Source organism: Microbacterium sp. ER1, assembly GCF_023383675.1.
GTDB lineage: Bacteria > Actinomycetota > Actinomycetes > Actinomycetales > Microbacteriaceae > Microbacterium.
Genome location: NZ_QCXO01000118.1, coordinates 1 through 49993, shown reverse-complemented (window position 1 = coordinate 49993; position 49993 = coordinate 1). Strand labels below are relative to the sequence as shown.

Annotated in this window: 50 protein-coding genes and 2 tRNA genes; 26 read left to right on the top strand and 26 right to left on the bottom strand. The window is 70.8% G+C overall.

Annotated elements, in window-relative coordinates:
• Window positions 1-20: 20 nt before the first annotated feature.
• From pstB to BV453_RS02230, 7 genes are all read right to left on the bottom strand, one after another.
• A complete protein-coding gene (gene pstB, locus BV453_RS02260) occupies window positions 21-800 on the bottom strand; it encodes a phosphate ABC transporter ATP-binding protein PstB (protein WP_062636281.1) in 780 nt (259 codons plus the stop codon).
• A 29-nt stretch (window positions 801-829) separates the two neighbouring features.
• On the bottom strand, window positions 830-1927 hold the full coding sequence (pstA, locus tag BV453_RS02255) for a phosphate ABC transporter permease PstA (RefSeq protein ID WP_025104292.1): 1098 nt from the start codon (window positions 1925-1927) through the stop codon (window positions 830-832).
• Between the two features lies 1 nt (window position 1928).
• Window positions 1929-2912, bottom strand: coding sequence for a phosphate ABC transporter permease subunit PstC (gene pstC / locus BV453_RS02250; RefSeq protein ID WP_060923075.1), 984 nt, complete (start codon window positions 2910-2912; stop codon window positions 1929-1931).
• Between the two features lie 106 nt (window positions 2913-3018).
• Window positions 3019-4122, bottom strand: a complete 1104-nt coding sequence (locus BV453_RS02245; RefSeq protein ID WP_062636284.1) for a phosphate ABC transporter substrate-binding protein PstS — start codon at window positions 4120-4122, stop codon at window positions 3019-3021.
• 225 nt (window positions 4123-4347) lie between these two features.
• Window positions 4348-5334: an NUDIX hydrolase gene (locus BV453_RS02240; RefSeq protein WP_025104295.1), complete on the bottom strand. Its 987-nt coding sequence runs from the start codon at window positions 5332-5334 to the stop codon at window positions 4348-4350.
• Window positions 5331-7499: an RNA degradosome polyphosphate kinase gene (locus BV453_RS02235; protein ID WP_249520766.1), complete on the bottom strand. Its 2169-nt coding sequence runs from the start codon at window positions 7497-7499 to the stop codon at window positions 5331-5333. The genes BV453_RS02240 and BV453_RS02235 overlap by 4 nt, the downstream gene beginning before the upstream one ends.
• Window positions 7500-7544: 45 nt before the next feature.
• The gene (locus tag BV453_RS02230; protein WP_025104297.1) at window positions 7545-8228 is read right to left on the bottom strand and encodes a response regulator transcription factor; all 684 of its coding nucleotides are present in this window, start codon (window positions 8226-8228) and stop codon (window positions 7545-7547) included.
• A gap of 73 nt (window positions 8229-8301) precedes the next feature.
• On the opposite strand from BV453_RS02230, the gene BV453_RS02225 reads away from it, so the two are divergent.
• The 3 genes from BV453_RS02225 to BV453_RS02215 all read left to right on the top strand — a co-directional run bounded on the left by BV453_RS02225 (window position 8302) and on the right by BV453_RS02215 (window position 10470).
• Complete coding sequence (locus BV453_RS02225; RefSeq protein WP_062636289.1) at window positions 8302-8592, top strand: hypothetical protein; 291 nt, start codon at window positions 8302-8304, stop codon at window positions 8590-8592.
• 147 nt (window positions 8593-8739) lie between these two features.
• Complete coding sequence (locus tag BV453_RS02220; RefSeq protein ID WP_025104300.1) at window positions 8740-9342, top strand: FABP family protein; 603 nt, start codon at window positions 8740-8742, stop codon at window positions 9340-9342.
• Window positions 9343-9354: 12 nt separating this feature from the next.
• Window positions 9355-10470 (top strand): folate-binding protein YgfZ, encoded by a 1116-nt coding sequence (locus BV453_RS02215; RefSeq protein WP_085606222.1) that lies wholly within the window; start codon window positions 9355-9357, stop codon window positions 10468-10470.
• 15 nt (window positions 10471-10485) lie between these two features.
• On the opposite strand, the gene BV453_RS02210 is transcribed toward BV453_RS02215, so the two are convergent.
• Entirely contained in the window at window positions 10486-11307 is an 822-nt protein-coding gene (locus BV453_RS02210; RefSeq protein ID WP_085606220.1) for a class I SAM-dependent methyltransferase, read from the bottom strand.
• 59 nt (window positions 11308-11366) lie between these two features.
• On the opposite strand from BV453_RS02210, the gene BV453_RS02205 reads away from it, so the two are divergent.
• Window positions 11367-12116, top strand: coding sequence for a phosphoglyceromutase (locus BV453_RS02205; protein ID WP_085606218.1), 750 nt, complete (start codon window positions 11367-11369; stop codon window positions 12114-12116).
• A 79-nt stretch (window positions 12117-12195) separates the two neighbouring features.
• Here the strand turns inward: BV453_RS02205 and phoU are convergent, their stop codons facing one another.
• Window positions 12196-12894, bottom strand: coding sequence for a phosphate signaling complex protein PhoU (gene phoU / locus BV453_RS02200; RefSeq protein ID WP_025104304.1), 699 nt, complete (start codon window positions 12892-12894; stop codon window positions 12196-12198).
• 214 nt (window positions 12895-13108) lie between these two features.
• Here phoU and BV453_RS02195 point away from each other — a divergent pair, with 214 nt between their 5' ends.
• Together BV453_RS02195 and BV453_RS02190 are read left to right on the top strand one after the other, a co-directional pair.
• Entirely contained in the window at window positions 13109-14332 is a 1224-nt protein-coding gene (locus BV453_RS02195; RefSeq protein ID WP_249520765.1) for a cell wall metabolism sensor histidine kinase WalK, read from the top strand.
• Window positions 14329-15012 (top strand): response regulator transcription factor, encoded by a 684-nt coding sequence (locus tag BV453_RS02190; protein ID WP_025104306.1) that lies wholly within the window; start codon window positions 14329-14331, stop codon window positions 15010-15012. Before BV453_RS02195 ends, BV453_RS02190 begins: the two co-directional genes overlap by 4 nt.
• A 58-nt stretch (window positions 15013-15070) precedes the next feature.
• On the opposite strand, the gene BV453_RS02185 is transcribed toward BV453_RS02190, so the two are convergent.
• On the bottom strand, window positions 15071-15541 hold the full coding sequence (locus BV453_RS02185; RefSeq protein WP_249520764.1) for a DNA modification methylase: 471 nt from the start codon (window positions 15539-15541) through the stop codon (window positions 15071-15073).
• Between the two features lie 134 nt (window positions 15542-15675).
• Here BV453_RS02185 and BV453_RS02180 point away from each other — a divergent pair, with 134 nt between their 5' ends.
• The 5 genes from BV453_RS02180 to BV453_RS02160 all read left to right on the top strand — a co-directional run bounded on the left by BV453_RS02180 (window position 15676) and on the right by BV453_RS02160 (window position 20544).
• On the top strand, window positions 15676-16158 hold the full coding sequence (locus BV453_RS02180) for a CarD family transcriptional regulator (protein WP_025104308.1): 483 nt from the start codon (window positions 15676-15678) through the stop codon (window positions 16156-16158).
• Between the two features lie 68 nt (window positions 16159-16226).
• Window positions 16227-17474 (top strand): 2-C-methyl-D-erythritol 4-phosphate cytidylyltransferase, encoded by a 1248-nt coding sequence (gene ispD, locus BV453_RS02175; RefSeq protein WP_249520763.1) that lies wholly within the window; start codon window positions 16227-16229, stop codon window positions 17472-17474.
• Window positions 17475-17483: 9 nt separating this feature from the next.
• Window positions 17484-18890, top strand: coding sequence for a cysteine--tRNA ligase (cysS, locus tag BV453_RS02170; protein WP_249520762.1), 1407 nt, complete (start codon window positions 17484-17486; stop codon window positions 18888-18890).
• Entirely contained in the window at window positions 18883-19887 is a 1005-nt protein-coding gene (gene rlmB, locus BV453_RS02165; RefSeq protein WP_025104311.1) for a 23S rRNA (guanosine(2251)-2'-O)-methyltransferase RlmB, read from the top strand. Before cysS ends, rlmB begins: the two co-directional genes overlap by 8 nt.
• 15 nt (window positions 19888-19902) lie before the next feature.
• Window positions 19903-20544, top strand: a complete 642-nt coding sequence (locus BV453_RS02160) for an NAD(P)-dependent oxidoreductase (RefSeq protein ID WP_060921926.1) — start codon at window positions 19903-19905, stop codon at window positions 20542-20544.
• A 36-nt stretch (window positions 20545-20580) separates the two neighbouring features.
• Here the strand turns inward: BV453_RS02160 and BV453_RS02155 are convergent, their stop codons facing one another.
• Window positions 20581-21882 (bottom strand): DUF4032 domain-containing protein, encoded by a 1302-nt coding sequence (locus BV453_RS02155; RefSeq protein ID WP_025104313.1) that lies wholly within the window; start codon window positions 21880-21882, stop codon window positions 20581-20583.
• Between the two features lie 77 nt (window positions 21883-21959).
• On the bottom strand, window positions 21960-23063 hold the full coding sequence (locus tag BV453_RS02150) for an ABC transporter ATP-binding protein (RefSeq protein ID WP_025104314.1): 1104 nt from the start codon (window positions 23061-23063) through the stop codon (window positions 21960-21962).
• 228 nt (window positions 23064-23291) lie between these two features.
• Here BV453_RS02150 and BV453_RS02145 point away from each other — a divergent pair, with 228 nt between their 5' ends.
• The 3 genes from BV453_RS02145 (at window position 23292) to BV453_RS02135 (ending at window position 25504) form a co-directional block, all read left to right on the top strand.
• Complete coding sequence (locus BV453_RS02145; protein ID WP_025104315.1) at window positions 23292-24242, top strand: thioredoxin domain-containing protein; 951 nt, start codon at window positions 23292-23294, stop codon at window positions 24240-24242.
• A gap of 42 nt (window positions 24243-24284) precedes the next feature.
• Window positions 24285-24357: transfer RNA gene (locus tag BV453_RS02140), tRNA-Thr, on the top strand.
• A gap of 193 nt (window positions 24358-24550) precedes the next feature.
• Window positions 24551-25504 carry an aldo/keto reductase gene (locus tag BV453_RS02135; RefSeq protein WP_249520770.1) on the top strand — a complete coding sequence of 318 codons (954 nt, stop codon included), beginning with the start codon at window positions 24551-24553 and terminating at the stop codon, window positions 25502-25504.
• 7 nt (window positions 25505-25511) lie between these two features.
• Here the strand turns inward: BV453_RS02135 and BV453_RS02130 are convergent, their stop codons facing one another.
• From BV453_RS02130 to BV453_RS02115, 4 genes are read right to left on the bottom strand one after another with little or no spacing between them, the layout of a single operon-like run.
• Window positions 25512-26180 carry a response regulator transcription factor gene (locus tag BV453_RS02130; RefSeq protein WP_085606212.1) on the bottom strand — a complete coding sequence of 223 codons (669 nt, stop codon included), beginning with the start codon at window positions 26178-26180 and terminating at the stop codon, window positions 25512-25514.
• Window positions 26177-27415 carry a sensor histidine kinase gene (locus tag BV453_RS02125; protein ID WP_249520761.1) on the bottom strand — a complete coding sequence of 413 codons (1239 nt, stop codon included), beginning with the start codon at window positions 27413-27415 and terminating at the stop codon, window positions 26177-26179. The genes BV453_RS02130 and BV453_RS02125 overlap by 4 nt, the downstream gene beginning before the upstream one ends.
• 8 nt (window positions 27416-27423) lie before the next feature.
• Window positions 27424-28248 (bottom strand): ABC transporter permease, encoded by an 825-nt coding sequence (locus tag BV453_RS02120; RefSeq protein WP_249520760.1) that lies wholly within the window; start codon window positions 28246-28248, stop codon window positions 27424-27426.
• Entirely contained in the window at window positions 28245-29156 is a 912-nt protein-coding gene (locus BV453_RS02115) for an ABC transporter ATP-binding protein (protein ID WP_025105520.1), read from the bottom strand. The genes BV453_RS02120 and BV453_RS02115 overlap by 4 nt, the downstream gene beginning before the upstream one ends.
• Window positions 29157-29320: 164 nt before the next feature.
• Here BV453_RS02115 and BV453_RS02110 point away from each other — a divergent pair, with 164 nt between their 5' ends.
• Window positions 29321-30235 (top strand): DMT family transporter, encoded by a 915-nt coding sequence (locus BV453_RS02110; RefSeq protein WP_249520769.1) that lies wholly within the window; start codon window positions 29321-29323, stop codon window positions 30233-30235.
• Here the strand turns inward: BV453_RS02110 and BV453_RS02105 are convergent.
• Window positions 30232-30918 (bottom strand): nitroreductase family protein, encoded by a 687-nt coding sequence (locus BV453_RS02105; RefSeq protein ID WP_374209020.1) that lies wholly within the window; start codon window positions 30916-30918, stop codon window positions 30232-30234. The two genes, BV453_RS02110 and BV453_RS02105, sit on opposite strands and share 4 nt — an antisense overlap.
• A complete protein-coding gene (gene msrB / locus BV453_RS02100; protein WP_025105523.1) occupies window positions 30915-31319 on the bottom strand; it encodes a peptide-methionine (R)-S-oxide reductase MsrB in 405 nt (134 codons plus the stop codon). The genes BV453_RS02105 and msrB overlap by 4 nt, the downstream gene beginning before the upstream one ends.
• A 71-nt stretch (window positions 31320-31390) precedes the next feature.
• On the opposite strand from msrB, the gene BV453_RS02095 reads away from it, so the two are divergent.
• The 4 genes from BV453_RS02095 to groL all read left to right on the top strand — a co-directional run bounded on the left by BV453_RS02095 (window position 31391) and on the right by groL (window position 35035).
• Window positions 31391-32383, top strand: a complete 993-nt coding sequence (locus BV453_RS02095; RefSeq protein ID WP_249520759.1) for a DUF2332 domain-containing protein — start codon at window positions 31391-31393, stop codon at window positions 32381-32383.
• 9 nt (window positions 32384-32392) lie between these two features.
• Window positions 32393-32653: a DUF3263 domain-containing protein gene (locus BV453_RS02090; protein ID WP_085606204.1), complete on the top strand. Its 261-nt coding sequence runs from the start codon at window positions 32393-32395 to the stop codon at window positions 32651-32653.
• A gap of 71 nt (window positions 32654-32724) precedes the next feature.
• Window positions 32725-33291, top strand: coding sequence for a LytR C-terminal domain-containing protein (locus BV453_RS02085; protein WP_308195660.1), 567 nt, complete (start codon window positions 32725-32727; stop codon window positions 33289-33291).
• 124 nt (window positions 33292-33415) lie between these two features.
• Window positions 33416-35035 carry a chaperonin GroEL gene (gene groL, locus BV453_RS02080; RefSeq protein ID WP_025105526.1) on the top strand — a complete coding sequence of 540 codons (1620 nt, stop codon included), beginning with the start codon at window positions 33416-33418 and terminating at the stop codon, window positions 35033-35035.
• A gap of 72 nt (window positions 35036-35107) precedes the next feature.
• Here the strand turns inward: groL and BV453_RS02075 are convergent, their stop codons facing one another.
• The 3 genes from BV453_RS02075 to BV453_RS02065 all read right to left on the bottom strand — a co-directional run bounded on the left by BV453_RS02075 (window position 35108) and on the right by BV453_RS02065 (window position 37967).
• Complete coding sequence (locus BV453_RS02075) at window positions 35108-35395, bottom strand: WXG100 family type VII secretion target (RefSeq protein WP_249520758.1); 288 nt, start codon at window positions 35393-35395, stop codon at window positions 35108-35110.
• Window positions 35396-35521: 126 nt separating this feature from the next.
• Window positions 35522-37213, bottom strand: coding sequence for a cell wall metabolism sensor histidine kinase WalK (locus BV453_RS02070; RefSeq protein ID WP_085606199.1), 1692 nt, complete (start codon window positions 37211-37213; stop codon window positions 35522-35524).
• A gap of 61 nt (window positions 37214-37274) precedes the next feature.
• The gene (locus BV453_RS02065) at window positions 37275-37967 is read right to left on the bottom strand and encodes a response regulator transcription factor (protein ID WP_025105529.1); all 693 of its coding nucleotides are present in this window, start codon (window positions 37965-37967) and stop codon (window positions 37275-37277) included.
• 119 nt (window positions 37968-38086) lie between these two features.
• On the opposite strand from BV453_RS02065, the gene BV453_RS02060 reads away from it, so the two are divergent.
• The gene (locus BV453_RS02060; protein ID WP_249520757.1) at window positions 38087-39094 is read left to right on the top strand and encodes a CPBP family intramembrane glutamic endopeptidase; all 1008 of its coding nucleotides are present in this window, start codon (window positions 38087-38089) and stop codon (window positions 39092-39094) included.
• Between the two features lie 15 nt (window positions 39095-39109).
• Here the strand turns inward: BV453_RS02060 and BV453_RS02055 are convergent, their stop codons facing one another.
• From BV453_RS02055 to BV453_RS02045, 3 genes are read right to left on the bottom strand one after another with little or no spacing between them, the layout of a single operon-like run.
• On the bottom strand, window positions 39110-40750 hold the full coding sequence (locus BV453_RS02055) for a DNA repair helicase XPB (protein WP_025105530.1): 1641 nt from the start codon (window positions 40748-40750) through the stop codon (window positions 39110-39112).
• A 36-nt stretch (window positions 40751-40786) separates the two neighbouring features.
• The gene (locus tag BV453_RS02050) at window positions 40787-42490 is read right to left on the bottom strand and encodes a helicase-associated domain-containing protein (RefSeq protein WP_126893364.1); all 1704 of its coding nucleotides are present in this window, start codon (window positions 42488-42490) and stop codon (window positions 40787-40789) included.
• A 10-nt stretch (window positions 42491-42500) separates the two neighbouring features.
• Complete coding sequence (locus BV453_RS02045; RefSeq protein ID WP_249520756.1) at window positions 42501-42776, bottom strand: multidrug ABC transporter ATPase; 276 nt, start codon at window positions 42774-42776, stop codon at window positions 42501-42503.
• 116 nt (window positions 42777-42892) lie between these two features.
• Between BV453_RS02045 and BV453_RS02040 the strand changes: the two genes are divergently transcribed.
• Together BV453_RS02040 and BV453_RS02035 are read left to right on the top strand one after the other, a co-directional pair.
• Window positions 42893-43273 (top strand): cold-shock protein, encoded by a 381-nt coding sequence (locus BV453_RS02040; RefSeq protein WP_025105533.1) that lies wholly within the window; start codon window positions 42893-42895, stop codon window positions 43271-43273.
• Window positions 43257-43880: a DUF3027 domain-containing protein gene (locus tag BV453_RS02035; protein WP_249520755.1), complete on the top strand. Its 624-nt coding sequence runs from the start codon at window positions 43257-43259 to the stop codon at window positions 43878-43880. The genes BV453_RS02040 and BV453_RS02035 overlap by 17 nt, the downstream gene beginning before the upstream one ends.
• A gap of 9 nt (window positions 43881-43889) precedes the next feature.
• Here BV453_RS02035 and serC read toward each other — a convergent pair whose 3' ends face one another.
• Entirely contained in the window at window positions 43890-45002 is a 1113-nt protein-coding gene (gene serC / locus BV453_RS02030) for a phosphoserine transaminase (protein WP_085606193.1), read from the bottom strand.
• 101 nt (window positions 45003-45103) lie between these two features.
• Here serC and BV453_RS02025 point away from each other — a divergent pair, with 101 nt between their 5' ends.
• The 4 genes from BV453_RS02025 to BV453_RS02010 all read left to right on the top strand — a co-directional run bounded on the left by BV453_RS02025 (window position 45104) and on the right by BV453_RS02010 (window position 47796).
• Window positions 45104-45805 carry a metal-dependent transcriptional regulator gene (locus BV453_RS02025; protein ID WP_025105536.1) on the top strand — a complete coding sequence of 234 codons (702 nt, stop codon included), beginning with the start codon at window positions 45104-45106 and terminating at the stop codon, window positions 45803-45805.
• 344 nt (window positions 45806-46149) lie between these two features.
• Window positions 46150-46869: a M23 family metallopeptidase gene (locus tag BV453_RS02020; protein WP_231729484.1), complete on the top strand. Its 720-nt coding sequence runs from the start codon at window positions 46150-46152 to the stop codon at window positions 46867-46869.
• A 307-nt stretch (window positions 46870-47176) separates the two neighbouring features.
• Window positions 47177-47674, top strand: coding sequence for an HNH endonuclease (locus tag BV453_RS02015; RefSeq protein ID WP_249520754.1), 498 nt, complete (start codon window positions 47177-47179; stop codon window positions 47672-47674).
• A 48-nt stretch (window positions 47675-47722) separates the two neighbouring features.
• A tRNA-Arg gene (locus tag BV453_RS02010) sits at window positions 47723-47796 on the top strand.
• 18 nt (window positions 47797-47814) lie between these two features.
• On the opposite strand, the gene BV453_RS02005 is transcribed toward BV453_RS02010, so the two are convergent.
• A partial coding sequence (locus tag BV453_RS02005; RefSeq protein WP_374209019.1) for an MMPL family transporter occupies window positions 47815-49993 on the bottom strand: 2179 nt, incomplete at its 5' end.

Genomic DNA, 49993 nt, shown 5'->3' with positions numbered 1-49993 from the left:
GGGGTGGGGCGGGGGACGGGTCAGCCGAAACGGCCGGAGACGTAGTCCTCCGTGGCCTGCACGGACGGGGTGGTGAAGATGTTCGTCGTGTCGTCGTACTCGATGAGCTTTCCGGGCTTGCCGGTGCCGGCGATGTTGAAGAACGCGGTCTTGTCGGAGACCCGGCTCGCCTGCTGCATGTTGTGCGTCACGATGACGATCGTGAACTCGTTCTTGAGCTCGCCGATCAGCTCCTCGATCGCGTAGGTCGAGATGGGGTCGAGGGCGGAGCACGGCTCGTCCATCAACAGCACCTCCGGGGAGACGGCGATCGCGCGGGCGATGCAGAGACGCTGCTGCTGGCCGCCCGAGAGCCCGGAGCCCGGACGGTCGAGGCGGTCCTTGACCTCGTTCCACAGGTTCGCGCCGGTGAGCGACTTCTCGACGAGGTCGTCCTGCTCGCTCTTCGACATGCGCTTGTTGTTGAGCTTCACGCCGGCGAGCACGTTCTCCTTGATCGACATCGTGGGGAACGGGTTCGGCCGCTGGAACACCATGCCGACCTGGCGACGCACGAGCACCGGGTCCACGCCGGCACCGTAGAGGTCCTTGCCGTCGAGCAGCACCTCGCCCTCGACGCGGGCGCCGGGGATCACCTCGTGCATGCGGTTCAGGGTGCGGAGGAAGGTGGACTTGCCGCAGCCCGACGGGCCGATGAAGGCCGTGACACTGCGCGGCTGGATGTCGAGGGAGACGCCTTCGACCGCGAGGAAGTTGCCGTAGTAGACGTTGAGGTCGTTGACTTCGATGCTCTTGGACACGTGGATTCCTATTCTGAGTGGTCGGGCGCTCAGCGGCCGTTGACCTTCGGGGCGAACAGCTTCGCGATCAGGCGGGCGAGCAGGTTCAGCACCATGACGATGAGGATGAGGGTGAGGGCGGCGGCCCAGGCGCGCGCGACGGCGGCGTCCGGGCTCGTGCCCTGGTTCATGTACTGGTTGTAGGCGAACACCGGGAGGGTCATCATCTGGCCGTCGAAGATGTTCGTGTTGAGGCTCTGCGTGAAGCCGGCGGTGAGCAGCAGCGGCGCGGTCTCGCCGATCACGCGGGAGATGGCGAGCATGACCGAGGTCATGATGCCGGCGATCGAGGTGGGCAGGACGACCTTGAGGATCGTGAGCCACTTCGGCACGCCCAGGGCGTAGGAGGCCTCGCGCAGCTCGTTCGGGACGATCCGGAGCAGCTCCTCGCTGCCGCGCACCACGACAGGCGTCATCAGCACGGCGAGGGCGAGAGCGCCCATGAAGCCCATGGAGATCCCGGGACGGATCAGGAGGGCGAACACCGCGTAGATGAACAGACCGGCGACGATCGAGGGGATGCCCGTCATCACGTCGACGAAGAACGTGATGGCCTTGGCGATCTTGCCGCGGCCGTACTCGACCAGGTAGATCGAGGTCATCAGACCGACCGGCACGGAGATGATCGTGGCCGTCAGCGTGATGAGGACCGTGCCCCAGATGGCGTGCACGATACCGCCGCCTTCACCGACGACGTTGCGCATCGAGTAGGTGAAGAACTCGGCGTCGAAGCGCTCGAGGCCGTTCGCCACCACGGTCCACAGCAGGGAGATCAGCGGCAGCAGGGCGATGAGGAAGGCTGTGGCGACGAGGGCCGTCATCAGGCGGTCGACGGCCTTGCGACGGCTCTCCGCGATGGAGGAGATCACCGTGATGATCACCATGTAGAGCAGGATGCCGACGACGACGGTGCCCGCGATGTTGAAGTCGGCGAGCGGGGTGTCCGAGCCGGCGGCGGCGACACCGAAGACGGCGGCGGACACGACGAACGAGACGCCGAGGAGGGCCCATGGAGCCCACTTCGGCAGGCGGCCGGAGGTGAGGGCGGTGGTGCTCGCGGCGGGCGGAGCGCTGGTGAGGGCGGTCATGTCAGTTCGCTCCCGAGAACTCGGCGCGGCGGGCGACGATCCAGCGCGCCAGCGCGTTGACCGCGAAGGTCACGACGAAGAGGATGAGGCCGGTCGCGATCAGCGTGTTCACACCGGTGCCGTGCGCCTCCGGGAAGGCGAGGGCGATGTTCGCGGGGATCGGCGTGGGGTTCGTGGCGGTGAGCACGAGGAAGCTGACGACCGCGGAGGGGGAGAGCACCATCGTCACGGCCATCGTCTCGCCGAGCGCGCGGCCGAGGGCCAGCATCGCCGCCGACACCATGCCGCCGCGCGCGAAGGGGAGCACGGCCATGCGGACCATCTCCCAGCGCGTGGAGCCGAGGGCGAGGGCCGCCTCCTCGTGGAGCTTGGGGGTCTGCAGGAAGACCTCGCGGCAGATGGCGGTCATGATCGGGATGCACATCACGGCGAGGACGAGGGCGGCGGTGAGGATGGTCTTGCCCGTCGCGGAGACCTGGCCGCCGAAGAACGGCACCCACGAGGCGTTCTCGTTGAGCCACACGTAGATCGGCTGGAGCATGGGGGCGAGCACGAGGCCGCCCCAGAGGCCGAACACCACGGAGGGCACCGCGGCGAGCAGGTCGATGATGTAGCCGAGGAACGACGCGAGCCGGCGGTGGGCGTAGTGCGAGATGAAGAGCGCGATGCCGATGGCGATCGGGGCGGCGATCAGCAGGGCGATGAACGAGGCCCAGAGGGTGCCGAAGACGAGCGGCCAGACGTACACCCAGAACGACTCGCCCCGGAGGATGTGGTTGTCGGTGGTGTCGAGCTGGAAGGCCGGCAGGCTCTGGATGATGAGGAAGGCGGCGACGAGCGCCAGCACGATCAGGATGATGATGCCGGCGGCCAGCGCGGTGCCGGAGAAGACCCGGTCGCCGAGGCGCTGCTTGGCCTTGATCGGTGTGGGCGGCGCCGGTGTCGGTGCCGGTGCCGTTGTCGGCTCCTGCGCGGTCGTGCTCATGATCTCCCTGTTTCGGGCCGGGTGGAGATGGATCGGGTGCTGACCTGGCGGAGCCCCCGCGCCCGCTCGGGGACGCGGGGGCACCGTCGTCAGTGGATCGGCAGGATCAGCCGACCTGGATGAGGTCGATCGCGGCCTGGACCTGCTCGCGCAGGCCGTCCGAGATCGGGGCGCTGCCGGCGTTCTCGGCGGCGGCGTCCTGGCCCTCGGCGCTCGCGATGTACGTGAAGTACTCCTTCACGAGCTCCGCGACGTTGCTGTCCTCGTACTGCTCGCAGCCGATGAGGTAGCTGACCAGGGCGATCGGGTAGGCGCCGTCCGCAGCAGCGGCAGGGTCGACGTCGAAGACGAGGTCGCCCTCACCACGGCCCTCGGCGAGCGGCGAGCCCTCGACGAGCTTCGCGGCGGCCTCGGCCGAGTAGGAGACGAAGTCCTCGCCGACGCCCACGGCGACCTGGCCGAGGCCGTCCGCCTGGGATGCGTCGAGGAAGCCGATCGCGCCGTTGCCGGCGGTGAGGGCCTGCTTCACGCCCGAGGTGCCCTGAGCGGCCTCGCCGCCCTGGATCGGCCACTCGTCGGAGACCTCGTAGGTCCAGACGTCGGGGGCCGTCGCGCTGAGGTACTTGGCGAAGGTCTCCTGGGTGCCCGAGGGGTCGGAGCGGTGCACGGGGGAGATCGCCAGGTCGGGGAGCTCGACGCCGTCGTTCAGGGCGGCGATGGCCTCGTCGTTCCAGTTGGTGATCGTGCCGGCGAAGATGCCCGCGATCGTGGCGGCGTCGAGGTTCAGCGTGTCGATGCCCTCGAGGTTGAAGGCGACGGCGACGGGGGAGATGTAGAGGGGGACCTCGACGATGTCGTCGGTGGTGCAGGCGCCGAAGCCGCCGGCGGCGATCTCCTCGTCGTTGAACGCGCGGTCCGAGCCGATGAAGTTGCTGCCGCCCTCGAGGAAGTTCTCGCGGCCGGTGCCCGAGCCGGTGGGCTCGTAGTTGACCGTCACATCGGGGTTGGCCGTCTGGAAAGCGGCGACCCAGGCCTCCTGGGCTGCGGTCTGCGAGGACGCGCCGGTCGCGTCGATCGTGCCGGAGAGCGTGGACTCCGAGGGCTCTTCGCTGGAGCCGCCGGCTCCGCCTTCGTTCGCGGCACAGCCGGCGAGGGCGAGAGCGGCGACGGCGCCGATGGCGCCGATTCGTGCGATTCGGGAGATCTTCACTGTGGATCCTTCGATCTTGGAGGGGTGGGGCCCGGTGCAGGGCACACAGTGACGCTAGGGGCGACGGTTAACGAGACTCTCCCGCGCAGGTGAACGGCAGGTGAACGACCGGCGACTCTCTGGAGCCGATCCCCGTCACCGCGCGGCCCCCTCCATTTCGAATCGCCCGATTTGCGCCATCCCCGGCCGAGATGCAGCGAAGTGCGCGATTCGAACGAGGGAGGGTCAGACCTTGGGGGCGTGGGTCTCGATCGAGATGATGCCGGAGCCGGGATTGGTCGCCGAGACGTGCACCACGGAGAACGCGCCGGTCTCCAGATCGGCGGCGCTGCCGACGTACGAGCCGTGCACGGTGCCGGTCGCGAGGGCGATCTCCGAGAGGAGCGCAGGCAGCACCGGGCCGTGGCTGCAGAGCACGGCGGGCTTGCCGGCGCGGATGCGGCGGCCGACGACGGAGCGGAGATCGGCGACGCCGTCCTCCCAGGCGTCCTGGCTGATCTTCTCGGTGAGGACCGGCTTGCGGTCCAGGGCCTTGGCGAGCGGCGTGACGGTCTGCACGCAGCGCACCGCGTCGCTGGTGACGATCTTGCGCACCCCGAACGCGCGGAGCGGTCCGACGATGGCCTTGGCCTGGCGCTTCCCGCGGTCGGTGAGCGGCCGGGCCGCGTCCGCCTTATCCCACTCCGAGCGGGGCAGGGCCTTCGCGTGCCGGAGGGCGATCACCGGGAAGGTCCGCAGCACGCCGTCGTCGACGAGGGCCGCGAACGCATCGAGGATCTCGAGGTCGACGGGGTAGCTCAGCGCGGCACGGGCCTTCTTCACGCTGACCCACTCGAGGGCGGCGATCTCGCGGTTGGGCACGAAGGTCGAGGCGCGGATCGCGGCATCCGTCGCCTCGGCAGCCCAGTAGTGCACGACCTTCTGCTTGCGGGACGCGAGGTGGTAGCGGCTGATCCCGACCGGCACGCCGAGGGCCACGCGGATGCCGGTCTCCTCGTGCACCTCGCGGACGGCGGTCTCCGCGAGCATCTCGCCCGGGTCGACCTTGCCCTTCGGCAGGGTGACGTCGCGGTACTTCGTGCGGTGGATGAGCAGGATCCGCAGCTTGCCGTCGACCAGACGCCACACGACGGCGCCGGCCGCGTACACGGCCTTGTCCGCCCACTTCGCGTCGGCCGCGGATGGCGGGAGCTGGACCTGCCGCGCCGTCATCGAACCGCCCGCGCCCGACGACGTCGCTGGATCATCCCCATGGTCTTATCCTGCAGGTCGGTGAGCGGCTTGCCGTCGGTATCCACGGCGTGGCGCTCCCACACGCCGTCGCGGCCGAGGTGCCACGACGAGGTCCGGTCGTCCATCGCCAGGTCGAAGAAGGCGGTGAGCTCCTTGAGATGCGCCGGGTCGGTGACCCGCACCAGGGCCTCGACGCGCCGGTCGAGGTTGCGGTGCATCATGTCGGCGCTGCCGATGTACACCTGCGGGTCGCCGTCGTTCTCGAACGTGAAGATGCGCGAGTGCTCGAGGTAGCGGCCGAGGATGCTGCGGACGGTGATGTTGTCGCTGATCCCGTCGAGGTCGGGCCGCAGGCTGCAGATTCCGCGCACCCACACGTCGACCTTCACCCCTGCGGCGCTGGCGCGGTAGAGGGCGTCGATGATCTCCTCGTCGACCATCGAGTTGACCTTGATGCGGATGTGCGCGGGCTTGCCCGACTCGGCGATCCGGCGCTCGGCGTCGATCAGCCGCACGAGGCCCTTGCGGAGGTGGAGCGGGGCGACGAGCAGACGCTTGAACTTCTTCTCGATCGCGTAGCCGCTGAGCTCGTTGAACAGCCGGGTGAGGTCCTTGCCGACCTGGGCATCGGCGGTGAACAGACCGAAGTCCTCGTAGATGCGGCTCGTCTTCGGGTTGTAGTTGCCGGTGCCGACGTGCGAGTAGTGCTGGAGTCTGCCCTCCTCCTCGCGGATCACGAGGGCGAGCTTGCAGTGGGTCTTGAGCCCGACGAGGCCGTACACCACGTGCACGCCGGCCTTCTCGAGCTTGCGCGCCCACACGATGTTGTTGGCCTCGTCGAAGCGGGCCTTCACCTCGACGAGCGCGAGCACCTGCTTGCCGGCCTCGGCGGCGTCGATGAGGGCCTGCACGACGGGGCTGTCGCCGGACGTCCGGTACAGCGTCTGCTTGATGGCGAGCACGTGCGGGTCGCGGGCGGCCTGCTCGAGGAACGCCTGGACGCTCGTGGTGAAGGACTCGTACGGGTGGTGCACGAGCACGTCGGACTTCCGGATCGCCTTGAAGATGTCCGCACGGGTGTTGGAGCCCGTCGGCTGGAAGGCCACCGCGGTCGTGGGGAGGTGCGGCGGGTACCGCAGATCGGGGCGATCGATGCGCGACAGGTCGAAGAGGCCGCGCAGATCGAGCGGCCCGGGGAGGCGGTAGACCTCCTGGTCGGTGATGTCGAGCTCGCGCACGAGGAGGTCCATCGTGACCTCGTCCATGTCGTCGGTGATCTCGAGCCGGATCGGCGGCCCGAACCGGCGGCGCAGCAGCTCGGCCTCCAGCGCCTGGATGAGGTTCTCGCTCTCGTCCTCCTCGATCTCCACGTCCTCGTTGCGGGTGAGGCGGAACGCGTGGTGGTCGAGCACCTCCATGCCGGGGAACAGGTCGCCGAGGTGGTTGGCGATGAGCTCCTCGAGACGGAGGAAGCGCTTGATCTCGCCGGTGGACGGCACCTCGACGAAGCGCGGCAGCATGGGCGGCACCTTGAGGCGCGCGAACTCCTGGCGGCCGGTGCGCGCATTGCGGATGCGGATGGCGAGGTTCAGGGAGAGCCCGGAGATGTAGGGGAACGGGTGCGCCGGGTCGACCGCCAGCGGCATCAGCACAGGGAAGACCTGTGCGCCGAAGTAGTCGGACAGCGCGCTGCGCTCGTCGTCGGTGAGATCCGACCACTCCGTGATCTCGATGCCGGAGTCGGCGAGGGCGGGGCGGACGAGCTTCGTCCAGGCGTCCGCGTGGCGGAGCTGGAGGGCGTGCGCCTCGCGCGAGATATCGGCGAGGGCGTCGACGGGGGAGCGTCCGATGTTGGTGGGCACGGCGAGACCGGTCATGATGCGCCGCTTGAGACCGGCCACGCGCACCATGAAGAACTCGTCGAGGTTGCTGGCGAAGATGGCCAGGAAGTTCGCCCGCTCCAGCTCCGGCAGCGACGGGTCCTCCGCGAGTTCGAGCACCCGCTGGTTGAACGCGAGCCAGCTCAGCTCGCGGTCCAGGTAGCGATGGTCGGGGAGCTGCGAGTCCGGCGCCTCGACGGCGTCGTCGAAGTCGTCGTCTTCGGCGTCACCGAGTCCGGCGTCGGCGAGTGCGGGATCGATCATGGGGTACATCTAAGCACCGGCAGGTGTCGGGCGTGTGAACGGCGGTCAGCGCGAGCCGACCAGGCTGTCGTCCTCGTAGACGTTGAAGCGGTACCCGACGTTGCGCACGGTGCCGATGATCTGCTCCTGATCGCCGAGCTTGGCGCGGAGCCGTCGCACGTGCACGTCGACGGTCCTGGTGCCGCCGAAGTAGTCGTACCCCCACACCTCGCTGAGCAGCTGCTCGCGGGTGAACACCCGGGACGGGTGGGTGGCGAGGAAGTGCAGGAGCTGGAACTCCTTGTAGGTGAGGTCCAGCGGCCGCCCGTGGAGCTTGGCCGAGTAGGACTGCTCGTCGATCGTGACGCCGGAGGCCTGCACGCGCGCCGGTTCGGCGACCTCGTCCCGTCGTGCGAGCGCCAGACGCACGCGTGCGTCGATCTCCGCGGGACCGGCCGTCGCCAGCAGGACGTCGTCGATGCCCCACTCGCCCGACAGCGCGCTCATGCCGCCCTCGGTCACCACGAGCAGGAGCGGTGCGTCCTGTCCGGTGGCCCGCAGCAGTCGGCACAGCGACTTCGCCCCGACGAGGTCGTGGCGGCCGTCGACGATCACGATGTCGTACTCCGGGGCATTGATCAGCTGCGCCGGCTCCGCCGGGATCTGCCGCGTGCGATGGCTCAGCAGCTCGAGGGCGGGCAGCACCTGCTCCGAGAGCGGAGCATTGGTCAGAACCAGCACCAGGGCCACGCGCACTCCTCACCGGCGGGGGATCGACGCCGTGCCGCCATGATAGCGGCCACCGATGCGCAAGAATGGAGACATGTCAGAACCGGCACTCGCGCCCCGCAACGCCTTCACCGGCGTCATCGCGGTCTGGGCGACCGCGTTCGTCGGCAGCATCGTCATCGGGATCTTCGCTCCGGAGGAGTGGCGCATCCCCTGGATGCTGGTCGGCTTCGGGGCGGTGGTGCTGCTGTCCTTCGCCGTGCAGCTCTGGTACGGGCGCACGCAGGGCTTCATCTTCCGCGTCGCGAGCAGCGTGACCGGTGCGCTGCTGCTGATGGGGATCATCTCGGTCGGCTTCGGCCTGGCCGCCCTCATCCCCTCCTGACCCGGATCGCCGGGGGTAAGGTGGAGGTCATGGACATCATGGCGCTCGAAATCTTCTTCATCGGCCTGCTCGGCCTGGCGAGCCTCGCGATCGTTTTCGTGTCGGCCGTGGTGCTGCGCAACCTCTTCCGCGGCCAGCGCTGACGACATGATCGAACTCCCCACCGACCTTCCCGCCGACCTCGCCCCGCTGGCGTGGCTGATCGGCGTGTGGGAGGGGTCCGGGGTGATCGACTACCCGGTCGGCGAGGAGCGTCTGCAGGGCGAGTTCACGCATCGCGTCAGCTTCAGCCACGACGGGGGACCGTTCCTCAACTACGCGGCCACGGCGACCTTCGTCGGTGACGAGGGTGCGCCCGCCGTCCCGCTGACCGCCGAGTCCGGTTTTTGGCGTCTGGCGCGTCCGGCCGCGGCGACCGACGCGGGACCGGCGCTGCTGCCGCCGACGGCGACCCCCGTCACCCGCACGGTCGACGACGTGGAGGCCCTGCGGTCGGACAACGGCGCGTTCCCGCTCGAGGTGTCGCTGGCGCGCTCGGACGGCATGCTCGAGTACTACCTCGGCGAGATCAACGGACCGCGGGTCGACCTCGCGTCGGACGCGATCGTGCGCGGCGCCGGTGCCAAGGACTACGGCTCCGCCTCGCGGATGTACGGACTCGTCGACGGGCACCTGCTGTGGGCGTGGGACATCGCCGCCCTCGGCACACCTTTGCGGGCGCACGCCTCGGCGCGTCTCGCCCGCGTCTGAACGGAGCACACCGTGAGCACCAGCGTCTTCGACGGCGTCCCCGGCGCGACAGCGGGGGAGCGCGGGATCGCCCACTTCGGCGATCCGTTCCGGGAGCAGCGCCGCCTCGCGGCCGGAACGGCGATCGCGCCCCTCGACGACCGGACGGTCATCGAGGTGTCCGGCCCCGAACGCCTCCCCTGGCTCGACTCCATCACGTCGCAGGCGGTGGGCCGCCTGCGCGCGGGGGAGAGTACCGAGCTCCTGGTCCTCGATCCGCAGGGACGGGTGGAGCACGCGGCCGGCGTCCTCGACGACGGCACCTCGACCTGGCTCCTGGCGGACGCCGGCGATGCCGAGGGGCTTGCGACGTGGCTGACGCGGATGAAGTTCCGCACCCAGGCCACGGTCGAGCTGCGCCCCGACCTCGCGCTGCTCGGCTTCGTCGACGGCGGTCCCGCGGCCGAGCGCGTGCGCGGCCTCGATGACGCGCGGATCTGGGTCGACCCGTGGCAGCAGGTCGCCGTCGGCGGCCATCAGTACGCCGACGTGGCCGCGCACCCCGGGGCCGACCTCGCCTGGCGGGTCGGCATCGTGCCCGAGACGGCGGCGCGGGCGCTCGCCGCGGAGCTCGAGCGGGAGGACGCCGCCGGTCTGCTCGCCGCCGAGGCTCTGCGCATCGCCGCCTGGCGTCCGCGGTGGGCGGCCGAGGTGGACGAGCGATCGCTGCCGCACGAGTCGGACTGGCTCCGCAGCGCCGTGCACCTGAACAAGGGCTGCTACCGCGGGCAGGAGACCGTCGCGAAGGTGCACAACCTCGGTCATCCACCGCGGCGGCTCGCACTGCTCCAGCTCGACGGCAGCGACGCCGTGCTTCCGGAACCCGGAGCCCCCGTGTTCGCGGGCGATGATGAGGTCGGGCACATCACCTCCTCCGCGCGGCATCATGAGGACGGGCCGATCGCCCTCGCTCTCCTGTCCCGTCGGGCCCCGATCGGCGATCTCGTCGTCCGGGCCGAGGGGATCGACATCGCCGCGTCCCAGCAGATCATCGTCCCGGCCGACGCCGGCGCCACCGCGGACATCCCGCGCCTGACGCGGCTGTCCCGCCGACCCACGGCGCCCGATCCCCGCGACGCCGGGGTCTGAGACACCGGACCCTGGTCAGGCCGGTGCCACGGCGTCCCACGGCAGGGTGAGCTCGCCCAGTCGCCAGCGGCTCCGCCCGCCCTGCACAGGCCAGCCCTGCGCGCGCAGCGCGGTCACCGCGGCGAGGAAGCGCTGCGTGGCCCCGAAGGTCGACAGGGGAGCAGCGCGCTCCCACTCCCGGTCCAGGTCGACGAGCAGCGCATGGATGCGCTCGCCGGGGACGTTGCGGTGGATGAGGGCCTTGGGCAGCCGCTCCGCCACGATGCTCGGGACCTCGAGCCCGCGCAGGCGGAGGGAGACGGTGAAGCGGAGCGGCGTGCCGCCGGGATCGACATCGACCCAGCTCGCCACGCGCCCGATCTCGTCGCAGGTGCCCTCCACCAGGAGCCCGTCCGGCGCGAGGCGGTGCGCCATCGTCCGCCAGGCGGCGGCGACCTCGGCCTCGTCATACTGCCGCAGGACGTTCATCGCCCGGATGACGGCGGGCCGACGACCGCCCGGGAGCGGCACCTCGAACCCGCCGCGGGCGAAGGAGACGCGGAGGTCGGCAGGGAAGGGCGTGCGGCCGGCCTGGACCTCGGCGAGCTGCTGCTCCGCGGTGGCCACCCGGTCCGGGTCGAGCTCCAGACCGCGCACCTCCGCGTCCGGCCGCACGCGTCGCAGTCGGGCGGCCAGCTCGAACGCGGTCACCCCGCTCGCCCCGAAACCGAGGTCGACGACGAGGGGGTCGGGCGCGCGTCGGAAGGCGGGGGAGGCGGCGATCCACCGGTCGTTCCGACGCAGCCGGTTCGTCCCTGTCGTGCCGCGGGTCGGCCGACCGAGGGGAGATGACGCCATGCGTCCATCCTCCCTCCTCCGCCGCTGTGCCCGCTCCGCGCCCCGGATAAACTGGCGACATGACTGCGAAGCGCACCCTGATCCTGCTCCGCCACGGCCAGAGCGAGTGGAACGAACTGAACCTCTTCACCGGCTGGGTGGACGTCCGCCTGACCGCGCAGGGCAAGAACGAGGCCCGTCGCGGCGGTGAGCTGCTCGCCGAGTCCGGCATCCTGCCCGACGTGCTGCACACGTCCCTGCTGAGCCGGGCGATCCAGACCGCCGACATCGCGCTGGACGCCGCCGACCGGCTGTGGATCCCGGTGAAGCGCTCCTGGCGGCTCAACGAGCGCCACTACGGGGCGCTGCAGGGCAAGGACAAGGCACAGACGCTCGAGGAGTTCGGTCCGGAGCAGTTCCAGCTGTGGCGCCGCTCGTTCGACGTGCCGCCGCCCCCGCTGGACGACGCGAGCGAGTTCAGCCAGGTGGGTGACGCCCGCTACGAGGGCATCGACGGCGAGGTGCCGCGCACGGAGTCGCTCAAGCTCGTCATCGATCGCCTCCTGCCGTACTGGGACGCGGAGATCGTCCCCGATCTGGAAGCCGGCAAGACCGTCCTCGTGACCGCGCACGGCAACTCGCTGCGCGGCCTCGTCAAGCACCTCGAGGGCATCAGCGACGACGACATCGCCGGCCTGAACATCCCGACCGGCATTCCGCTGGTGTACGAGCTCGACGAGAACAACGCGCCGACCAGTCCCGGCCGGTACCTCGACCCGGAGGCCGCCGCCGCCGGTGCCGCGGCCGTGGCCGCCCAGGGCAAGAAGTAACCGAGACCCCGGTTTCACGTCGAGACCCCCTGCCGCAGGCGACTGCAGCAGGGGGTCTCGGCGATGAGGCGGGGTCTCGTCAGGCGTGGCCGAGCTGCTCCTGCTGCTCCACCGCGAGGGCGATGTCCTCCTCTTCGACGTGCCAGTCGCCCGTCGCGAGGTAGACGACCTTCTTGGCGACGGCGACCGCGTGGTCCGCGAAGCGCTCGTGGTACCGGCTGGCGAGCGTCGCATCGACCGTGGCGACGGCCTCGCCCTTCCAGTTGTCGCTCAGCACCTTCTCGAAGACGCTGGCGTGCAGTTCGTCCACGTCGTCATCGGCGTTGCGGATCGCGTCGGCGAACTTCAGATCCTGGGTGCGGAGGAGCTCCGTGAGCGTGCGGGAGATCTCCACGTCCAGCTCGCCCATCTTCACGAACGTGCCCTTCAGGCCCTTCGGGATCGCGCGCTCCGGGAAGCGCAGGCGGGCGAGCTGGGCGATGTGCTCGGACATGTCGCCCATCCGCTCCAGGGACGCGCTGACGCGGAGCGCCGTGACGACGATTCGGAGGTCGCGCGCGACCGGCTGCTGTCGGGCGAGGATCTCGATGGCCTGCTCGTCCAGCGCGACGGCGAGCTCGTCGATCTTCGCGTCGTCGGCGATGACCTCCTCGGCCAGCGCGACGTCGCTCGTGGCGAACGCGCGGGTCGCCTTGTCGATGGAGACCGTGACGAGCTCGGCGATCTCGACGAGGCGGGACTGCAGGTCCTCGAGGGACTGGTGGAAGACTTCGCGCATGGTGGGCGCAACCTTTCGTTCGGATCCCGGCTGACGGTCCAGCGCGGGGCGGCGGGGCGTCCGCGGGGAGAGCACTGCGCGCGCGCAGGCCTGAAGCGATTGTCTGCTCCGAAGGTTAACGAACGGTGCCCAGCGAGTGAATAGTACGTCTCCGCTCCCCGGGATGGCGCGGAAACCCGCCGGATCGACGGTGAACGCGCTCTACGCTGGAGTCATGACCCTGCCGCAGCTCGCGCTGTCCTCCCTCGCCATCGGGTTGGCGATCGGGGTGGGCCTCTCGCTCCTCGTCGTCTGGGCGTATCGGGCGAGGGCGCGGGCGGAGGAGGAGACGTCGATGACGATCCCGCCCGGGATCACCGATGTGCTGCGCAGCATGGACGACGCCGCGTGCGTGGTCGACGTCTCCGGCCTCGTGCTCGCCACGTCGAAAGCCGCCGCACGGTTCGGGATCGAGGTCGGATCGACTCTCGAGAACCCGGAGCTCCGGCAGCTCGTGCGGGGCGTCCGCTCGACGGGGGAGACGGCGACCGAGTCGCTGCGCATCACCCGCGGCGGCCTCAGCCTCGACCCCCGCCTCGTGTCGGCCAGGGCGAGCGCCATCGGCACGCGCCTCGTGCTCCTCATCATCCGCGACGTGACCGAGCAGGAGCGCCTCGACCAGATGCGCCGTGACTTCGTGGCCAACACGAGCCACGAGCTCAAGACGCCCGTCGGGGCCGTGAGCCTGCTCGCCGAGGCCATCGAGTCCGCCGCCGACGACCCCGCCCAGGTGCGGGCGTTCGCGTCGCGGATCTCGGCTGAGGCCGGCCGTCTCGGTCAGCTCACCGGACGCATCATGAGTCTGTCCCGGCTGCAGGCGGAGGACGGGCTGACCGAGGTCGCCCCGGTCTCGATCGACGAGGTCATCGCCTCCTCGATCGAAGCCCACGTCGTGCAGGCCGACTCCGCCGGTGTGGAGCTCGCCCGCGGTGGAGACCGCGGCGTCTGGGTCCGCGGCGACGCACAGATCCTCATCGAGGCCGTCGGCAACCTCATCGCCAACGCCATCGTCTACTCGCCCCGCGGCTCCCGGGTGGGCGTCGGGGTGAAGGCCGACGACGACGTCGTGGAGATCGCCGTCTCCGACCAGGGCATCGGGATCGCCGAGGCCGACCGCGAGCGCATCTTCGAGCGGTTCTACCGCGCGGACGAGGCCCGCTCCCGGCGCACCGGCGGCACCGGCCTCGGGCTGTCCATCGTCAAGCACGCCACCCAGCGGCACGGAGGAGAGGTGCGGCTCTGGTCGCGCCCGGGCCGCGGGTCCACGTTCACCATCCGCCTGCCCCGGATCGACGCCCCCGCGAACACCGGGCAGGGCAAGAAGAGCAAGAAGAAGCGCGCGCGCAAGGCCGTCCCCGCCACCGGGGCGACGCGCGTCCGAAACGGAGAGACCGCATGACCCGCATCCTTCTCGTCGAAGACGAACCCGACCTCGCCGACCCGCTCGCCTACCTGCTGCGCCGCGAGGGCTACGAGGTGGAGATCGCCGAGGACGGCCCCGGTGCGCTGACGGCGTTCCGGGAGCGCGGTGCCGACATCGTGCTGCTCGACCTCATGCTGCCCGGTATGCCGGGGACCGAGGTGTGCCGGCAGATCCGGTCCACGTCGGCCGTGCCCATCATCATGCTGACGGCGAAGGACTCCGAGGTCGACATCGTCGTGGGGCTCGAGCTCGGCGCGGACGATTACATCACCAAGCCCTACTCCTCGCGGGAGCTGCTCGCCCGGATGCGGGCGGTGCTGCGGCGGGTGGTGCAGGCGGAGGCCGAGCTCGACGAGCGGGTGCTCGAGGGTGGGCGCGTCTCGCTCGACATCGATCGGCACACGGTGGCGGTGGCCGGCGAGCAGATCAACATGCCGCTGAAGGAGTTCGAGCTGCTGGAGGTGCTGATGCGCAACTCCGGCCGGGTGCTCACGCGCGGCCAGCTCATCGACCGGGTGTGGGGGAGCGACTACTTCGGCGACACCAAGACGCTCGACGTGCACATCAAGCGCATCCGCTCGCGGATCGAGGAGAACCCGAGCGAACCGGTGATGCTGGTGACCGTCCGCGGCCTGGGGTATCGCTTCGAGGGATGACCGCACACAAGAGAGGCCGGCACCCGTGGGTGCCGGCCTCTCTTGTGTGTCTGCGGACTCAGTCCTGCGGAGCGAGGTCCGAGTAGTACGGCAGGGTGCCGTCGAGGACGGGCACCTGCGTGGTCACACCCGCGGAGTCGCCGGACTGGAAGTGCATCGCGACGGTGGCGCCGGGCATGGTGTCGAGGCCGACGATCTCCACCGGCTCCTGGTCGGCCCCGAGGCTGACCGATCCGCCGGCGGGCACGGTGATCATGAACGGCTCGCCGCCCTCGAGGGAGACCGTCAGGGTGGCGCGGTCCTGCGTCGGGTTGACAACCGCGCCCACGAAGTTCCCGGCCGTGCCGTCTTCATTCGCGATGATGAGGGCGTTCCGGACGGCGATGGGGCCGTCCTCGTCCGACACGTTCACGCCGTCGGAGGCGGCGTACTCGGTCTTCGTCGCCTGCGGCGTGATGAACGTGCACCCGGTCGCGCCGAGCAGAACGAGGGCGCTGATGGCGGCAGACGCGACAAGGCGCGATTTCACGGGTCCTCCTGAGGTCCGACGGGATATCCCTCCCCATTCTATGGGTAAGTCGAGGAGCCGCTGGGAACAGGAAGCGCGAACCTTAGCGCATATCCCCTGTGGTATCCTTGAGGTTGCCGAAAGGACATGTTTTTATGCTTTTTGAGGTTGGCGAGACCGTCGTCTATCCGCACCATGGCGCTGCGACCATCATCGAGGTCAAGGAACGCGTCATCAAGGGCGAGACGAAGAAATACCTGAAGCTCAACGTCACGCAGGGCGATCTCATCATCGAGGTCCCGGCCGAGAACGTCGACCTCGTCGGCGTCCGCGACGTGATCGGCAAGGAGGGCCTCGACCACGTGTTCGAGGTGCTGCGCGCGCCGTTCACCGAGGAGCCCACCAACTGGTCGCGCCGGTACAAGGCGAACCTGGAGAAGCTCGCGTCCGGCGATGTCATCAAGGTGAGCGAGGTCGTGCGCGACCTCTGGCGCCGCGACCAGGACCGCGGCCTGTCCGCGGGTGAGAAGCGGATGCTGGCCAAGGCCCGGCAGATCCTCATCTCGGAGCTGGCCCTGGCCGAGAAGATCGACGAGGACAAGGCGGGCGCACTGCTCGACGAGGTCCTCGCGTCCTGAGACGTCCTTCACAGAAGGCGGGTGCTGCGGCACCCGCCTTCTGTCGTCTCCGCCGGTAACGTGAAGCTGTGAGCATCCTCCCCGTCCCGCATACCGCGATCATCGTCGTCGCCGCCGGCTCCGGCACCCGCCTCGAGGCCGGAGCGCCCAAGGCGTTCGTCGGCATCGACGGCCGCACCATCCTGCGGCACGCCCTCGACGGCGTCTTCGCGGCGGCGCCCCTGCAGGTCGTGGTCGTCGCGCCCGAAGGCTACGAAGGCGACGCGGAGACGGAGCTGCGGGAGGCCGCCGGCGATCGTTCCGACCTGGGCCGCGTGGTCACCGGAGGGGCGACGCGGCAGGAGTCGGTCGCCGCGGGGCTCGCCGCCCTGTGGGGGAACGTCACGACGGTGCTCGTGCACGACGCGGCGCGCGCCCTCACGCCGCCCGCCGTCATCGACGCGGTGGCGGCGGCCGTGGTCGCCGATGCCGGTGCGGTGCCGAGCCTGCCTGTCGTGGACACGCTCAAGCGCGTCGCGGACGGTCTCGTCGTCGGTGCCGTGGATCGCGCGGAGCTCGCGGCCGCGCAGACTCCGCAGGGCTTCCCGCGCGCGCTGCTGGAAGCGGCGTACGCGGAGGCGACCGCCCGGGGCGCCGAGTACACCGACGACGCCGCGCTCTTCGCCGCGGCCGGGAACACCGTGCGCCTGGTGCCGGGCTCCGAGCGTTCGTTCAAGATCACCACTCCCGCCGATCTGGAGCGCGCCCGCCTCCTCGTCGCGACGTCGTCGGGATCGCCCTCCTCGGCGGCGCGGCCGTCGACTCCCGTCGGGGGCGCACCCCGTGTGGGCATCGGCACGGACGTGCACGCCTTCGGTGGCGACGGGCCGCTGTGGCTGGCCGGGCTGGAATGGCCGGGGGAGCGCGCGCTCTCCGGGCATTCGGACGGGGACGCGGTCGCCCACGCGATCGTCGACGCCCTGCTCGGCGCCGCCGGGCTCGGCGACATCGGCGAGCACTTCGGCACCGCTCACCCGGAGTATGCGGGGGCGCACGCCGATGTCTTCCTCTCCCGCACCGCGGAGCTCCTGGCGGAGGCGGGCTTCGCGATCGGCAACGTGTCGGTGCAGTTCCAGGGCAACCGCCCGCGCTTCAGCGGACGACGCGGGGAGGCCGAGGCTGCTCTGTCGGCGGCGCTCGGGGGCGCTCCGGTGGCCGTGACGGCCACGACGACCGACGGCCTCGGCTTCCCGGGACGGGGCGAGGGGATCGCGGTCACGGCCGTCGCGGTCGTCATCCCGCGACCGGAGCGGAGTCTCTCAGCGCCCGCCGAGTAGGCTTGAGCGGTGACTCTCCGCCTCTACGACACCCGCGCACAGCTGCTGCGCGACTTCGTGCCTCTCGATCCCGAGAACATCACGATGTACGTGTGCGGACCCACCGTGCAGTCCGGCCCGCACATCGGCCACGTCCGCGCGGCCCTGAGCTTCGATCTCCTGCGCCGCTGGCTGACGCACCGCCACGGCCGCGTGACCTTCGTGCGCAACGTCACCGACATCGACGACAAGGTGCTCGCCAACGCCACGGACGCCGAGCCGTGGTGGGCGCTCGCCTACCGGATGGAGCAGGAGTTCGCCGCGGCCTACGCCGGCATCGGCATCCTGCCGCCCACGTACGAGCCGCGGGCGACGGCCTCCGTCCCGCAGATGCAGGAGCTCATCGCGCTGCTCATCGACCGGGGCCACGCGTATCCCGCTCCCGACGGGTCGGGCGACGTGTACTTCGATGTGCGCTCCTGGCCGTCCTACGGCGATCTCACCCATCAGTCGGTGGACGCGATGGAGGCGGCGCAGGACGCCGACCCGCGGGGCAAGCGCAACCCCCAGGACTTCGCCCTGTGGAAGGGGGCCAAGCCCGACGAGCCCGCCGATGCGACCTGGGCGTCGCCGTGGGGGCCGGGGCGTCCGGGCTGGCACATCGAGTGCTCGGCCATGGCGAAGCGGTACCTCGGCGCGGAGTTCGACATCCACGGCGGCGGCCTCGACCTGCGGTTCCCTCATCACGAGAACGAGCTCGCGCAGTCGACGGCCGCGGGTGACGGCTTCGCCCGCTACTGGGTGCACAACGGCCTCGTGACCGTCGACGGCCAGAAGATGTCGAAATCCCTCGGCAACTTCACCCTCGCGCGGGACGTGCTCGCGGAGCGGGATCCGCTGGTCGTGCGCTACGCTCTCGCCGCCGCGCACTACCGGTCGAGCCTCGATCTCTCGGAATCGTCCTGGGCGGAGGCGGACGCGGCGCTCGGCCGTATCCGCTCCTTCCTCGATCGCGCATTCCGCGCGGCCGGCGAGGAGATCGGTGCCAAGGACGCACGGAGCCTGCCCGACGCCTTCGTCGAGGCGATGGACGACGACCTCGGCGTGCCGCAGGCGCTGGCCGTCGTGCACGAGAGCGTGCGGGGCGGGAACTCGGCGCTGGACGCGGGCGACACCGGCACGGCCCTGGACTCGGCGCGGGCGGTGCTCGCCATGACCGGGATCCTCGGTCTGGACCCGCGCACGGGATCGGGCGCCGCCGGGGGCGCGCAGGCAGCGGCGCTGGACGCGCTGGTGCAGGAGATGATCGCGCAGCGCGCCACCGCGCGCGCGGAGAAGGACTGGGCGGCGGCGGATCGCATCCGTGACGCGATCGCCGCCGCAGGAATCACGCTGGAGGACACTCCGGCCGGAACTCATTGGAGTATCGATGGCTAAGCCAGGGCGCCCCGGCGCGAGCAAGGGAAACAAGAAGGGCCCGACCAAGGGCACCGGCGGTCTCGGGCGCAAGGCGCTCGAGGGGCGTGGCCCCACGCCGAAGGCGGAGGACCGCGCGTGGCACCCCGCCGGTAAGCGCAAGGCCGCGGCCGAGCGCTACGCGGCTGCGGGCGGAAAGGGCAAGCCCGGTGGGCGCCCCGCGTCCGGAGGCAATCCGAACCGCAGCGCCCGGTCGAAGGACAACACCACCGACACCGAGACGGTCACCGGCCGCAACTCCGTGCTCGAGGCGCTGCGCGCGAAGATCCCGGCGACGGCGATGTACATCGCGCAGCGCGTCGAGATGGACGACCGCGTCAAGGAGATGCTGTCGATCGCGACCCACCGCGACATCCCGGTGCTCGAGGTCACCCGCCAGGAGCTCGACCGCATGGCCGGCTTCGACGGCGTGCACCAGGGCGTCGCCCTCAAGGTGCCGCCGTACGAGTACGCGCACCCGCAGGACCTCCTGGAGCAGGTCATCGACCGTGGCGAGACGCCGCTGTTCGTCGCCCTCGACGGCATCACGGACCCGCGCAACCTCGGTGCGATCATCCGCTCGACGGCGGCGTTCGGCGGCCACGGCATCATCCTGCCGCAGCGCCGTTCCGCCGGTGTGAACTCCGCGGCGTGGAAGACGAGTGCGGGCGCGGCGGCGCGCATCCCGGTCGCCCTGGCGTCGAACCTCACCACGCAGCTCAAGGAGTTCAAGAAGCAGGGCGTGTTCGTGCTCGGACTCGACGGTGACGGCGACGTCTCGCTGCCCGCGCTGGAGCTGGCGGACCGTCCCGTCGTCATCGTCGTGGGCTCGGAGGGCAAGGGCCTGTCCCGCCTCGTGACCGAGACCTGCGACCAGATCGTCTCCATCCCCATCTCCGCGGCGACCGAGTCGCTGAACGCCGGCATCGCGGCCTCGGTCGCGCTGTACCAGGTCGCGACCGTCCGCGCCGCGGACTGACCGAGAGGAACACGCATGGCCCGCATCATCGTCCTGGGAGGAACCGGCTACGCCGGGCGCCACATCGTCGCGGAGGCGGTGAGCCGCGATCACGCGGTCGTCGCCATCTCGCGCTCGACCCCCGCGGATCCGGTCGCGGGTGCGGCGTACGTGCAGGGGTCCGCGCTCGACCCCGCGACGCTGACCGAGGCGTTCGCGGGTGCCGATGCCGTGGTCTCCGCGCTCTCGCCGCGCGGTGACATGGAGGACCGTGTCCTCGAGGCGCTGACGAACGTGGTCGCGCTGCTCGACGGCACCGAGACCCGGCTCGGGGTCGTGGGCGGCGCGGGCGGCAGCCTCGTCGCGCCCGGTGGCCCCCGACTGTTCGATCAGGGGTTCCCCGAGGAGTACAAGCACGAGGCGCAGGTCGGCATCGACTCGCTCGCGCTCCTGGAGCGCACCGCGGAGAGCCTGGACTGGTTCTTCGTGCACCCTGCCGAGGTCTTCGGGCCGTGGGCCGAGGGGGAGCGCACCGGACACTACCGGGACGGCGGTGACGTCCTCGTCCGCGACGAGGACGGGAAGTCGTACATCTCCGGGGCGGACTTCGCCGTCGCGATCGTCGACGAGATCGAGCAGGGCAACCACCACCGCGAGCGGTTCACGGTCGGCTACTGACGCCGTCCGGCGCGGCGCCGACCGGCGGGCACGGTCTCAGACGAGGTCGCGCCAGTCCACCTCGTCGTCGTCGCCGAGCGCGAGCGTGCCGGTGACGACGGGGAGGCCCATCGTCTCGGTCGGCGGCCCCATGATGGTGGCCTCGTCGCGCCGGTGGCGGAGCACATCGTTGATGTAGCTCGTCAGCACCTCCGCGAGGGCGACAGAGCGTCCCTGCGCCTGCGACAGGTACCAGCGGTGCTCGAGCACCTGGTGGAACACCTCGGCCGGCTCCAGCTTGGCGCGCAGGTCGTACGGGATCGCGCGGACGACGGGCTCGAAGACGCGCGTGAGCCACTCGTGCGCGTACATCTCCTCGTCCGCCCACTGCTTGGTGGAGCGGGCACGGAACTCGTCGAGGTCGTTGAGGAGCCGCCGGGCCTGGTTCTCCTCGACGTCGAGACCGGTGAGGCGGATGAGTCGGCGCTGGTGGTGCCCGGCATCGACGACCTTGGGCTGGATCTCCACGACCGTGCCGTCGGCGGTCGTCGACATCGACATCTCGTCGATGTCGAAGCCGAGGGCGTTGAGACGCTCGACACGTTCCGTGATGCGCCACGTCTCGGCGGCGGAGAAGGACTCCTGCGCGGTGAGCTCGGCCCAGAGGGAGCGGTAGGACGACACGATGCCGTCCGCGATGGCGACGGCGTCGACCCCATGCTCCAGGCGGCCGCCCGCGGCGAGGTCCATGATCTCCCCCGCGATGTTCGTGCGCGCGAGGTCCAGGTCGTAGGCGCGCTGACCGTCGGTGAGGCCCTCTTCGTGCAGCTCGCCGGTCTCCGCGTCGACGAGGTACGCCGCGAACGCCCCGGCATCCCGGCGGAACAGCGTGTTCGAGAGCGAGACGTCTCCCCAGTAGAAGCCCACGTTGTGCAGACGCACGAGCAGCAGGGCGAGCGCGTCGACGAGGCGCGTGGCCGTGTCCGGGCGGAGCACCCGGGTGAAGAGGGCCCGGTATGGCATCGAGAAGCGCAGATGTGAGGTGACCAGGGCCGCGGGGAGCGGCGCCCCCGACGAGTCGGTGCGCCCCGCGATCACCGCGACGCGCTCCACGCACGGCACGTCGAGTCGCGACAGGTTGCCGAGCATCTCGTACTCCCGGCGCGCCATCTCGGTCGTCGTCTCCTTCACCGCCACCACGCGCCCGGAGAGATCCGCGAAGCGCACGAGGTGGCGGGAGAGGCCCTTGGGCAGCGAGACGATGTGCTCGGAGGGCCACTTCTCCAGAGGCGTCGACCAGGGCAGAGCGAGCAGACCGGGGTCGACCGTCTTGGCGGTGATCCGGAGGGATTCCTGCATGGGGGCTCCTGAGGGTGCCGGGGAGACGACGCGGCGCGGGCGACCGAAGTCAGCCCGCGCCGCGGTGGAGTGTCAGATCAGGCCGAGACGACCGGCTTGTCGTTCAGGCGGTCGCCCGACTCGAGGTCGAACGCGTGCACGTGACCCGGGTTCGCGGCAAGGGTGACGGTCTCCCCGGCGTTCGGGTGGTTGCGGCCGTCGACGCGGGCGACGAGGTCGGTGCGCTTGCCGTTGATCTCCGTGTGGCCGTAGAGGTAGCCGTCGGCGCCGAGCTCCTCGACGAGGTCGACGACGACCGAGAGGCCGCGACCGTCGGCCGGGCCGACCGTGATGTCCTCGGGGCGGACGCCGACCGTGACCTGCGAGCCCGACGCGCGGCCGACCGTGTCGCGGTCCAGCGGCACGACCTCGGTGCCGAACTGCACGCCGCCGTCGGCGAGGTCGGCGCTGAACAGGTTCATCGCGGGGGAGCCGATGAAGCCGGCCACGAACACGTTGTTCGGCTTCTCGTACAGGTCGCGCGGGGAGCCGACCTGCTGGAGCAGGCCGTCCTTGAGCACGGCGATGCGGTCACCCATCGTGAGCGCCTCGGTCTGGTCGTGCGTGACGTAGACCGTGGTGACGCCGAGACGACGCTGCAGCGACGCGATCTGCGTGCGGGTCTGGACGCGGAGCTTGGCGTCGAGGTTCGACAGCGGCTCGTCCATGAGGAAGACCTGGGGCTGACGCACGATGGCGCGACCCATGGCGACACGCTGACGCTGACCACCGGAGAGGGCCTTCGGCTTGCGGGTGAGGTACTGCTCCAGGTCGAGGAGCTTCGCGGCCTCGAGGACGCGCGCGGCGCGCTCCTCCTTGCCGACGCCGGCGATCTTGAGCGCGAAGCCCATGTTCTCCGCGACGGTCATGTGCGGGTACAGCGCGTAGTTCTGGAACACCATCGCGATGTCGCGGTCCTTCGGCGGCACGTCGGTGACGTCGCGGTCACCGATGAGGATGCGGCCGGAGTTGACCTCTTCGAGGCCGGCGAGCATGCGGAGGGAGGTGGACTTACCGCAACCGGAGGGACCGACCAGGACGAGGAACTCGCCGTCTCCCACCTCGAGGTTGAGCTTGTCGACAGCCGGACGGGTGCCGCCGGGGTACAGGCGGGTGGCCTCGTCGAAAGTCACAGATGCCATCGTGTTTCTCCTTCACCGGCAGGTACGTGCCGGACGATCCGTAGTGAATGAAGCGGCGGAGCGACCCGCCGTGACCCTCCATCGGGTCGGGATCAGTATGGCACGAACGGCCGCACCTGGGTATTTCTCAGCCTCACTGGTTAGCATCGAACCCGGCCGTGCGCAGCGGCGATCACCGCCCGACGGTGGTCGGGGCCAACCCGGACCCCCTGAGACTCAAGAGGAACGATGTCGAGCGACGAAACGCCGAACGTCCCCGCCCCTCGCACTTCGCGCGAGGCCGTGCGGGAGAAGGCACAGAAGGTGCACGCCCAGCAGTCGCGGGCGCGTCTCATGCGACGGATCATCATCGGTGCGGTCGCGATCATCGCGGTCGGTGCGATCGGGACCGCCGTGACGCTCGCCGTGACCTCGCAGACGTCCAAGCCGCAGCTCAGCCCCAGCGGCATGGAGGCGGACGGCGTCGTGGTGACGGACATCGCCTCCGCCGCGATCGCCGGCACCGCGTCCCCCACACCGGACCCCGAGCCCAGTGAGGCCGGCGCCAGCGAGACGCCGTCGCCCGAGCCGTCCGCGGCCGGCGCCGTCGAGGTGCACGTCTACGTCGACTACCTCTCGCCCGACGCGGGCAAGTTCGAGCGCGCCAACGCCCGTCTGCTCGCCCAGTGGATCGAGGACGGCGCCGCGACCGTCAGCTACCACCCGGTCGCTCTGCTCACCGCCAGCTCCAACGGCACGAAGTACTCGCTGCGTTCCGCCGCGGCCGCCGCCTGCGTGGCGACGCACTCGCCGGACCAGTTCTACGCGTTCAACCACGACCTCCTCGACGACCAGCCCGACGTGGGCAGCGACGGGATGTCCGACGAGGAGCTCGCCAACCTCGCGGGCGCCGTCGGCGTGGACAACGCCAAGACCGTGCGCTCGTGCATCCAGGACGGCGACTACGTCAGCTGGGCGAAGGAGGCGACGACCCGCGCGCTCGAGGGGCCGCTCCCCGGCTCCGACGACCTCGTGCTCACCGCCGCCCCGATGATCGTCGTGAACGGCGAGGCGTACGTCGGGGCGCTGGACGACCCGCAGGAGCTGTCGACGTTCGTCATGTCCGTCGCCAGCGAGGCCTACTACGAGTCGACGTCTCCGACGCCCACCCCGACCGCCACCTCGGCGCCGGCGAAGTAGTCCGTCGAGCGTCCCGGCCATCGCTAAGCTGTGATGGCATCCGCCGACTTGGCGCAATTGGTAGCGCACCGTACTTGTAATACGGGGGTTACGGGTTCGAGTCCCGTAGTCGGCTCTCTCTGACGGACCCCTCCGCGTGATCGCGGCGCCTCTGCGTGGCGCGTTGGCGCGCGCCCGCATATCGCGTATCACTTCGGAGGGTGTTATGTTACTGGGGTGCAGGTGGTCGGCACCCCGCCCCGGCCACCTGCGCATCTTTTCGCGTCACCGCGGGAATGTTCGCGCCGCTCATCGCGGTTGTCTCGGACATGACCCGCATCGGCTCCAGTGACCTCGACGTCTTCCCCCTCGCCCTCGGCGGCAACGTGTTCGGCTGGACGGCCGACCGTGACGCCTCCTTCGCCGTCCTCGACGCCTTCGTCGACGGGGGTGGCGACTTCATCGACACGGCGGACTCCTACAGTGCGTGGGTTCCCGGCAACGAGGGCGGCGAGAGCGAGACGATCATCGGAGCGTGGCTCGCGGCGCGGAAGCCCCAGGGCGTCGTCGTCGCGACCAAGGTCAGCCAGCACCCCGCCTTCCGCGGTCTCTCGGCGGGGAACGTGCGCCGCGCGGCGGAGGCATCGCTCGCTCGTCTCGGCGTCGACGAGATCGACCTCTACTACGCGCACTTCGACGACGAGTCCGTGCCGCTGGAGGAGACGGTCGAGGCGTTCGGCGCCCTCGTCACGGACGGGCTCGTGCGGCACGTGGCGGTGTCCAACTACACCGCCGACCGCATCCGGCAGTGGATCGACATCGCGGACCGCCTCGGCGTCGCGCGACCGGTCGCCGTCCAGCCGCACTACAACCTCGTGCACCGCAACGACGTCGAGGACACCATCATCCCCGTCGCCGAGGAGTTCGGGCTGAGCCTCGTGCCGTACTACGCGCTGGCGAGCGGCTTCCTCACCGGCAAGTACCGATCGACGGACGCCGGGGGAGAGGGGTCTCCGCGGGCCGCCGGCGCTGCGAAGTACGCCACCGAGGCGGGACTTCGGATCATCGACGCGCTGGACGAGATCGGCAGAGCGCACGGCGCCTCGGTCGCCGCGACGGCCCTGGCCTGGCTGCGTGCGCAGCCGACCGTGGTCGCGCCCATCGCGAGTGCCCGGACGGTGGATCAGGTGCCGGATCTGCTCGCCGGAGCGCGGCTGGAGCTGTCGTCCGAGGAGGTCGAGCGCCTGAACCGCGTGTCGGCCTGGACGCCGCCGCAGGGCTGACCCGCTCTCACCGACCGACGAGGCCGAGCCGGTGCGCGAGGATCACGGCATGGATCCGGTCCCGCGCCCCGAGCTTCGCCAGGATCCGCCCGACGTGCGTCTTCACCGTGGACTCGCCGACGTAGAGCGACGCCGCGATCTCGGCGTTCGTGAGCCCCTGGCCGATCGCGATGAACACCTCGCGCTCGCGTTCGGTCAGGGAGCGGTACCCGGCGTCGTCGACCTCGTCGAGAGCGCTGGCTCCGAGCTGCGAGCCGACGTGCTCCAACAGCACGCGGGTCACCCGCGGCGCCAGCGCGGCGTCTCCGCGATGGACGGCACGGACGGCGGAGAGCATCTCCTGGCGCTGGGCGTCTTTCAGGAGGAACCCGCTGGCACCGGCCCGGATCGCGCCGAAGGCGTACTCGTCCAGATCGAAGGTCGTGAGGACGAGCACCTTCGTCTCGGGATGCGCGCCGACGATGGCGGTCGTCGCCGCGATCCCGTCGAGCTCCGGCATCCGGATGTCCATGAGCACGAGGTCGGGGGCGAGTGCGGCGCTCTGCGCGATCGCCGCCCTCCCGTCGGCGGCCTCCCCGATGACGACGATGTCGGGTTCCGCCTCGAGGACCATGCGGAACCCCAGGCGGATCAGCTCCTGGTCGTCGACCAGGAGCACGCGGATGGGTGATGTCATCTGTTCTCCTCCTCTGTCGGCAGCACGGCGCGAAGGATCCATCGGCCCGCACCGTCCGGCCGCGACTCCAGTGTGCCGTGGACGTGGGCGGCGCGTTCCTGGAGACCCCGGAGACCGAAGCCTCCCTCGCCCGGAGAGCCCGCGACGCCGTCGTTGACGATCTCGACGACCACGGAAGCGGGCGTGTACTCGAGTCGCACGGATGCGGCGGTCGCGGTCGGCGCGTGCCGCATCGCGTTCGTCAGCCCCTCCTGCACGATCCGGCCGAGCGCGTGGGCGACGTCGGACGAGACGTCCGCGTGGCCGGTGGTGGCGAGGGTCACCGGATACCCGGTCCGCTGCGCGGCCGCGACGGTCTCCTGCGGGGATGCGGGCGAGACCGGCGCGAGGAGGAGCGGGGCGTCGTCGTCCCGAAGCACCCCGAGCATCGCCCGCATCTGGGTGAGCGCGCTGCGGGCGGTGTCCGCCGCAGAGGTGGCCGCCGCGCGCGCCTGTTCGCGGTCCGGGGTGGCGGCCGCTCCCTCGGACAGCGCCACGACCACGGTCAGGGAGTGCGACACGATGTCGTGCATCTCGCGTGCGATCCGCGCCCGCTCCGCCGCAGCGGCGAGCTGCGCCTGCTGGTCGCGCTCCACGAGGAGCTGCCGGGAGCGGTCGATGACGGCGTCCAGGTAGCGCTTCCGGTTGCCGACGTTCGCGCCGATCAGGGTGCCGATCAGGCCGAGCACGACCGTGCCGAGCAGGGCGTTGACCGCCTCTTGGAGTGTGAAGATGCCGGCCCAGAGGAGAAGCCCGGCTCCCGAGGCGCTGGCGGCGACGCCGATGCCGAAAGCCGTCCACGCGGCACGGGTGGAACGGTAGACGGCGAGGGAGTAGCCGGCGAACAGCAGCAGCGGGCTGCTCCCCGGCAGCGCGGTGAACAGGAGGAAGACGTCGAGCAGGATCGCCGCGATCGCCGGGAGCCACGGCTTCCGTCGGCGCCAGAGCAGGGTGGCGGAGGCGGCGACCACGCAGAGCGGCAGCAGGGCGGCGAGCACGAGCCCGACGGGGCCGCGGTCGGCATCGTCGACGCGCGCGGCGGGTGTGATCGTGAGGACGATGCAGATCAGGGTGAGCAGGACGTCGGCGAGGACGGGATGGCGCGCCCAGAAACGCCGGAACACGCCGGGAGGACGAGGGAGCCGCAGCCCCTCGTCCTCCCGGACCGTGTCCGTTCCGCGTCGCTTCGCCGGCACCCGGTCTCCTACGCGTCGCGCGTGCGAAGGACGGCCCACGCGGCCAGCAGACCGCCGACCACCCAGCAGCCGAGGGTGAGGAAGGCGACCGGCGCATCCAGCGTCGCCGTTTCACCGGGCAGGATCGCGCTCTGCGCGGCGGCGACGGGGAGGTAGGCGGAGGCGTCGATCACCCAGGCCCAGGCCTCTCCCGCCATCGCGAAGAAGCTCGCGACGATCGGCAGGACGAACAGCAGACCGACCGTCGCCGCGATCGCTCCGGCACCCGAGCGCAGGATGAAGCCGAAGGCCACGCCGATCAGCGCGAAGACGGCCATGGCGAGGGAGGCGACCACGATCGGCAGGACGGAGGCCGCGGGGTCCGACCAGTCGATGCCCTGCTCCCGTCCTGCGACCACGGCGGACACGGCGGCCGCCGCGGCGCCGAAGATGACCAGCGACGACAGGAACAGGAAGCCCGCGAGCACGAGGGCCTTCGCCAGCAGCACGGACCCGCGGATCGGGTCGGCGGTCAGCGTCGAGCGGATCATGCCCGTGGAGTACTCGCCGGTGACCGAGATCGCCCCGATGATGCCGGCGAGCAGCATCGTGAACTGGATCGGCATGACGACGGCCTGGATCGGGTCGAACCCGGGGGCATCGATCGCCTGGGCGATGAGGACGGCGATGCCGATCGTCAGCACGGCGGCGATCGCGATGGACCACCACGTCGACCGGAGGGTGATGAGCTTGATCGCCTCGCCGCGCACGGCGCGTGCGAAGGTGAGGCGCCGACCCGAGTCGACGGCAGGGGGCGCGACGGCCGGGGTCGTCACGGCGGGGGCGGCGGTCATGAGAGCTCCTTCGTGCGGTACTCGACGGCGTCGCCGGTGAGGGCGAGGTAGGCCTCTTCGAGGGATCCGGTGGTCGGGGTGAGTTCGTGCAGCGGGATCCCGCGCTCCGCGGCGAGGTCGCCGATGCGGGCTGCCGGGAGCCCCGCGATGTCGAGCAGATCGGGAGCGGCGCTGACGATCTCCACGTCCGGACCGCCCACCGCGGCCACGAGGTCGGTGGGGCGGGGTGTCCGCACGCGCACGCGGTTTGTCGTCCAGGAGCGCACCAGCTCGGCCAGCGGAGCGTCGGCGAGGACCTTGCCCCGTCCCATCACGATGACGTGGTCCGCGGTCTGCGCCATCTCGCTCATGAGGTGACTGGACAGCAGGACCGTCCGGCCCTCGGAGGCGGCATGCCGGACGAACTGGCGCACCCAGCGGACGCCCTCCGGGTCGAGGCCGTTGACCGGCTCGTCGAGGATGAGGGTGTGCGGGTCGCCGAGCAGTGCGGAGGCGATCCCGAGGCGCTGCCCCATGCCGAGGGAGAACTTCCCGGCGCGCTTTCGGGCGACCGCGCCGATGCCGGCGAGCTCGATGACCTCGTCGACGCGCGACGTCGGGATGCCGTGCGTGGCGGCCATGGCCCGGAGGTGGTCGCGTGCGGTCCGTCCGGTGTGCACGGCCTTGGCATCGAGGAGCACGCCGACCTCGGTGAGGGGCGCCCGGAGCTTGCGATACTCCTGGCCGGCGACGGTCGCCCGGCCGGCCGACGGACGGTCCAGCCCGACGATCATGCGCATGGTCGTCGACTTCCCTGCGCCGTTCGGTCCGAGGAAGCCGGTGACGGTCCCCGGCTGCACGGTGAAGGACACGCCGTCGACAGCGGTCTTGTCCCCGAATCTCTTGGTGAGGCCTTCTGCGGTGATCATGGTCCCCACGCTACGGACCGTCGGGGCGCGGCGCGTCCTCCCGGAGGACGATTCCCCGGTGCGGTGCGATCGTCCTCCGGGAGGACGGCGCCGTGGAGGACAGGTGCCGGCGGAGGCTCCGATAGTGTCGAGAGGTGACTCCCGCCCGCCGCCTCCCCGCCCCTCTGGCGCTCGGGGGAGCCGTCGCGATCGGGGTCATGACCGCGATCCAGGCGCGCATCAACGGGGTCCTGGGCGTGCGCGTCGACAACGGCATCGTCGCCGGCTTCCTGTCCTTCGCGGTGGGGCTCGTGGCCCTCGCCGTCGTCATCTCCTTCCTGCCTTCGGTGCGCGGTGGTGCCGCGCGCCTCGGCCGCGGCATCCGCGACCGGAGCATCCCGTTCTGGATGCTCCTCGGCGGAGCCTGCGGCGCTCTCACCGTCTCCACCCAGGGGCTGACGGCGGGCATCCTCGGCGTCTCCCTCTTCACGGTGGGTGTCGTGGCAGGGCAGACCCTGCACGGCCTCGTCCTCGACCGCATCGGCTTCGGGCCGGCGGGCGTCGTGGCCGTGACCCCCGGCCGGGTGATGGGCGGCGTGCTCGCGCTCGCCGCGGTGGGGATCTCCCTCTCGGGCGATGTGCTGGCGACCGCCCCGCTGTGGATGCTGCTGCTGCCCTTCGCCGCCGGTGTCGGCATCGCCTGGCAGGCCGCGACGAACGGTCGGCTGGCCCAGCGCGTGCAGTCGCCGATCGCCGCCACCCTGATGAGCTTCATCGCGGGGACCCTGGTCCTGGCGGTCGCCGCCGGCACCAGCGTCGCCGTGCGGGGGTGGCCGGCCGCGCTGCCGACCGAGCCCTGGCTCTACCTCGGCGGCTTCCTCGGTGCGGGCTACATCCTGCTCGGCGCCTTCATCGTCGCACACACGGGCGTGCTGCTCATGGGGCTGGGATCGGTGCTCGGGCAGCTCGTGACGTCCGTCGTGATCGACCTGCTCTGGCCGGCGCAGGCGGGACCGGCGCTGTGGCAGGTGATCGCGATGGTCATCGTGGCGGTGGGCTCGGTGCTGGTCGCGGTGCCCTGGCGTCGACGCCGGCTCTAGGAGCGGCTCTTCTTCGCGGCCTTCTTCGCCTTCTTCTTCGCCTTCTTCTTCGCCTTCTTCTTCGCCTTCTTGCGGGCCTTCTTCTCGGCCTTCTTGCTCTCGGCCTCCTGCGCTGCCGCCTCGGCTGCCGCGCGCTCCTCCGGAGAGAGCTTCGGCGGCCGGGTGAGAAGCGCGCGGGCGTCGACCGTCTTGCGCCTGCCGGGACTCTTGCCCTCGGGCTTCGCGCCGACGTAGAGCCAGCCGAGGAGCTCCTCGTCGGGGCCCAGCCCGTGCATGCGCGCCACGGGCTCTGAGCGCGTGTAGTGTCCGGTGCGCCAGATGACGCCCCACCCCGCCTCATCGAGCAGCAGGCTCAGCACATGCGCGACGCCGGAGGCCACCGCCTCCTGCTCCCAGCGCGGCACTTTCTCGCTCGGACGGTAGCTCGCGACCACCGCGATGAGGAGCGGAGCCCGCAGCGGCTTCGTCGACGGCTCCGCGTCTCCCTGGGCCTCGGCGATCGCGGCACCGAGCGCCTCGCGGTCCGCGCCGCGCAGCTCGATCAGACGCCAGGGGCGCAGCGAGGAATGGTCGGCGACGCGGCCGGCGGCGCCGACGAGCGTCACCAGCTCCTCGCGCCCCGGGGCGGTGTCGCCGACCTTCGACCAGGACTGCCGTGCGCGGACGGCGTCGAGGGCGCTCACGACTCGTCGGGCGTGAAGTTCAGCGCGATCGAGTTCATGCAGTAGCGGTCACCGGTGGGGGTGCCGAAGCCGTCCGGGAAGACGTGGCCGAGGTGCGAACCGCAGGTCGCGCAGCGGACCTCCGTGCGCACCATGCCGAGACTGTCGTCCTCGAGCAGCTCGACCGCATCCGGCCGGACCGACTCGTAGAAGCTCGGCCAGCCGCAGCCCGAGTCGAACTTGGTGCCGCTCTTGAAGAGCTCCGCACCGCAGGCGCCGCAGGTGTAGAGGCCGGCGCGCTCCTCATCGAGCAGCTCACCCGTCCAGGCGCGCTCGGTCGCCGCCTGGCGCAGCACGGCGTACTGCTCTTCGCCGAGCTCGTCGCGCCACTCGTCTTCGGTCTTGTTCACGCTGTAGGGCATCGTGTCCTCCTGAGTCCTCTCCATTCTCTCTCGTGCGGAGCGCCGGTGGCGCTTCGCGTCAGAATGGACGCATGACCGACGCCGTGCAGGAGCGCTATGCCCGATTCGCGGCGACGGAGGCTCCTGGGCGCAGCGCGCTGTACGCGGAGTGGGCGGCCGGGGTCGCCGCCGACCCGGAGATCAGGCAGCTTCTGCGACGGATCCCGCCGACCCGACGCCAGCCGCCCCTCGTCTTCGCCGTGTCCCGCCTGCTCGGCGCCGGTCACGGATCGTACCGGCAGTGGCGTGAGTTCGTCCTCGCGCAGGCCGACGGGCTCGTCGCCGAGTGCACCCGGCGCGCCCTGCAGACCAACGAACCTCTGCGGACCGCCGCTCTGCTGCCCGTGCTCTCCGAGATCGACGGGCCGATCGCACTGCTGGAGATCGGCGCCGCGGCGGGCCTGTGCCTCTACCCCGATCGCTACTCGTTCCGCTTCACCGACCGTGACGGACACGTCCGCCGCGCCCTCGATCCCCTCGATGGCCCCTCGACGGTGCTGCTGGAGAGCACCGTGTCCGGAGACCTGCCGCCGCTGCGCCTGCCCGAGGTCGTGTGGCGCGCGGGCATCGACCTCGCCCCCCTGGACGCGGCGGCCGCCGACGACCGGCGCTGGCTCCGCGCGCTCGTGTGGCCGGGGGAGGAGGGGAGGGAACAGCGCATCACCGCCGCGCTCGACATCGTCGCCGCCGACCCTCCGCTCCTCGTCGCCGGCGACGCGGCCGCCCACCTGGACGATCTGGCGGCGTCGGCTCCGGCGGACGCCACTCTGGTCATCACGACCCCGGGTGTGCTGGTGCACATCCCGCGGGCGGAGCGGACGGAGCTCGTCGCGACGATCGCGGGACTGCCGGCGCACTGGGTCACGATCGACCCTCCCAGCCTCCTCGACGTGTGGGAGCCACCGGTCGCCGCGGAGACCTGGCCGGGCTTCGTCGTCGCGCACGACGGCGGCGTGCGCGCCGCCGCGGATCCGCTCGGCGCGTGGTGGGAGTGGCGCGCCGGGGATCGCCGTCCGACGACCTAATCTGAGGGCATGTCCGCAGACCACCTCACGGAGCGCGATCGCGCGATCCTCGCCCTGGAGGCCGCCTGGCCCCGCCACGGCGGCATGAAGGAGGAGGTCATCCGCAGCAGGCTCGGCATGAGCGCGGCGCGGTACTACCAGCTACTCGGGCGGCTGATCGACTCCGAGGCCGCGCTCGAGTTCGACCCGATGCTCGTGCGGCGGCTGCGTCGGCTCCGCGACGCCCGCGGCGCCAGACGGGCCGCGCGGATCCCCGGCTTCACCGGCTGAGCGGACGCCGACCGCACGGATCGGGCCCGTCGCGGACCGGTTTACCAGGGACGTGCCGCTAGCATCGAGGGGTGTCCAAGCCCCCCCGTGACCGTTTCGACGAGGTCCCCCGTTCCACCGGACGCGTAGGAGCGCACCGCGCCGAAGCCCCGGGCATGAACGGCTGGGTCGTGCTGCTGTGGTCGTTCGTCGCCGCCCTCGTGCTCATCATCGCCGGCATCTTCGGCGCCCTGGCCGTCATGGGGCGGATCGAGCTGTTCCCCGATGCCACGCCGTCCGCGGTCGCCACGCCGGAGGAGACCGGGGTGATCGACCCGACCTACTCGGTGCTGATCCTCAACGCGACCCCGGACAACGGCCTCGACGACCAGATGCGCGACACCCTCATCAACGCCGGCTGGGCGGCGGACACGGTGCTCGCCAGCGACAGCGAGAGCGACGAATTCGCCACGACGACCGTCTACTACGTCAGCGCCGAGGACGAGGAGGCGGCCAGGGGCCTCGCCGGCGTCATCGGCGGTGCCGAGGTGCAGCAGAGCGATTACTACGCGGGTCAGACCGAGGACGGCCAGAAGCAGCTCACCATCGTGATCGGCGTCGACCGGGCCGCGTCGGTGCCCGAGACTCCCGCGCCCTGACGCCCGTCTCACTCTCGGATCGCACGGCTTGCACTCGATGGTGTCGAGTGCCAGAATGGCGTTAGCACTCTCTCACTCTGAGTGCTAAACCCACCGTCTACGTCCAGGAGGGACGACAAAACTCATGGCAAAGATCATCGCCTTCGATGAGGAGGCCCGCCGCGGCCTCGAGCGTGGCCTCAACATCCTCGCCGACGCGGTCAAGGTGACCCTCGGCCCGCGTGGTCGCAACGTCGTGCTCGAGAAGAAGTGGGGCGCCCCCACGATCACGAACGACGGTGTCTCCATCGCCAAGGAGATCGAGCTGGACGACCCGTACGAGAAGATCGGCGCGGAGCTCGTCAAGGAGGTCGCCAAGAAGACCGACGACGTCGCCGGTGACGGCACGACGACCGCCACGGTCCTCGCCCAGGCCCTGGTCCGCGAAGGCCTGCGCAACGTCGCGGCCGGTGCCGACCCCATCTCCCTCAAGCGCGGCATCGAGAAGGCCGTCGCCGCGATCACCGAGGAGCTGCTGAGCACGGCGAAGGAGATCGACTCCAAGGAGCAGATCGCCGCGACCGCCTCGATCTCCGCCGCCGACCCCGCGATCGGCGAGCTCATCGCCGAGGCCATCGACAAGGTCGGCAAGGAGGGCGTCGTCACCGTCGAGGAGTCGCAGACCTTCGGCACCGAGCTCGAGCTCACCGAGGGCATGCGCTTCGACAAGGGCTACCTGAACCCGTACTTCGTCACGGACCCGGAGCGCCAGGAAGCCGTCTTCGAGGACCCGTACATCCTCATCGCGAACCAGAAGGTCTCCAACATCAAGGACCTCCTGCCGATCGTCGACAAGGTGATCCAGGACGGCAAGGAGCTCGTCATCATCGCCGAGGACGTCGAGGGCGAGGCTCTCGCGACGCTCGTGCTGAACAAGCTCAAGGGCATCTTCAAGTCGGTCGCCGTCAAGGCTCCCGGCTTCGGCGACCGTCGCAAGGCGCAGCTGCAGGACATCGCGATCCTCACGGGCGGCCAGGTCATCACCGAAGAGGTGGGCCTGAAGCTCGAGAACGCCACGCTCGACCTGCTCGGCCGTGCGCGCAAGGTCATCGTCACCAAGGACGAGACCACGATCGTCGAGGGTGCCGGCGAGGCCGACCAGATCGAGGGTCGCGTCACGCAGATCCGTCGCGAGATCGAGAACACCGACAGCGACTACGACCGCGAGAAGCTGCAGGAGCGCCTGGCGAAGCTCGCCGGTGGCGTGGCCGTCATCAAGGCCGGTGCGGCGACCGAGGTCGAGCTCAAGGAGCGCAAGCACCGCATCGAGGACGCCGTCCGCAACGCGAAGGCAGCCGTCGAGGAGGGCATCGTCCCCGGTGGTGGCGTCGCGCTCATCCAGTCCGGCACGAAGGCGCTCGACGCTCTCTCGCTCGAGGGCGACGAGGCGACCGGTGCGAACATCGTGCGCGTCGCGATCGAGGCTCCGCTGAAGCAGATCGCGCTGAACGCCGGTCTCGAGCCGGGCGTCGTCGCCAACAAGGTCTCCGAGCTCCCCGCGGGCCAGGGCCTGAACGCCGCCAGCGGCGAGTACGGCGACATGTTCGCACAGGGCATCATCGACCCGGCGAAGGTCACGCGTTCCGCGCTGCAGAACGCCGCGTCGATCGCCGGCCTGTTCCTCACGACCGAGGCCGTCGTCGCCGACAAGCCCGAGAAGGCTGCTGCTCCCGCGGGTGACCCCACGGGCGGCATGGACTTCTGATCCTCTGAGAGGTTCAGAGACCCCGTCTCACACAGAAAGCCCCCGGCTCCGGCCGGGGGCTTTCTGCGTCCCTCAGCGGAAGAGGCTCGCCGAGTACTGATCCGCTTCGGCGTACTGGGTGGCCACGGCGCCGAGCGATGTGCCGATACCGTCCAGGACGAGCTCGACGTGCTGCTGGGCGCCCTGCCACTCCTCGGCGCAGCTCTGGAAGGCGGCCGAGGCCGTGCCGAGCCACGCGGTCTGCAGTTGCCGGAGCTGAGACATGAGCGTGGCGGATTCGGCGCGCAGGCGCTCGATGGTGGCGCGGGTCGCGGCTTCTGCCGCGTGGACGGCGTCGGTGTCGACGGTGAAGACGGTCATGGGATCTCCCTTCGAGGAAGCTCCGACGGTACGGGGGCTGCAGCGCCGTCGGAGAGGCGAGACCGCGTCCGGTCCGGAAGCCGGGAGAAGGGACGCGCCGCGAGAGATCTGTGCAGGAACGAGTGCCTACGGGAGGTCGTCGAGCCGCTCCAGCGGCTGAGTGTCCTCGAGGAGATGCTCCGGGGTCGAGCGCGCGGGGGCGAGCGGGAGCGTGACGGTGAAGGTGGCGCCGCCTCCCGGGCTCTCCGACACCGCGATGTCGCCGTTGAGCGCCTTGAGGATGGAGGCGACGATCGCCAGCCCCAGGCCGGAGCCGCCGGTCTCCCGCGCGCGGGAGGTGTCGGCTCGCCAGAACCGCTCGAAGATCTGCTCCCGGATCTGCGGCGGGACACCCTCGCCGTGGTCGACGATCGAGATGCTCGCGGTGCCCGCCGTGCGGTCGGAGTCCACGACGATCTCTATCGGGCTGTCCTCGGGGGAGAAGCGGCGGGCGTTGCCGAGGAGGTTCGTGACGACCTGACGGACCTTGTTCTCCTCGCCGAGCACGATCGGCGGTGTACGCACCGGGATGTCGGCGACCTCGGTGAAGTCGATGGCCGGCGGCTGCTCCTGCGGCCGCGCGCGGCGACGAAGGCGCGACAGGGTGGCACGGGGGCGCGGCTTCGGCGCGGGCTCCGGGGCGATGGGCACCACCGGGGTGCGGATGGGTGTGGTCGGGACGTTCTCGAGCGTGCGGTCGATCACGGAGATCGTGCGGCCCGGAGCTGCGGCCCGCACGTCGAGGGCGGCATCGCGCGCGATGGGGCGGAGATCGAGCGGGACGATCTGCGGCTCGCGCTCCTCGTCGAGCCGGGCGAGCGCGAGGAGGTCCTCCACGAGGACGCCCATGCGGATCGCCTCCTTCTCGATGCGCTCCATCGCCCTGGCGGTGTCCTCCTCGCCCTTGATCGCGCCCATGCGATACAGCTCGGCATAGCCGCGGACGCTGACGAGCGGAGTGCGCAGCTCGTGGCTGGCGTCGCCGATGAAGCGTCGCATGTGCTGGACGGTGCGATCGCGCTGGGCCAGGGAGCGATCCACCCGGTCGAGCATCGTGTTGATGGCCGCGTTCAGGCGCCCGACCTCGGTGGTCGGCTCCAGGTCGGTGAGCCGCTGCCGGAAGTCGCCGGCGGCGATCGACATGGCGGTCTGCTCGACCTGCCCGAGCCGGCGGAACGTCAGCGTCACGAGGCCGCGGGTGAGAAGAGCCGCGACGAGGATCGTGATGAGGGCGATGGTGATGTAGATCCCGAAGTACTGGCTGATGATGCGGTCGGCCTCGGCGAGGGGGAGCGCCACCATCTGGATGCTCAGCGGGTCGCCCTCCTGCTGCACGACGGCCGCGGCGGCGTGGTAGACCCGGCCGTCCGTGTCCTCGAGGGCGAGCACCTGATCCTCATTCGCCTGGGCGTCCGACAGGGAGTACTCCGCGGGGAAGACCGGGGCACGACCGGAGGCGCTGGGGGCCGTCGCACGCAGGGCGCCCTCCGCATCGTAGATCGCGAAGGAGAAGTCGCGGGGCTTCTCGTCCCGCGGGGTGTACGTGGTGACGCCGTCGATGGTCGTGGTGTCGAAGTACCGGTCGACGAGGTCGCTGGTCACCAGTGCCGGAAGCTGCGCGTTGATGTTCTCGACCAGGGCGTTCCGCAGCAGCGGCACCGTCCCGATCCCGGCGACGAGGAGACCGAGGGCGAGCACGGCGACCGTGACGCCGGTGACCTTGGCACGGAGGCTGATGCGCCGCCACCAGGCGGTGACCGCATCCGGCTTGTGCGCCATGCGGTCCTCCCTCGTGCGGCGGCGATGCCGTCCGGGGACGGCGGGTGCGGGCTCGACGGTCTCAGACCGTCTTGCCCACCTTGAGCATGTACCCGAAGCCGCGCTTCGTCTGGATCAGCGACTCCTCCGTGTGCGGATCGATCTTGCGACGCAGGTACGAGATGTAGCTCTCGACGATGCCGGCGTCGCCGTTGAAGTCGTACTCCCAGACGTGGTCGAGGATCTGCGCCTTCGACAGCACCCGGTTCGGGTTCAGCATGAGGTAACGGAGGAGCTTGAACTCGGTCGGGCTCAGGTCGATCGGCTCCTTGCCGACGTGCACGTCGTGCGTGTCCTGGTCCATGGAGAGCTCGCCGGCGCGGATGATCGACTCCTCGTCGGCCTGCATCGTGCGGCGGAGGATGGCCTGGGCCCTGGCGACGATCTCGTCCAGGCTGAACGGCTTGGTGACGTAGTCGTCGCCGCCGGCGTTCAGGCCCTCGATCTTGTCCTCCGTGCCGTCCTTGGCCGTGAGGAAGAGGATGGGGGCGGTGAATCCGGCGCCGCGGAGGCGCTTGGTCACGCTGAACCCGTTCATGTCGGGGAGCATGACGTCGAGGATGATGAGGTCCGGCTCCTCCTCGAGGACGGCGGAGATCGTGGCGGCGCCGTTGGCCACCGTCTTCACCTGGAACCCGGCGAAGCTGAGACCCGTGGAGAGCAGGTCGCGGATGTTGGGCTCGTCGTCGACGACCAGGATGCGCGCAGCAGTCATGACCCCATTATGGTGACTTCGGCCATGCGCGGGCTGATTATCCTGCGGAACGGCGTGGATGCGGTCGATCCGTCGGCGGGTGGATGTGCCGCACAGGCGGCCCGGGGGAGGATCGAGGCATGAGTTCGATCGAGGACGCCACCGCCGCCCCCGTCACCCCGTCCGCGCCGTCCCCCGAGGTGTCCGAGCGCGGGCTCGAGTACCACCGTCTGGCGCTCCTCCGCCCGCGCCCCCGGTGGTGGAAGCCGCTCCTCACCGGCCTCCTGGGCATCGCGTTCTACCTCGCGATCCTCGTGCTCGTCGTCGTGCCGCTCGTGGTCGTGTCGGCCCTGGTGCCCGGGTGGGGCGCCGAGCTGCAGATGCTGTTCCGGACCACCGCGTACTTCCAGCTGGACCGTCCGTGGCTCCTCGTGGCGCTCGTGCTCCCGCTCATCCTCATGATCCCCGCCCTGCTCCTGGCCTCGCGGGTCGTTCAAGGACGAGGCGTCGGGCTCCTGTCGTCGGTCACCGGGCGGCTGCGGATGGACTGGCTCGGTCGGAACCTCGGGCTGGCGTCCGCGGTGTTCGTCGTCTACTTCGCCGTGGTGCTCGGCTGGTCGGCGGCCCTCGGCGATGCGGTGACACCGGACTTCTCCCACCCCGGGCTCCTGCTCATGGTGGTGCTCCTGCTCGTGCTGATCCCGTTCCAGGCCGCCGCGGAGGAGTACGTCTTCCGCGGCTATCTCATGCAGCTCGTCGGGACCTGGCTCCGGCACCCCGCCTTCGCGATCCTGCTGCCGGTGCCGCTGTTCGTGCTGGGGCACGGCTACGACGTGTGGGGTGCGGCGAGCGTCGGCCTCTTCGCCGTCGTCGCCGCCTGGCTCACGTGGCGGACGGGCGGGCTGGAGGCGGCGATCGCGCTGCACATCGTGAACAACCTGATGATCTTCCTGCTCGGCTCCGTCGCCGTGGTCGATGCGAACGCCACCTCGGGGTCGCCGGTGGATCTCCTGGGCTCGGCCGCGGCGATGCTCGTCTTCGCCGTCGTCGCAGACCGCTGGGCGCGCCGGAGAGGGATCACCCGGACCGCGTCGCCCGCCGCCGTCGCCCGCGGAACGCATCTCCTCCCGGGGAGGATGCACGGCTGAGCGCCGCGACCCTGTTCAGGCGGCGATCGCCTCGGCGTCCATGATCGTGTAGCTGTACCCCTGCTCCGCGAGGAACCGCTGCCGGTTCTGCGCGTAGTCCTGGTCGATCGTGTCGCGGGCCACGAGCGTGTAGAAGCTCGCGGTGTGGCCGGACTGCTTGGGGCGGAGCAGCCGCCCGAGCCGCTGGGCCTCCTCCTGCCGGGAGCCGAACGAGCCGGACACCTGGATGGCGACCGACGCCTCGGGGAGGTCGATGGAGAAGTTCGCGACCTTCGACACCACGAGCAGCGAGATGTCGCCCTCTCGGAACGCCCGGTACAGCTCCTCGCGCTCCTCGACCGGGGTGGATCCGGTGATCTGCGGGGCGTCGAGCGCCTGCGAGAGCGCGTCGAGCTGGTCGAGGTACTGACCGATGACCAGGATCTGCTCGCCCTGGTGGGCCGCGATCAGCTCGCGCACCGCATCGATCTTCGCCGGTGCGGAGGCCGCGAGCCGGTAGCGCTCGTCGTCGGTCGCCGCCGCGTACTCCAGGCGGTCCGCCGGGGGGAGGTCGACCCGCACCTCGAAGCAGGCGGCGGGGGAGATGAACCCCTGCGCCTCGATCTGCTTCCAGGGGGCATCGAAGCGCTTGGGGCCGATGAGACTGAACACGTCGCCCTCGCGGCCGTCCTCGCGGACCAGGGTCGCGGTGAGGCCGATCCGGCGCCGCGCCTGCAGGTCGGCGGTGAGCTTGAACACCGGGGCGGGCAGCAGGTGCACCTCGTCGTACACGATGAGGCCCCAGTCCAGGGCGTCGAGGAGCGCGAGGTGCGCGTACTCGCCCTTCCGCTTCGCCGTGAGGATCTGGTACGTCGCGATCGTGACGGGCTTGACCTCCTTGGCCTGCCCGGAGTACTCGCCGATCTCCTCGGGCGTGAGGCTGGTGCGCTTGAGCAGCTCGTCCCGCCACTGCCGTGCGGACACGGTGTTCGTCACGAGGATGAGCGTCGTGGTCTTCGTGGCGGCCATGGCCCCCGCGCCGACGATGGTCTTTCCCGCCCCGCAGGGGAGGACCACCACGCCGGAGCCGTCCTTGGAGAAGGCATCGACCGCGTCCTGCTGGTACGGGCGGATGGTCCATCCGTCTTCGGCCAGCTCGATCTCGTGGGGCGTGCCGGGTGTGTAGCCGGCCAGGTCTTCGGCCGGCCAGCCGATCTTCAGCAGCTCCTGCTTGATCTGGCCGCGGGCCCATGCGTCGACGACGAAGGTCTCCGGCGTGGGGTGCCCGATGAGCAGCGGCTGGATGCGCTTGTTGTTCGCGACCTGGGCCAGCACGGCGGGGTCGGTCGAACGCAGGATGAGCACGCCCTCGTCGTCGCGCTCGATGACCAGGCGCCCGTACCGGTTGACCGTCTCACGCAGGTCGACCGCGACGGAGGGCGGCACCGGGAAGCGCGACCAGCGGTCGAGCGTCTCCAGCATGTCGTCGGCGGTGTGCCCGGCCGCGCGGGCGTTCCACAGACCCAGGCGCGTGATGCGGTAGGTGTGGATGTGCTCGGGGGCGCGCTCCAGCTCGGCGAAGATCGCGAGCTCGTGACGGGCGCTCTCGGCGTCGGCGTGGGCGACCTCGAGGAGCACGGTGCGGTCGCTCTGGACGATCAGGGGGCCATCAGACATAGCTGACCAGTCTACCGGCCCCTGGCCGCACGGGGCCTAGGTCGGGACGACGGTCGCGGCGCGGATGCTCGACACCGGCAGGGTGCGCTCGACATCGGCCGCCCTGTCCCTGCCGCGCAGCCGACCACCGCCGATCCCGGTGGCTTCGAGGAGGAGATCCCTGGTGGATCCGTCCGGCATGCCGACCGTCACCCGCAGCACGGCCTTCGCGCGCACCGCCGCCTCCAGCTCCCTGTCCAGCCACGCGGCGTCCGCGTCGGGGCCCTGGTGCTCGCGCAGCCGGGCGATCAGCGGTCCGTAGTCGGGGGCGGGAGCGTGGTCGGGAACGGCGGCCGGATGGCGCGTGCGCACCGCGACGGTCCCGTCGCGATCGACGAGGGTCGCCGGATACCGGGCATCCGTCAGCGCCCAGTACACCGTGTCCTGCCCGACCTTGGTGGTCAGCGAGCCGACGTGCGCGGTGAGTCCGAGAGGGCGGAGCGACTGGTCGACCGCCATGGCCTCGAGGAGGTGCGCGTCCGTGCTCTCCACCCGGGTGCGCCCCGTCTCGTCGTCCACGGAGACCCGCACGAGTCCGTGGCGCTGGCCGGTCTGCGCGACGAGGTAGCCGAGGGGCTGGGGGATGCCCGTGAGCGAGAGGCCGCCGAGGAACTCCAGGATCGAGGCCTCGTCCTCTCCCGCGGCGAAGGCGTGCGCCACCGACTCCGCGGTGAACCGGTACGACGAGGCCTGGGAGGCCGACTCCCGGCGGGCCATGGTGCGCAGGCGCACGTCCAGCGCGGGCTGCAGAGGACCGGGGGCGATCGCGGTGAGGTCGTTCTGGAGGAAGATCCGGTCCACCTCTGCGGGCAGGAGCGCGGCGAGGGCGGAGGGGTCAGCCGCCGCGCCGCGCCGCAGGGCCTCGGACCAGGCGGGTTCGGAGCCGTCCTCCGCGACGAGACCGAGGAGCCGGGCGCCTTCGAGCTGCCGCGCCGCGTCTTCCGGCCAGGCCGGGTCCCAGGGGTGGGCGCGGTGCCACTGCGTGAGCGGGAGCCACCCTCCCGGCTCCGTGCGCACACCGCGGGGCAGCGCGTCGCGGAAGGCCGTGGCCAGCACGCTCCAGCGTGCGATCGCGGGGGAGCGCAACCACTCCTCCGCGGCGGCCGTCGTGCGCAGCAGTCGATCGCTCGGCGTCGCGAGCCCGGCGCGGACGGCGAGGGTCACCAGAGGATCGACGCTCTCGACGGGGAGGCCGGCGTCGGCGAGCTGGCGTTTCTGCCCCGCGCTCACGGCGCCGCCCATGAGCAGCGCGAAGGGCTGATCCCTGGCGAGGAGGAGGATGTCGGCCACCGCGCCGACGGTGGTGAAGGCGCGTTCGGCGGCGTGTGCGGCCACGGACTCCGTGGAGGCCGGCGCCGCCGTCTCGTCCGGCACCGCGGGGCGGGTCTTCCCGGCGACCGCTTCCGCCACCGGCGGGTGCGGGGTGCCGTCGGGGCGGAGGAGGGCGAGGGCGATCAGGCGCTCCCGCTCGGCGCCGACGACGCTCCCGGAGGCGGCATCGAGAAGCGCCGTGGCCTCGGCGGCGGTCAGAGCGGGCAGCACTCGGGCGATCGAGGACGGCTCCAGCAGCGCCTCCGCGGCGTCGAAGAAGTCCTGCCATCCGGCATCCGGACGGACGCCCCGTGCGCTCAGCAGCGCCGTCAGCTCGTCATCGCTCGCCGCAGCCAGGTGATCGGCCAGCGGGCGTGCGTGCGTGCTCATCGGTGCGGCCTCACCGACGCGACTCTGCGCGGCTCTTCCGCACGAAGCTCATCACCAGCAGCACGATGATCATGACGAATGCGAGCGGCAGACCCCAGTAGGGGATCGCGGCTATCACGGGCCACAGTCCTTCGCCGAAGGCCGCCCGGTCCATGCCCAGCGCCGTGCCGATGATGATGACGAAGAAGCAGATCACCGCCGCCGCGGCGATGCCGAGCGCGGTGAACGCCAGGATGCGGTCGATCCGACGGATGGGGACCTCCGGTCCACGGCTCTGCGTACTCATCCGCCCCAGCCTACTCGCACGCCGGGAAGCCGCTCCGATCCGCCCGTGACCGGTAGGCTGGGGGCACGCGCACGAGCGCGTCCCGTTCTGCATTTCGATCCCAGCGAGGTTCTCCCATGCCCACCGGCAAGGTCAGGTTCTACGACGAAGACAAGGGTTTCGGCTTCATCGCCAGCGATGACGGCCAGGACGTCTTCCTGCACGCCTCCGCGATGCCCGCCGGCACCGCGGTGAAGGCGGGTGCGCGCGTGGAGTTCGGCGTGGCCGACGGCAAGCGCGGCCTCCAGGCGCTGTCGGTGCGCGTGCTCGAAGCGCCGCCCAGCCTGGCGAAGGCCAAGCGCAAGCCCGCCGACGACATGGCCATCATCATCGAGGATCTCGTGAAGCTCCTCGACGGCATCGGCGGCGATCTGCGCCGCGGCCGCTACCCCTCCTCCAGCCACGGTCGCAAGATCGCGGCCGTCCTGCGCAAGGTCGCCGATGACCTCGAAGCCTGACGCCGACGCGCGTCTCGTCGAGGCGCACGACCTCGCGCTCTCCGCTCTGCGCGAGATCACACCTGCCGCCACGATCGGCCCGGCTGCCGGGTTCATCCCGGAGGACGACGGATCCGTCTCCCTCCGCTTCGAGAACCGGCTCCCCGGCTACCCCGGCTGGTACTGGACCGTGACGGTCGCCCGCGTGGACGACGAGGAGCCCACCGTCCTCGAGGTCGAGCTGCTCCCCGGCGACGGCGCGCTGCTCGCTCCGGAATGGGTGCCGTGGGCGGAGCGCCTGGCCGAGTACCGCGCGCACCAGGCCGAGCTGGCCGAGGCGGCGGCCGGCGGCGGAGACGACGAGGCCGACACGGACGACGAGAACGCCGACGGCGAGCTCGACGACGACGGCATCGACGATGACGAGCTCGACGAGGACGGCTCCGACATCCTCCACGCCGGCGACCTCGACGGGGTGGACATCGATGAGCTCGACGACTCCGAGGACGACGCGTCCGACGAGGACGACGAGCCCGAGGACGACGAAGCCGAGGACGACGAGGCAGACGGCTCTGAGGAAGACGACGCCGACGCCCGCGATGCGGACGCCGGCGACGAAGAGGAGTGAGCCGGGCGATCAGCCGCCGAGGTTCTCCTGCACGAAGTCGATGGCACGGATGAGCTGACGCACGTCGTCCGGCTCGATCGAGACGAAGGTCGCCACCCGCAGCTGGTTGCGGCCGAGCTTGCGGTACGGCTCGGTGTCGACGATGCCGTTCGCGCGCAGCGCCTTCGCGATCGCCGCGGCGTCGACGCTGTCGTCGAAGTCGATGGTCGCGACGACGGGCGAGCGCTGCGCCGGATCGCTGACGAAGGGCGTCGCCACGGCCGAGGCCTCGGCCCAGTCGTACAGCACCGAGGAGGACTCGGCCGTACGTGCCGCAGCCCAGCCGAGCCCGCCGTTGTCGAGGATCCAGCGCAGCTGGTCGTCCAGGAGCAGCAGCGTCGTGAGGGCGGGGGTGTTGAGCGTCTGGTTGAGCCGGGAGTTGTCCACCGCCTGCTTCAGGCTCAGGAACTCCGGGATGTACCGCCCGGAGGCGGCGATCCGCTCGATGCGGTCGATCGCGGCGGGGGAGACCGCGGCGAACCAGAGACCGCCGTCGGAGCCGAGGTTCTTCTGCGGGGCGAAGTAGTAGACGTCGGCCTGCGCCATGTCGAGGTCGATGCCGCCCGCGGCGCTCGTCGCGTCGATCACCGTGAGCGCCCCTTCCGCGTGGACGCGCTCGATCGGCGCGGCCACGCCGGTGGAGGTCTCGTTGTGCGGCCAGGCGTACACGTCCACACCCTCGACGAGCTCGGCGGCGCTGCGCGACCCGGGCTCGGCGGAGCGGACGTCGGGAGCCTCCAGCCAGGGAGCGGCGGCGGCCTTGGCGAACTTGCCTCCGAACTCGCCGAACACGAGGTTCTGGCTGCGGCGCTCGATGAGGCCGAAGGCGGCGGCGTCCCAGAACGCGGTCGACCCGCCGTTGCCCAGGATGATCTCGTAGCCCTCCGGCAGACGGAAGAGCGCGGCGAGCTGCTCGCGGACGCTGCCGACGAGGTTCTTCACGGGCGCCTGACGATGCGAGGTCCCCAGGATCGAGGCACCCGTCGTGACGAGCGACTCGAGCTGCGCACCGCGCACCTTCGAGGGGCCGCAGCCGAAGCGGCCGTCAGTGGGCAGGAGGTCACGGGGAATCTCGATCGCCATGGCTAGATTCTAGGGGGATCGCGCCGCCGTTCCTCCCGCCTGCGCCCCGTCCGATGTCGCCGGAGGAATGTAGGCTTGCCTAAGAACTTTCGGAGGGCCACATGACGGATCTGATCGACACCACGGAGATGTATCTCCGCACCATCCTCGAGCTCGAGGAGGAGAACATCGTGCCGCTGCGGGCGCGCATCTCGGAGCGCCTCGGCCACTCCGGTCCCACCGTCTCGCAGACCGTCGGACGAATGGAGCGCGACGGCCTCGTCGTGGTGTCCGAAGACCGCACGCTCGAGCTCACCGACGCCGGACGCCGCAAGGCCGTCGACGTCATGCGCAAGCACCGCCTCGCCGAGCGCCTGCTGTCCGACGTGATCGGGCTGGACTGGGCGTTCGTCCACGAGGAGGCCTGTCGCTGGGAGCACGTGATGAGCGAGCAAGTCGAGCGCCGTCTCGTCGAGCTCCTCGGTCACCCCACCGAGTCGCCGTACGGCAACCCGATCCCGGGACTCGACCAGCTCGGCGACCTTCCCGCCCGCACTTTCGACGAGGGCGTCATCGGCCTCGTGCAGCGGCTGAACGCCGCGGGCGAGCCGGTCGAGGGGACGGTTCGCCGTCTCGCCGAGCCGGCCCAGGTCGACCCCGAGCTCCTGGAGCAGCTGCGTGACGCGGGCGTCGTCCCTGGCGCGCGCGGAGACTTCCGCTTCAACGAGGGCTATGTGCTCATCCAGATGGACGGCAAGGAGGAGGGTCTGGAGCTCCCGGTCGAGCTCGCCTCGCACATCTTCCTCGTCGGCGAGCCCGCCTGATCGGCTCACCGAGGATTGTCAGTTTCCCAGGGTGACATGATCGTTATCTTCCGGTAACCTCGGTCAGGTCCTCAGCGAAGAAGCCCGCTGGGGGCGAACCGCGAAGATCCGCCTTCCGGCTCGTCGTCTTCCCGAGAGGGATGCGCTCGAACCCGAGCAGTGCATCCCTGCCCTGGGGCAGAGAGTGTCGACGAGCCAGCGCCACCCGAGGTGCGAGGGCTCAGGAGGACCACGTTTTGGCCGCAGACATCGAACCGACCGCGAAGACATCTGAAGACCGAGTACCCGCCCGACGCTCCGGCGCCCGGGTCGGCGTTCGGAAGATCGCAGCCCCTCTCCGGTCGGTGGCGATCTTCGGTGCCGTCGGCGCCCTCGTCGCCGCCGTCGCGCTCCCCGCCTACGCGGCGTCGAAGCCGACGGATGCCACCGCGCAGACCGTCCAGCAGCTCGCCGCCGTCGACGCGCAGTCGCTGGTCGTCGCCTCGGAGGCCACGGCCGCCCCGCTCGTCCGCGGTGCCTTCAGCGCCACCACGCCCGAGGAGATCGAGAAGAAGAAGGCCGAGGAGGCCGCTGCCGCCGCCGCCCGCGCCGCAGCCGCCGCCGCGTCCGCCTCCACGCCCTCCTCCGGCACGTTCAACACCGCGGGGTACGCGCTCGTGGCTCCGGGCTCGGGCGAGGTCCGCTATCCGCTGCCCCTCGGCTCCTGGAATGTCAGCCGCACCGTGGGCGGCGGTCACAACGGCGCCGACATGCTCGCTCCGGCCGGCACCCCGATCTACGCCGCCGCCTCGGGCGTCGTGCGCGCCTCCGCCGAGAGCATCGGCGGCTACGGCGTCGCGGTCATGCTCGACAGCGTCGTGGGCGGCCAGCGCGTGCAGACCACGTACGGGCACATGCTGTACGGGTCGCGCCAGGTGCAGGCCGGCCAGACGGTCGCTGCCGGTCAGCTGATCGGCTACGTGGGCAGCACCGGACGCTCGACCGCGAACCACCTCCACTTCGAGGTCTGGATCAACGGCGGCCTCGTCGAGCCGATGTCCTGGCTCTCCGTCAACGCCGGCTGAGCGGGACACGTTCTCGGTCATTCACCTCCCGTTTCGCCGCGGTCCGCGCGGGATGGGTTAGCCTGAACCCGTCGTCATACAGGCGGGAGAGGCTGATGGAGCGTACACCGAGCATCCGAACCATGGACGCTCTCGGTCGTCACGTCCTTCGGCATTGCCCGCAGGAATGCCGCGGTCCAGCCGCGCGCGAAAGGCGCCGTCTCTAGACGGCGCCTTTTCTCGTCCCTGCGAACACTCTTCCTCCTGCACGACGTCGTGTGAGTCGAGAGTGCCGGGAAGCCGTCCCGGCGGATCGAGAGGATGACGAATGCGCACACTGGTCCTGAATGCCGGATACGAGCCGCTGGCGATCGTGTCCTTCAAGAGAGCCCTCGTCCTGGTCATGAACGACAAGGCGACGGTGATCGAACGCGTCGAGGACGACCCCGTCTGGGGCAGCCACGGCGTCTACGACCGCCCGGCGGTGATCATCCTCTCCCGCTACGTGCGCGTCCCCACGAGCCGGCGCGTCCCGGTGACCCGCCGCGGCGTGCTGCGACGCGATGGTCATCGCTGCGGATACTGCGGCAAGGCGGCCGCGACGATCGACCACGTCCTGCCGCGCTCGCGCGGCGGCGCGGACTCCTGGGAGAACCTCGTCGCGTGCTGCCTGCGCTGCAACAACCTCAAGAGCAACCGCACCCCGCAGGAGATGCGGTGGCAGCTGCGGTTCACGCCGCGCCCCCCGCACGGCACGGCGTGGACGGTGCGCGGGGTGGAGCGCAGCGATCCTCGCTGGGAGCCCTACCTCGCCCTCGCCGCCTGACGGACGGCGCGAGGGCGCGCAGCCCTGGTCCCGTAGACTGGGCTGCGCGCCCTCGTAGCTCAGCAGGATAGAGCAGCCCTCTCCTAAAGGGCAGGTCGCAGGTTCGAATCCTGTCGAGGGCACTCCCGCTTCCGCACGCGTCAGGGTCGGCCGCGCCGCCACAGCTTCGACGGCCACCAGATGGCCTTGCCGATGTCGTAGGCCAGGGCCGGGACGAGCAGCGAGCGCACCACGAAGGTGTCCAGCAGCACTCCGAACGCGACGATGAACGCGAGCTGCACGAGGAAGAGGATCGGGATCACCGACAGCGCCGCGAAGGTCGCCGCCAGGACGAGGCCCGCGGAGGTGATGACGCCGCCGGTGATGGAGAGCCCGCGGAGGATGCCCTCCCTCGTCCCGTGCTGCTTCGACTCCTCCCGCACCCGCGTCATGAGGAAGATGTTGTAGTCGATGCCCAGGGCGACGAGGAAGACGAAGCCGTAGAGCGGGACGGCGGGGTCGGCGCCGGGGAAGTCGAAGACGCCGTTGAACACGAGCGCCGAGACGCCCATGGCGGTGCCGAAGGACAGCACCGTCGTCAGGATCAGCAGCACCGGCGCGAGGATCGAGCGCAGCAGCAGCATGAGGATGATCATGATCACGACGAGGATCACCGGGATGATGAGGTTGCGGTCGTGGATGGACGCGTCGTTCGTGTCGATCGAGGTGGCCGTCACCCCGCCCACCACGGCTCCGAGGTCGTCGAGCTCTCCGCGCAGCTCGCGCACGGTGGAGGCTGCGGCGGCGGAGTCGGCGGCGTCCGTCAGCGTCCCCTGCAGGAGCACCTGACCGTCGACCGTCGTGGGCTCCGGAGCCGGGGTCCCCGGAGGGCCGACGGCCGTGATCCCGTCCGCCGTCACCGGAGCGGACCCGCTCGGGGAATCGGCTGCGGTGACGGTCACCCCGTCGATCCCGTCGCTCGCGAGGAGCACGTCGGCGGTATCCTGCAGCCGGTCCTCGTCCACGATCACGGAGACCGGGCTCCCCGAGCCGCCGGGGAAGTGCTCGCCGAGCGCGACCTGGCCGTCGCGCGCCTCCGAGGCCCCGAGGACGAGGTCGGACTGCGGCACCCCCTGAGCGTCCAGCTGGGTGACCCCTGCCGCGCCGGCGAGGAGGACGAGCGTGGTCGCGATCCAGATCACGCGGGGACGCTTCTTGATGAGGCCGGACAGTCGCGCCCACAGCCCGGTGGTGCGCATGCCGTGCTCCTCGGCCACGACCTCGGGCTCGAAGCGGGGACGCCGCGGCCAGAAGACCGCGCGCCCGAACAGCAGCAGCAGCGAGGGCAGGAGCGTGAGCGCGGACAGCATCGCGAACACGATGCCGATCGCCGCGACCGGGCCGAGGGTGCTGTTCGACTTCAGGTCGCTGAGCAGCAGGCACAGGAGCCCCGCGATCACGGTGCCCCCGGACGCGACGATCGGCTCGACCGACCCCTTCCACGCGGCGAGGAGCGCGACGCCCTTGTCCTGCGCGACCCGCAGCTCCTCCCGGAACCGCGCGACGAACAGCAGCGCGTAGTCGGTGGCGGCGCCGATCACGAGGATGAAGAGGATGCCCTGGGTCTGCCCGCTGAGCAGCAGGATCTCCCACTTCGCCAGCCACCACACGACGAGGAGCGCGACGCACAGGGCGAACAGGCTCGTGGAGAGCACGACGAGCGGCAGCAGGAACGAGCGGTAGACGAGGACGAGGATCACGAGCACGGCGAGCAGGGCGACGCCGAGGAGGAGGCCGTCGATGCCGGCGAAGCCGGCGGCGAGGTCGGCCGTGAAGCCCGCAGGACCGGTGATGTAGACCGTGATGCCGTCCGGCACCGCGGCGCGCAGCTCGTCTCCGAGAGCGGTGGTGGCATCGCTGAGCTCGGCGTCGCCGTCGATCGGGATGAAGGCCTGGACGGCTCGGCCGTCCTCGGACGGAAGCGCCGGGGAGACGTCGTCAGCGACGCCCTCCACGTCGGGCGCGTCGGCCACCGCGTCGGAGATCGCCTCGAGCTCGGACGGCGTCAGCTCCTCCTCCGAGGTGAACACCGCGATCGCCGGGATGGCGTCGCTGTCGGTGAACTCGCCGAGGAGTTGCTGCACGGTCGTGGCGTCCGCGGACTCCGGGAGGTAGGTGGTCTGGTCGTTCGACGACACCTCGTCGACCTTCCCGAACAGCGGACCGCCGAAGGACGCGCCCGCCAGCCACACCAGGATGAGGGCGACGGGCAGGAACACCCGCAGCCAGGAGTGGCGTCGGGTGCGCGCGCGGGTCGGCGGCGTCGGTGCGGGGGCGGGG

Excerpts from the sequence above, each read along its gene's own strand:
- BV453_RS02205 (WP_085606218.1), top strand. The coding sequence starts at position 11,367 with ATGACTGCGAAGCGCACCCTGATCCTGCTCCGCCACGGCCAGAGCGAG.
- BV453_RS02220 (WP_025104300.1), top strand. The coding sequence starts at position 8,740 with ATGATCGAACTCCCCACCGACCTTCCCGCCGACCTCGCCCCGCTGGCG.
- BV453_RS02135 (WP_249520770.1), top strand. The coding sequence starts at position 24,551 with ATGACCCGCATCGGCTCCAGTGACCTCGACGTCTTCCCCCTCGCCCTC.
- BV453_RS02055 (WP_025105530.1), bottom strand. The coding sequence starts at position 40,750 with ATGTCTGATGGCCCCCTGATCGTCCAGAGCGACCGCACCGTGCTCCTC.
- BV453_RS02075 (WP_249520758.1), bottom strand. The coding sequence starts at position 35,395 with ATGACCGTCTTCACCGTCGACACCGACGCCGTCCACGCGGCAGAAGCC.
- BV453_RS02115 (WP_025105520.1), bottom strand. The coding sequence starts at position 29,156 with ATGATCACCGCAGAAGGCCTCACCAAGAGATTCGGGGACAAGACCGCT.
- BV453_RS02145 (WP_025104315.1), top strand. The coding sequence starts at position 23,292 with ATGTCGAGCGACGAAACGCCGAACGTCCCCGCCCCTCGCACTTCGCGC.
- BV453_RS02130 (WP_085606212.1), bottom strand. The coding sequence starts at position 26,180 with ATGACATCACCCATCCGCGTGCTCCTGGTCGACGACCAGGAGCTGATC.
- rlmB (WP_025104311.1), top strand. The coding sequence starts at position 18,883 with ATGGCTAAGCCAGGGCGCCCCGGCGCGAGCAAGGGAAACAAGAAGGGC.
- msrB (WP_025105523.1), bottom strand. The coding sequence starts at position 31,319 with ATGCCCTACAGCGTGAACAAGACCGAAGACGAGTGGCGCGACGAGCTC.
- BV453_RS02210 (WP_085606220.1), bottom strand. The coding sequence starts at position 11,307 with ATGGCGTCATCTCCCCTCGGTCGGCCGACCCGCGGCACGACAGGGACG.
- BV453_RS02045 (WP_249520756.1), bottom strand. The coding sequence starts at position 42,776 with ATGAGTACGCAGAGCCGTGGACCGGAGGTCCCCATCCGTCGGATCGAC.
- BV453_RS02155 (WP_025104313.1), bottom strand. The coding sequence starts at position 21,882 with ATGCAGGAATCCCTCCGGATCACCGCCAAGACGGTCGACCCCGGTCTG.
- BV453_RS02235 (WP_249520766.1), bottom strand. The coding sequence starts at position 7,499 with ATGATCGATCCCGCACTCGCCGACGCCGGACTCGGTGACGCCGAAGAC.
- BV453_RS02025 (WP_025105536.1), top strand. The coding sequence starts at position 45,104 with ATGACGGATCTGATCGACACCACGGAGATGTATCTCCGCACCATCCTC.
- BV453_RS02050 (WP_126893364.1), bottom strand. The coding sequence starts at position 42,490 with ATGAGCACGCACGCACGCCCGCTGGCCGATCACCTGGCTGCGGCGAGC.
- BV453_RS02040 (WP_025105533.1), top strand. The coding sequence starts at position 42,893 with ATGCCCACCGGCAAGGTCAGGTTCTACGACGAAGACAAGGGTTTCGGC.
- pstC (WP_060923075.1), bottom strand. The coding sequence starts at position 2,912 with ATGAGCACGACCGCGCAGGAGCCGACAACGGCACCGGCACCGACACCG.
- BV453_RS02180 (WP_025104308.1), top strand. The coding sequence starts at position 15,676 with ATGCTTTTTGAGGTTGGCGAGACCGTCGTCTATCCGCACCATGGCGCT.
- BV453_RS02065 (WP_025105529.1), bottom strand. The coding sequence starts at position 37,967 with ATGACTGCTGCGCGCATCCTGGTCGTCGACGACGAGCCCAACATCCGC.
- BV453_RS02195 (WP_249520765.1), top strand. The coding sequence starts at position 13,109 with ATGACCCTGCCGCAGCTCGCGCTGTCCTCCCTCGCCATCGGGTTGGCG.
- BV453_RS02240 (WP_025104295.1), bottom strand. The coding sequence starts at position 5,334 with ATGACGGCGCGGCAGGTCCAGCTCCCGCCATCCGCGGCCGACGCGAAG.
- BV453_RS02225 (WP_062636289.1), top strand. The coding sequence starts at position 8,302 with ATGTCAGAACCGGCACTCGCGCCCCGCAACGCCTTCACCGGCGTCATC.
- pstA (WP_025104292.1), bottom strand. The coding sequence starts at position 1,927 with ATGACCGCCCTCACCAGCGCTCCGCCCGCCGCGAGCACCACCGCCCTC.
- BV453_RS02060 (WP_249520757.1), top strand. The coding sequence starts at position 38,087 with ATGAGTTCGATCGAGGACGCCACCGCCGCCCCCGTCACCCCGTCCGCG.
- serC (WP_085606193.1), bottom strand. The coding sequence starts at position 45,002 with ATGGCGATCGAGATTCCCCGTGACCTCCTGCCCACTGACGGCCGCTTC.
- BV453_RS02070 (WP_085606199.1), bottom strand. The coding sequence starts at position 37,213 with ATGGCGCACAAGCCGGATGCGGTCACCGCCTGGTGGCGGCGCATCAGC.
- BV453_RS02095 (WP_249520759.1), top strand. The coding sequence starts at position 31,391 with ATGACCGACGCCGTGCAGGAGCGCTATGCCCGATTCGCGGCGACGGAG.
- BV453_RS02150 (WP_025104314.1), bottom strand. The coding sequence starts at position 23,063 with ATGGCATCTGTGACTTTCGACGAGGCCACCCGCCTGTACCCCGGCGGC.
- BV453_RS02035 (WP_249520755.1), top strand. The coding sequence starts at position 43,257 with ATGACCTCGAAGCCTGACGCCGACGCGCGTCTCGTCGAGGCGCACGAC.
- BV453_RS02090 (WP_085606204.1), top strand. The coding sequence starts at position 32,393 with ATGTCCGCAGACCACCTCACGGAGCGCGATCGCGCGATCCTCGCCCTG.
- BV453_RS02120 (WP_249520760.1), bottom strand. The coding sequence starts at position 28,248 with ATGACCGCCGCCCCCGCCGTGACGACCCCGGCCGTCGCGCCCCCTGCC.
- groL (WP_025105526.1), top strand. The coding sequence starts at position 33,416 with ATGGCAAAGATCATCGCCTTCGATGAGGAGGCCCGCCGCGGCCTCGAG.
- BV453_RS02160 (WP_060921926.1), top strand. The coding sequence starts at position 19,903 with ATGGCCCGCATCATCGTCCTGGGAGGAACCGGCTACGCCGGGCGCCAC.
- BV453_RS02190 (WP_025104306.1), top strand. The coding sequence starts at position 14,329 with ATGACCCGCATCCTTCTCGTCGAAGACGAACCCGACCTCGCCGACCCG.
- BV453_RS02015 (WP_249520754.1), top strand. The coding sequence starts at position 47,177 with ATGCGCACACTGGTCCTGAATGCCGGATACGAGCCGCTGGCGATCGTG.
- phoU (WP_025104304.1), bottom strand. The coding sequence starts at position 12,894 with ATGCGCGAAGTCTTCCACCAGTCCCTCGAGGACCTGCAGTCCCGCCTC.